The following is a 57671-nucleotide window of genomic DNA, read 5'->3' as shown; positions in this document are numbered from 1 at the left end:
TTGGAATCCGCTATTAACATCCATAAAAACAACTTCTTGATAATTTGGATGTATTCCTTTTTTCATACTAATCATTCCTCCAATTTTTCTTATTACCAGCTAGATTTTTTCACACCAGGTATTTGTCCTTTATGCGCATACTCTCTAAATGCAATCCTAGACATTTTGAATTTTCTTAAATAACCTCTCGGCCTTCCTGTAACTTCACATCTATTTTTTAACCTAGTAGGTGAGGAATCTCTCGGCAGTTTTCTTAATGCTTCAAAATCGCCCCTCTCCTTCAACTCTCTGCGAATTTCAGCGTATTTCTCTACTATTTCTCTTCTTTTTCTTTCTTTTACTACCTTTGATTTTTTTGCCAAGCTGTTTTTCCTCCTTTTCCACAAATCGTCATCATTACGATTTACCTAATCAAAAATTATTTACTTTATACTCTTCTTATATATTAAAACGAAATGATTACGATTTGCAAGTTTTCTGCTTCTGCGAAATCATCTTGCTGATAGCTGCCAATAAAATGGATCTCTCAACTGCTGCCACTCTCCAAGAAACTCTTCTTCTGTTAATAAACATTCATCCAGTTCCTTTTTTATAAGCTCTACATTTAAATCCATTCCGATTAATACAAGTTTTGTATGTCTGTCTCCAAATTGAGGGTCCCAATTTCCGCGCAAACTAGGATTGACCTTCAAAATTTCCTCTTGCCTAACTTCTGGAAGTGCTGCAACCCAGTAAGAAATTGGCTCAATACTTACGGAAGGACCTGCCTGCGATAATAATAATGCTAAGTCATTCCTCGTCGCACACCATGCTATCCCTTTCGCCCGTACAATAGAGAGTGGCATAGAATGGCACCAATCATTGAAACGTTCTGAATGAAATGGCTTTTTACTAGAATAAACAAACGAGCTAATTCCATATTCCTCTGTTTCTGGAGTATGCATGCTCGGACCCAAATTTAACTCTCTGAGCCAGCCTGCCGATTCACTAGCCCGGTCAAAGTCAAATAGATTCGTATCTAGTATTTCGTGCGGATCGATCGCGCAGTTCACTGTGCGAATAATTCTAGCAACTGGCTGTAATGTTCTAATTACCTTCTCTAATTTGTCCAAATCCTCCGCTTTTACTAAATCACATTTATTCAAGATGAGAACATCGCAAAATTCAATTTGATCGATTAATAAATCAGCGATATTTCTGTCATCCTCTTCTCCAACTGCCTCTTTTCGATTGAGCAGAGAGTCTCCTGACTCATAATCCTGCCAAAAGCGATTTGCATCTACGACCGTTACCATTGTATCCAGCTTGCAAAACTTTGTTAGGTCAATCTCCATCTCTTCGTCAATATAAGAAAAAGTCTGGGCAACCGGGATAGGCTCACTAATACCCGAGGATTCAATTAAAATATAATCAACATCCCCTTCTATCGCCAGCCTTTCCACTTCAACAAGCAAATCTTCACGCAATGTACAGCAAATGCAGCCATTCGACATTTCCACAAGCTTCTCTTCTGTTCGGGAAAAGCCGCCTACCGTTTGCACTAATTCACTATCAATATTCACTTCACTCATATCATTTACAATTACTGCAACCTTCAACCCATCTCGATTATGTAATATATGATTCAGTAAAGTCGTCTTCCCTGCCCCTAAATAGCCACTTAACACTGTAACTGGTATTTTTTTCATTTTTCCACTCCCGTTATTATTTTCTTATAAATCGTAATGATTACGATTTATATAATAAACTCATTAATAAAAAAATGCAAGGGTAGCAAGGAAACGTTCTTCTGAGTTCCTTGCATTAAAATTGACCTCATTAGAATTGTCTCCTCTGATTCTCTTAATTTATCGCTAATCGAGCGACTGGTTCAAAGCCTTTAGTCTTTTTGAAATGCATTTTGTGTTTGAAAGCTTCTAAAGCATCGGAGCAGTCGATATTAGCAAAATTTAATCTATTTAGTTTGCCTCTTTCTAATTTGACAGATAGAATGGCGATTTTCTCTATATATCCGGTTGCGGTATTTAAACGATTATCGACTGCATGGATATAGACCGTATGTAAGGGTAATAAAGCAAACATATCACGGGCAATTCGGATTACACAGCTGCATACGTAATCTTGTTGAATATCAAAGTACCTTCCCTTCGGCATTTGTTTTTTAGAAAGTTTCCCTGTTTTCGTTAAAGATAAGTGTTCTTTCGAAACAACATCCTCTGTATTTACTTCAAATTCAATTTCCATTACTTTCGGGTCCTCGCAGCCAAATTCAAACCCGCTTCCAAATTCCGTTAAGTCATCTAATGGAGCAAATTCCTCGATAACTTGAAAATATGTATCTATATCCCCTTCTAACACCTTTGTAGCAACCTGTACGTCTCGCTCCCAGGCAAGATATTCTTGTTTATCCTGTTCGCTTGCTGCTATCACTTCTTCTCGCAGCTTCTGTTCCGCAGCTTCTCGATTGAAGAGTTTAGAAAAAAGGCTTGGTTTATAATTTTGCAGCTTCTGCAATGCCGCTTTTTCCTTTTCTCCCATTTCTCCACTTGGAAGTTGATAAGGTGGTTCTGAACCTCTCACTTTAATCCAATTAATAGAATCATCTGCTTCTATATGAATGCTATGGATACGCTCGATCGTATTTTCATATGCCTCCACCGCAAGCTTTGCTTGCTCTAATTCATTTAGCTTTGCTATCTCTCGTTGTCTTCTATTTATATCAGTTTGTCTTTGATAGGCAGGCGATTTTCTACTTCTACTTCCTGATCCTGAGGTACTATAGGATAATCCTGTCCCCGGAATACTTGCTGTTACTCTACTGCCTGTTCGTGAGTTCACACTGTATCTTAGTCCTTTTACACCAGCGCTTATTCCTACACTTTTTTTGCCCACATTTACACGAACACCAGGAGCTATTTTAAAACTCTTGCGAAAACCATATCCCATTCTTAACGCCCCTCTTTTTTTCCATATTATAACCTAATCCCGCGAAAACTTCGATTATACCTGATTAGACAATGTTGATGATTTATGCTTCCAATAGAAAGAATCCTCCTCACGCCTGAATAGGGGATTCTTCCTATCTAACTTCTAGTTATGTATAAAGATAGATAACTATCAACTAATTAAAATTCCTTTGATGATAAAGGTAAGAACAGTTTAACACCGCGCTTATTAACTGGCAGTATTTTTAAATCAGCTAGTAGATGACTTATGTATCCGCCTATACAAGTGTAAAACAATCCATTAATACCGAGCGAAGTCTCTAAATCAGCTGCAATAATTCCAAAAAAGATCACGCCTAAGATGGAGTGTGTATAACTTCGATGGGAAGTAAAAGATGCAATCATGATATAAATTCCTAGCAGAATAATCCAGCGCTCTTCTAAAGATATCCCCCCCATGAGTACAGCAATACCCGTGATTGTAAGCATATGTTTTTGTTTAATCAAAGATGCGATAAATAAAATCAGTATACCGATTCCGACACCCATCCACCTCTCTAACGCTGTTCTATCAAAGAAGCTATATAGAATCATCATTATTCCGATGACTTGGGCAGATAGCTGAATCATTTGATGAGGCAAAGTAATTTTTCCTCTAAGTTTTCCATCAATATCAAGATCGGGAATTAATCCAGACACTGCTCCTATAGAAACAAGCAAGAGTGTCTCTGATGGTGTGGATTGCACCGTATGAGCAACAATAAATCCAGTCGCTGATCCAATTACAGCATGTGATGTTCCATTCAAGTTGATTACCCCTCTAACATTTAATAATTTTGCAACATTACTATTCTACACCAAAACATTTGTTCTGTTTAGACTTAATTTCGTTTACAAAAAATAGATAATGCTATTAATCTAAAAACTAGTTAATCTTCATGGTAAAATAATGGTAACCAAGAAAATTAAAGTAGGTGTATAAGAAATGTTTTTCAGAAAAATGTCTAACAGTGAAGAAGCTAATTGGCGAAAAGGGACAATAGCCGGGTTCTACGTCTATTTATTATTGTTATTTGTCAACTATACTAGTTCCCTGTTTTTCCAGAAGGAGCCTTTTAGCACAACCATCATTTTTTGGTCAGGATTGCTAGTTGCTTTCGGTTTAGATTTCATCCTAAATTTACTGTCTAGAAAAAATAAATAGTGTGTAAGTCAGCATTAATAGATTCTTTTATTCACTTATGTTACACTCACTTCAAAAGGTGGTTTTGTTGATATGCAGCAATTACAATTTGAAGCTTCCTGGGATAAACAATTAGCACCTCAGGATCGAATAAATATAGAAAATATATTCCAAGAAACTAAGGATTTAACAAGTTTAAACATCCTTTTCTCTCCGATCCGTGAAGCAATTAATCATAAAGAGGCATTGCTTGTGTCTGTATTGGTTCATAATTTCACAGATAGTCCACTGTCATTCCATGATACTAAATTGGCTTATTCTATTAACGGAGATATCATTGCTGAAAGAACTTTCACCCTTCCGGATTTTGTTATCCCAGCCCATACAAGTATGCCTTGGACATTTATTTTCCCTAAAGGTTCTTATCAAATGACAACTTCTTTTAAGAATGGAACAATAAAGTTCAGCTAGGTGCTAAACTATAATCATTCATACGAAATGGAGGTTAACACTAAATCGTTAGCCTCCATTTTTGTTATCCATGGGTAGCTTCTCCTAATAATACATATTTTGCTTTACTTGCAGCTTTAATTAAATCTCGTAAATCTTCTATATTCTTAAATGGTTTACTATATTGTTGAATAGGTTGAAGCACTTCACTTGTAACTATTTTTTGCACATCCTTTAAAATGTGATTTTATCTATTTATTGTTTTATTTTGTTCATAAAGGAGCACGATATACGTACCTTTAAGTGTAGCATTATTGCTCATTTTCATTTTTATCTTTTTTTATAATTTTTTTATTTATATAAAACTCTCTAATTTCATAAACCTCATGCTGGAAAACAACCTAGGAAACTCCCATTACTTTTATTTCCTAATCCTTTAGTTCTCCTATTGTTGCTTATAGACAACACTTCTCTTGACGATGAAATCAGCACACCTTGCTACTTCCCCCTCCCTCTACTTTGTTATCATTCCCTTTTTCTATCCAGCTAGCTCCATAATCATGGAAAATAAACGGCAAAAATGCTACACTTTTTTCTTCTCTTTTTCGCTTTCCTACCCTTTATTGACTCATTTCATCCAACGTTATATTATCTTAGTGAAAATATTCACAAATAAATTCAGCTGATTATGTGAATTAAATCACAAGGGAGTGTTTAACATGTCTAAAGTAATTTCATCTAAACATGCAGCTCTATTGATAAAGGATAATGATACAATCGCAGCCAGCGGGTTTGGATTATCATGCTGGGCAGAAGAAATGGGAATTGCAATAGAAGAAGCCTTTCTCCAAAATGGTCATCCAAGAGATTTAACGGTAATTCATGCTAGTGCTGTAGGAAACCGTAAAGATAAAGGGATGAGTCATCTAGCCTATCAGGGACTAATAAAGAGATGGATTGGCGGAATTGCCTCTGCTTCTCCAGGACTTGCCAAATTAATTGAGGAAGACAAATGTGAAGCATATAATTTGCCTCAAGGTGTCATTACACAATTATATCGTGAAATTGCCGCTAAACGCCCTGGGGTTATTACCAAAGTTGGCTTAGGAACATTTGTTGACCCACGTTTAGAAGGTGGGAAAATGTCTCTTTCAACAAAAGAAGAAATCGTAAAAGTAATTGATTTAGAAGGAGAAGAATGGCTGTACTACAAAGCATTTCCCATACAAGTTGGCTTAATTAGAGGAACAGTAGCTGATGAAAATGGCAATCTTACCTTAGAAAAAGAAGGACTTCATATGGAGGTATTACCGATAGCACAAGCAGTCCGCAACTCTGGGGGGATTGTTATTGCTCAAGTAGAATCCATCGCCAAAAATGGTACATTAAATCCAAAAGATATTAAAGTTCCTGGTATTTTAGTAGATTATATCGTTGTATCCAAACCAGAAAATCACTTTCAAACCGAAAATACTTACTATAACCCAGCATTTTCTGGCCACATTAAAGTTCCAGTTAAAAATATCGAGTCTATTCCATTAGATGAGAGAAAGATCATCGCGAGACGTTCTGCCAAAGAATTAACGCCAAACTCTATCTTAAACCTTGGAGTTGGCATTCCTGTCTGCGTTTCTACTATTGCAGCCGAAGAAGGTGTAAGTGAACTACTGACATTAACAACGGAAGCGGGCTCAATTGGAGGCATTCCAGCTGGTCTTAAAGACTTTGGCCATGCCTACAATTCTGAAGCAATTCTTGACCATGATGCTCAATTTGATTTCTATGATGGAGGAGGTATTGACCTTTCTGTACTTGGATTAGCTCAAACAGATGAATTTGGTAATGTCAACGTAAGTAAATTTGGTACTAGAGTAGCAGGCTGTGGAGGTTTTATCAATATTTCACAATCAGCAAAAAAACTTGTCTTTGCTGGAACATTTACTGCAGCTGGATTAAAAATTGCAATTAATGATGGAAAACTAAAAATTCTTCAAGAAGGCAAAGTGAAAAAATTCATAAAGAAAGTACAACAAGTAACTTTTAGCGGTTGGTATGCTGCACAGACTAATCAACCTGTCTTATATGTGACAGAACGAGCTGTTTTCGAGTTAATAGATGGAAAAGTGACGTTAACTGAAATTGCTCCAGGAGTGGATTTAGAAAGAAATATCCTCCATCAAATGGAATTTACTCCTGTCATTTCTCCAGAATTAAAAGAAATGGATAAGGAAATGTTCTTAGAACATTGGGGGGAATTACATTCCATTTTAAATCAAAAACAGCTAGTTAGGACTATATAGGAGGATTAGCTATGCATACTAATATCAACAGGTGGAGTGTTTTAACTGCATCCACTTTAATCAATATATGTGTTGGTGCCGTCTATGCTTTCAGTGTATTCGCATTACCATTAACAGAAAAATTCCATGCTAGTATGTCTACTATTATGATTGCTTTCACCATCAATGCAGCTATTTCTCCTATTCCTATGATCATTGGTGGAAAACTTGTAGACAAAGGCGGGGCTAAAAAAGCCATTATTATCGGAGGCTTAATGTTTGGGTTTGGATTTGTTTTTTCCGGACTTGCAGCAACTCCATGGGTACTATATATTACTTACGGTTTATTGGCTGGTATTGGTCAAGGAATTGTTTACTCGGCAACGATTGGAAACACAGTCAAGCTATTTCCAGACAAAAGAGGTTTAGGAACAGGGATTGTAACAGCTGGTTATGGAGGAGGAACAATTATTATCGCACCTATAGCTAATGCCCTCATTACAACCTACGATGTTCAATTTGCATTAATAACCATTGGAATCTCTTTCTTAATAATAATCATGGCCTGCAGCTTCTTCTTTCAAGTTTGTCCTAATAATTATTTACCTGATGGATGGACGATTCCTGGGAATAAAAACGAAAATAAAAAAGCCAGTGTTCAAATAAATTGGAGAGAAATGATTAAAAAACCTATTTTTTATATTATTGCTAGTATGTTCATGATTGGAGCATTATCAGGAATGATGGTAACCTCCAATGCATCAGTTATTGCTCAAAGTATGTTTGGGCTATCTGCTGCTAGTGCAGCCCTTTTCGTGAGCTTATACTCACTTAGCAACTGTTTTGGACGTATTTTTTGGGGAGCAATCTCTGATAAATTAGGACGTACTATCTGTTTAATGTTAATTTATATTGTCATCGCCTCCATGCTTTTAACCATTGCATTATCAACATCAGTAATTGGTTTTGCTGTTGCTATTATCGGAATCGGATTATGCTTTGGCGGCACAATGGGGATTTTCCCTTCCATTGTCGGCGAAAAATTTGGAATGAAATTTTATGGTGTTAATTATGGGGTTACCTTTATTGGCTATTCTGCAGCAGCCTTTTTTGGGCCAAGAATCGCCAATACTGTTGCAGAATTAAATAATGGAGATTTTACAAACGCATTTTATATTGCATTAATCATTTCATTAGTTGGATTGATATTAACATTTATATATAAATCAATGGAGAATAAACAGCCTAAAACAATTACAAGTTCTACTAAAATAGTATAAATATAATAATCTTGGGAGGAGAAAAAAAATGAGTATTACAAAATTATTAGATATTAAATATCCAATTTTTCAAGGGGGAATGGCACAAATTGCTTTTGCACCATTAGCTGGAGCAGTCTCAAACGCAGGCGGATTAGGAATTATTGCTTCTGGTGGTCTATCCGCAGACGCTTTACGGGAAGAAATTCGAAAAACAAAAGAAATTACCACCAACCCATTTGCTGTAAATTTGATGTTGATGATGAATAATATTCCTGAATTAATCGATGTTATTATTGAAGAAGGAGTAAAAATTGTCACAACAGGAGCTGGGACACCAGCCCCTTACATGTCGCTTTTTAAAGAGAATGGCATAAAAGTTATCCCGGTTGTTCCTTCTGTGAAAATCGCAAAAAAAATGGAAGCATTAGGAGCAGACGCTATTGTAGCTGAAGGTACCGAAGCTGGAGGTCATGTTGGAGAGACTACCACTATGGCTTTATTACCTCAAGTAGTAAGCGCTGTTTCTATTCCCGTTATTGGAGCAGGAGGTATCGCTGACGGAAGAGGAATTGTGGCTGCGTTTGCATTGGGAGCACAAGGTATACAGATCGGTACACGTTTCTTAGCTACTTATGAATGTCCTGTTCATGAAAATGTAAAAAAAGCAGTGCTTGATGCAATAGATACGAGTACAACAGTAACAGGCAGAAGTTTAGGCGGACCTGTTAGAAGTATTAAAAACAGTATGATTGATGAATACCTAAAACTAGAACAGCAGCATGCCTCAAGAGATGACTTAGAAAAATTGTCATTAGGCTCGTTAAGAAAAGCAGTTTTTGAGGGCGATATTGATAGAGGGTCTGTTATGGCTGGCCAAATTTGTGGCTTATGTAATGAACTTACTACAGTAGAAGAAATGATTACAACACTGTTCATAGAAGCAGAGGAAGTACAAAGAAAGCTAGCAAATCTATCTTTTCCCGCTAAAGAAACAGTTAATAATTAAATGACCGAGAAACAGTCAAGAACGGAGCACTATTTGGCTGTTTCCATTCTGCTAATTTGTTCCATTTTCAAAGAACCCTTCCTGCTCATCTATCTATTTTTTTCCTTAAAATAGACATAATTAGGACGAGCACATACTATGTAGCCCCTTATAATTAGAAGGTGTAAGTAGTTTTTATACAAAGGGGATGGAAATCATTGATGACTGAAAAAACAATGCAACCATTTATTGATTCACCCTCCAGTTTATTTGTTACGGACGGTTCAGGAAACATTTTAATTTCTAATGAATTTACTGCTCTAACATTAGGAATGTCACTAGAAGAGCTATTGCAGCTAAATGTACAGGACTTAGTTAAAGCAGGATATTATAAACATTCCATTACAATGGAGGCCATTCAAACAAAACAAAAAGTATGCAAAACAATTAAAACCAATAGAGGGTTTAATATTAGATCCACTGCAACACCCCTCTTATATAAAAGTGGTGAAGTGCAATTAGTTGTAACCACTTCCAATAATATCAAAATAGAAAATCAGCAAACCTTCATTGAAGTTGATTCCGTTAATAAAATGGAAGAACAAGAGAAAAAAAGAGAACAGCAAAAATTAGTAGTAGAAAGTTTAGCTATGAAGCAAATAATGAAAGTATGTAGAAAGATTTCTCATTACAATAGTAAAATACTTATCTATGGCGAATCTGGTACTGGAAAAGAAGTCATAGCAAAATATATTCATCAACATAGCGACCGAGCAGATGGGCCATTTATTACAATTAATTGTGCAGCTATTCCGCATTCTTTATTTGAATATGAGCTATTTGGATATGAAAAAGGTATGCTAGCTGGTGTATTTGACGAAAAAAAAGGGATGATAGAGGAAGCAAATAATGGCTATTTATTTTTAGATGAAATTTCCGAAATACCTTTAGAAATGCAAGCAAAACTATTAAGAGTACTAGAGGAAAACGAACTGCGCCGCATTGGTGGAACAAAGCAAATCCCTATCAACTGTAGGGTAATTACTGCTACTAATTGTGATTTATGGGGCCTTGTGCAACAGAATAAATTTAGAGAGGACTTGTACTATCGAATTAATGTCATTCCTATTTATATTCCCCCACTTCGGCATCGAAAGCCAGATTTAGTTGGGTTACTCTCTTACTTTTTGCAGAATATTAATGATAATTATGGTACTAATTATCGCTTTAAAGCAGAGGAATTTGAATACATGCTTCATCAAGAGTGGCCAGGAAATGCAAGAGAACTAAGAAACTATATTGAACGATTGGTTTTAACAGAACAAACTGTGATGAGAGAAAAGGAAGAACAAGTAACGGATTGGTTTACTCTTGATTACTTTATTAAAAGCAATATGAGCAAACTATCTCAACTAAAAGATTACACTGCTATTACAGAAGGACGATATATTCAACAAATGATAGAAATATGCAATAATAATAGCACAGAAGCAGCAAAAAAGTTAGGGATTGACCGGTCCGTAATTTATCGTAAACTAAAGAAGATGGAAAAAGTATTAAAAGATTTATAATCAAACGAGGCTCCATCAGTGCCGTTAAGAATATGGTAAAATCCCTTTATATTCAGTTGCCTCTAATTGTATGCGACAACTATTCCCTCCTATAAGTAAAATAAGCAATAAAAAAAGCTATCTTCTTATCAGATAGCTTTTTGTGATATTTTTCACATAAACAAGTAAATTTAAGCCTCTTTTTTAAAAGATTTAACCACTGCTTGTGTCTTCTCCGAAATATGATACCAATAGGCAGCTCCTACAAAAACAGCTCCACCGATAATATTTCCAATTGTAACTGGCAGTAAATTAGCAATTAGTCCGCCGATCGATACAGTTTCAGGATGAGGAATGATAAGTGCAATAGACAATAAGGTCATATTGGCGACACTATGTTCAAACCCTGATGTAATAAAGGCAAACAGACACCAAAAGATCATAATTAATTTCGCTGTTTCATCCTTTAATTTTACGGAACACCAAACAGCTAAACAAACGAGAATATTACAGAGAATCCCTCGAATCAATAATTCCATAAAAGGAGCATTCATTTTCGCTGCCGCTCCGTTTGTTATAAAATCCGCTACCCCTCCAACTGCCAAACCAGAATAGCTAAATAATAATGCTACGAGAATAGAACCGATAAAGTTACCGATATAACTGTATCCCCATACTTTCCCAGTATCCTTCCATGTGACTTTCTTCTCCAGCATGCCTATTGTCATTACCATATTATTACCGGTAAATAAGTCAGCCCCTGCCATAATAACTAAACTCAATGCAATCCCAAAGGAGACTCCCATGACAATTTTGGTACCTGCAAATCCGGTCGCACCAAGTAAGCCGCCAATTGTAAAAATAAGAATAATTCCTAATCCAACAAAAAAACCCGCAAGCATCGAACCAACTAAATACTTCTTTTTACTTGCAGTTAATGCATTGCTTTTCATTAATGCCGTATTACTAAATGCAGTAATAACCTCTTTCATAACGACACTCCTCTACCTTTTTATTTTATATTGTAAGGCTCATGAATTGCTCTTCCATTCTTTCTAGCAAAACTTCCTTCATCAACTGGTCGTATTTTAACGGCTGACAAAGAATCACTTCTTTGTCGCTGCTTTCTATCGTGCTTTCCATTCTTTTTAATAACCTTCCTGTAAAAAGTAAATACGGGACAATATAAATCTTGTTATATGCTAATTGAAGCTTTTGTAGTTCCTCCTCAAACTCTGGCTTCCCTGCTGTTAAAAATGCAGGGTATACAGAGCAAGCTAATTTTTGTTGTATATGCTCACTTATTTCCTTCAGCTTTCCAATTGGTTCGGGATCACTGCTGCCTCTCCCGACTATTAGAATTCCCCCATCATGATCCCATCCTTGTTCATTGATTCTTTTCATAACTAAGTTCAGCATTTTTGGATGGACATCAAATGGTTTAGAAACAGAAAATCGTACATCTGGAAACCTTTCTTTCACTGCCAGTAATTCTTCTGGTATATCTCTTTTAAAATGAGCTGCTGCAAACAATAGAACAGGTACGACGAGAATATCCCTTGCTCCAGCCCAAATTACTTTTTCCATCGTTTCCTCAATAGAAGGTGACGCTAGTTCTAAAAAAGCAATTTCTTGAACAGGGATATTTATTTCTTTTTTTACTGCTTCAATAAATGCGATGAATTGTTTATTACCTTCGATTATGCGGCTGCCATGGCCAATATACACAACTGCATCCATCAGCTCTCACACTTCCATTCCTGATTATCTAATACTTGCTGTACCTGTTCATCTATATGATTAAATCCCTGCTTAACAACATACTCCTGCACCGATTGGCCGATTGCCGCAAATGACAGTTCCATTGGATTCTGTGTGCTAAATTTACGCCATTCTTGTAAAAATAAATCAACAGACCGTTTATTGGGAAAAATAACCGTTTCCCATTGGTCTTCTGTCAACAAGCGTTCATTTACTTCTTGAAAACGTTCATCTATTTCAATCATATGGCTAGGTAGTGCTAGTAAATTATCGGAGAAGGCTTGTTTCTCGATTGCTTGTTCATTTCCTATTAAAATAGCACTTCTTTTGTCATACGATGCCTTTAGACTGTGTATGCCCCTTTTTTCTAATTCCTTGCGTGTTTTATCAGACAGATGTTCTATTTGTCGAGGAAGATCCCGCACATCATAATTTGCTTTAAATAGCTGAGTAAACACAAGCTCTACTCCTTCTACAGAAGCAAAAATCAGTCTTTCTGCATTTACTATCAATTGTATCTCCTCCGCTGTATAGGAGTGCGCGTTAGATTTGATAGTGGGGAAGGCATAAGCCTCTGCACCATTTTTAGAAAAATATCTTTCTAGTACACTTTCTTCTGATGAGCTTTTTGCAATCAATAGCTTCTTTTGATAAAAGGATTTTTTCTCGAACCATGCAATAGACGATCTTAACTGGACAACATCACCAATTATTGTTAATGCTGGGTTTCCAAGCTTTGCTTCCTTTACCCTTTCTACTATTGTTTCTAAGGTCCCTTCGACTACTCGTTGTTTTCCTAGAGTGGCCCACTCAATAACAGCTACTTTCGTGTCACTAGACTTACCTTGAGCTATTAAGCTTTCACAAATTCCCGGTAAGCCTTTCACCCCCATATAATAAGCAAGTGTATCTCCTATCGCTTCTTGCTTAGGCTTATGATGAATGGCCGCTTCATTTTTCTTACAAGCATGCCCTGTTCGTATCGTAAAGCTAGTACTATAATCTCGGTGTGTTACCGGAATGCCGGCATAAGCACTTGCTGCAATGCTTGACGTCACTCCGGGTACTATTTCAAAAGGGATATCATATGCTGCTATTGCTTCTGCTTCTTCCCCAACTCTTCCAAAAACAGAAGGATCTCCTCCTTTTAACCGCACAACATACTTTCCTTTTAAAGCTTCTGCTACTAAAGTTTCGTTAATCTTTTCTTGTCTCATAATATGATTATTGGGCAGCTTTCCACAATAGATAAACACACAATCTCTGCTTGTAAAACGCAATAAGCGTGGATTGGCAAGTCGATCATACAAGACAACATCTGCTTTTTTTAAACATTCTCTCCCCTTAGTTGTAATTAAACCAATATCCCCAGGCCCTGCTCCCACAAATGCTACATACCCCTTGTTCGTATCCATCTCTTACACCATTATATAAATATAGTCATCTTTTATTTGTGTTTCATAAACCTCTACACAGCCATTATCCGGTTTTTGAACTTCGCCTGTGACTAAAGAAATTTTCCAATCATGCAATGGACAGAAAACAAATTCGCCTGATACAATTCCTTCTGCCAATGGACCATTTTGATGGGGACAGTTATTCGCAATAGCTCTAACCTCTCCATTAGAAAGATGAAATAAAGCAATTGATTTTCCTTTTAAATGAACCTCTTTACCAATTTGTTTAGGTAAATCAGCTAGTTTCATAATCTTATTCCATTCTAAAGTTGCCGTCATCATGTATTCCCTCCATTTTTGTTCTATAGCTATTAGCCTTTTATCACTTCATACATTTCTCTCTTCATTTGGTCGTTTAAAACAGTAGACCAAGCTTCTTCGTATGTTGTTTTTGCACGCTCAAATCTGCTTACAAACTGTTTCATATTTCTAGCATTTAGTAGTGTTTCTTTCACTGTTTCAATCCCCATACGTTCCACCCATGGAGCCGTTCTTTCTCCATAGTTCGCATTTTCACGATAATATTGAACAAATGCCTTGGCCATTGTAATTACTTCTTCTTCTGTTTGAACTGTTGTTAAGCTATCGCATTCACGTACTTCTGTTCCGCCATTTCCACCAATATACAACTGATAGCCATTTTCTACGCAAATAACACCAAAGTCTTTTGTCAATACTTCTGCACAGTTTCTTGGACATCCTGTTACTCCCATTTTCATTTTATGCGGAGTGTCGACCATTTCTAGTTCTTGTTCTAACTTAATGCCAAGTCCCAATGAATCTTGGGTGCCGAAGCGGCAAAATCTTGACCCAACACATGATTTTACGTTACGAAGAGATTTAGAATAAGCATAACCAGAACGCATTCCTAGCTCTTCCCAAACATGTGGGACATCTTCTTTCTTCACACCATATAATCCAATCCGGCTTGCCCCGGTAATTTTCACTAATGGCACATTGTATTTTTTCGCTACCTCTCCGATTTTCACTAAATCCTCTGCAGTAGTTGTTCCGCCATACATACGAGGAATGATGGAGAATGTCCCATCTTTTTGAATATTCCCTTCCATTTTCTCATTAACAAATCTTGATGCCTTATCGTCCTCGTACTCTTCTGGGAACAGCATACGCATATAATAGTTTAACGCTGGGCGGCATTTTGAACAGCCTTCTTCACTTGCAAAACCAAGCACCATTCTAACTTCTTTTGGAGATTTAAGCTGCATTTCTTTTATTTGTGCTACTACTTCATCACGAGTAAGTGTTGTACAGCTGCACATCCCTGTTTTTTGAATGGATGCATCAAAGCTGTCACCAAGTGTATGCGCTAAAATCCCTTCAACTAGTGGTTTACATTTACCACAAGATGCTCCTGCCTTTGTACATCCTTTTACTTCTTCAAAAGTAGTTAATCCCTGCTCTAGGATAGAATGAACGATAGTACCTTTTGTTACCCCATTACAGCCACATACAGTGTCATCTGCACTCATGCTTGCTACTAAATCTTCTTCTGCGTCCTCCCCGCTCTTGCTCAATACAGAGGAACTTGTATACTCACTAATATCTGCTTGTTTCTTCAACATATTAAATAGCCGAGTTCCATCGGAAGCATCTCCGTATAAGACAATTCCAACAATTTTGTTGTCTGTTACTAAAATCTTTTTATATACTTTTGCAAATTGGTCATGAACAATAATTGCTTCCGTATTTTCATCCTCATGGATTTTCCCTCCTGAAAATAAGTCACACCCTGCTACTTTCAATTGAGTAGAAAGAATTGATCCTTGATATCCTTTTCCTTCTTTGCCTGTTATATAATCGGCAAGAGCCATTCCTTGTTCATATAGAGGAGCAACTAATCCATAGGCAATTCCATTATGCTCTGCACATTCCCCTACTGCAAAGATGGATGGATCAGATGTAACCATATGATCATTCACAATGATCGCGCGATTTACTTCTAATCCTGCCTCACGGGCAATTGCTACATTTGGTCTAATACCAACAGCCATTACGACAAGATCACAATCAACTGTTGTTCCATCTGTAAATTTCAATCCTTGAACTCGTTTATCTCCATATATCTCTGCTGTCTGTTTTTCCATTAAGAACTTCATACCTTGTGCTTCTAAATCTTTTCTAAGAAGATTTGCTGCTGCTGCATCTAATTGCTGCTCCATTAAAGTTGGCAATAAGTGAACAACATGAACTTCCATTCCACGATCTATTAATCCTCTTGCAGCTTCTAATCCTAGTAATCCTCCGCCGATAACAACCGCTTTTTTATAAGTCTTTGCTGTTTCCAGCATTTTTTCCGTATCGTCAATGGTTCTGAATCCAATTACACCTTCTAAATCACTTCCAGGTATCGGTAAAATAAAGGCACTAGATCCTGTTGCAAGGATAAGTTCATCATATTCTATCGCTTTTCCTTTATCCGTAAGGACCGCTTTCTCTTCTCGATCAATCTTTATTGCTTTTTCTCCTGTTAAAAGATGAATATGATTCTCTTGATACCAATTCCAGTCATTAATATTAATATCATTTACAGTTGTTTTTCCTTGCAAAACATTTGAAAGCATAATTCGATTATAGTTTGGATAAGGCTCATCCCCAATAATCGTTATGTCAAAAAGGTCAGCATTTCTCTTCAATATCTCTTCAATCGTCCGAACTCCTGCCATTCCATTTCCAATCATCACTAATCTCTTTTTCATTTTTCGTCCCTCCAAGACTTATCTAGTAAGGTGATTTATTTGTGAAATAAATCACATAAAAATCCATAATAAACAATTTGTAAATAATTTTCGTATGTCCTCTTATCACTATGCTAATGAGAATAGTCATATCCCTAAATTTTCCTTCTTGAAGATAAACTCTATTGGAGTACGGATTTTTTCAACATAGTGTTCAAAAGAAATAATTAAAATACATCTTTTGCAGTTTCATTATATATTCTTTTATGGGCAAAAATGGAGGGTAAATTTGACGATTCAATGAACATCTTTTGTCATTTTTATGTCTAGCAGAAAAGTACAAAGTAAATTTAAACTAAAAAAAGAAGGACAAACCTGCAAATATATGCAGGTTCATTCCTTCCTAGCGATTCTCACCATTTGATTCAATTACTTCTTTATACCAATAAAAGCTCTTCTTCTTGATTCGACGAAGGTCATGTGTTCCCTCTTCATGCTGATTGATATAGACAAAACCATATCGTTTTTGGAAGCCATTCAGCCAGCTTAACAGATCTGTAAATGACCACACACAATATCCTAGCAGATCTACACCATCCGTAATAGCTTCTTGCATCGCATTTATATGGGATCGAATAAAATCAATACGGTAATCATCATTGATAATATCGCCTTCTTCTAGTTTATCAAAAGCACCTAAGCCATTTTCACTAATAAGAATAGGAAGCTGGTATCTATTTGTAATCCTGCGAAGAGCGATCCGTAATCCTTGTGGATCAATATTCCAATCCCAATCCGTTCTTTCCAAGTTTGGATTTTCTACTGTTTTAAACACTCCAGGAATTCCTGAATCCTGCGAAGTTCCTTTTTTACCAGAAGTGTTCATTTCAGCACTGCCTACTCCGCCTTCTAGAGGATTTTTCTCAAAGGTCGTTGTTTGATAATAGTTAAGTCCCATGAAATCAGGAGTGCCTTCTCGTAATAATTCAAAATCTCCCTCTTCAACCTCTGGAGTCAATCCATTTGCTTCTAAATAGTTCCATGCAGCTTCTGGATATCTTCCCCATGCATACATATCCATCCACCAATGACTATTTAATTCTTCCGCATTCTCTGCTGCAATAATATCTTCTGGCTTTGAAGTTAAAGCATATGCAGGAGAGTAAGCAAAGCTTGGTCCAATTTTCCCACTTGGAACATATTGGCGGAAAGCCTTAATAACACTCGCATTTGCTAAATTCGCATGATGGTTCACTTGATAGAATCGTTTTTCATCTGTTACTCCAGGTGGATGTACAGCCATGCGATAGCCTAAACCAGTGAAAATATTTTGTTCATTTAAACTTACCCAATATTTCACTCGATCTCCAAATTGCTTGAATAATTCGATACTATAATTCGTAAAATCCTCAATAATTTGGCGCGATTCCCACCCACCATATTCATCTTGCAGTGCTTGCGGAAGATCCCAATGATAAAGAGTTAGCACTGGCTCAATTTTATATTTAATTAATTCATCAATTAAATCATTATAAAAATCAATTCCCGCTTGATTTACCTCTCCTTTTCCATTCGGAAAAATTCGCGTCCAAGCAACCGAAAATCGGTATGCCTTCATTCCCATTTCAGCCATTAACTGTACATCTTCTTTATAACGATGATAATGATCTACCGCTACATCCCCATTTGTACCTTTAAATGTTTTTCCCGGTATTCTAACAAACGTATCCCAAATGGATACTCCCTTGCCATCCTCATTCCATGCACCTTCTACTTGATAAGCTGCCGATGCAGCACCCCAAAGGAAGTTACTAGGGAACGCTTTCAAAGATTGGTGAATCATTTGGCTACACTCCTTATTCGATAGACTTAACATTAATTATTTAACTATACATATTCTACTATCAAAGGTATAGTTGATTATAAAATAAGTATATACATATAATCATATTTTGGCAACTTTTGTATATTAAATAATTATGACAGTTAAAGGGTAATAGACATTCAAATGAATGTCTCAGACTGTAGACAAACTCCTGTATTTTGAAAATAGAAATTTAACTAAAGAATATTTATTAACCTCTTTGAATCAGGGGGTACTTTCCGCTCCGGGGGTTCGCTTTCCGTGGGGCTCGCGCTGAGCCGCTTCGGCTTTCAGCCTGCAGGGTCTCAGACTGTCTCGCTAATCCCACAGGAGTCTCACCCCCTCCACTTCAAGCAACTCATAAAAATGCAATTCTACTTCACCATTTTTGGTTCCAATCCCAAAGATAATAAATTCAACTTTTTTAAACAGCGAAGAATGATTTACTATCTATCCCTAACTATATGCTATTATTAATTTATAACAACATTCTTCAGGAGGAATCCATCAATTGAAAAAAACAGTAAATGTAGTAGCAGGAATTATTGAAAACCATCAAAATGAAATATTATGTGCACTTCGTTCCCCTCAAATGACTATTCCAAATAGATGGGAATTCCCTGGTGGGAAAGTCGAAAAAGGGGAGGATATCTATACTGCACTTGAGAGAGAAATTAAGGAAGAATTAGGATGTATAATAAAAGCAGACCAACTTTTCCATGAACATACACATGAATATGATACATTTATCATTACGCTAATTTGTATTAAAGCTAAAATCATCGATGGAACACCAGCTGCTAGTGAACATTCCAAACTAGTATGGTTAGAGAGAGAGAATTTAGATTCATTAAAATGGGCGCCTGCAGATATTCCAGCAATGACAGCATTAATAAATGAAAAATAAAAAATGCTAGGATTTCATCCTAGCATTTTTTTATACCTTTACTACAAACTCATTATAAATCCTAGTTGGTAATGTATGTTCCAACTCCATAATCACAGTAATTGGTTTATCTCCTTCGAATTCTATGGTATTCCCTTTCCCTATATAAATATAAGGTTCTATTTTCCCATCTATCTCTTTATATTTACGAATAAATAAATGTAAATGTATCCGCCTCTCTTTATTATAAATAATATTTTTTCCTCTATCAGAACTTTGACTAGTACTATTTGGTGTTTGCCATTGGAAGGTATTCTCATCAATTATTTTATCTTTATAATTAATACTTTCTTTAATATCCTTCTCCTTATGAAGATCTATATAAAGAAAATACTCATTACCATTTGTTAGAAGTCCCGACCCTCTAAAGGAACTATGGATTTTGCGATAATTAGATAATAAAGCAGCATCTATCATTTGATATTGTTCATATAATTTAAAATGTGGGATACCATAATACGTTTCTTTAAATTCCTTTTCATATCGAAAAATCCCATACATTATACAGTCTTCTACATATATTCGAAATGGTTCCTTTTCCAATATTCGCTTAAAAGACTCTGTTTTTACTAATTTATTATTCTCATAAATACAAAGTTGAAGCTTTCCTTTCTTTTGCATAGAATCATAATAATTTTGGTTTAAATTTTCAAAAGCATGTATAATACTATCGTCATCCACTCTTTCTACATACTTCAAAATTTCCTGTTTTGCATCTTCTAGAGTAATTTCATTTGTTTCTAGCAAATTTTTTAATATAACAAACTCATATATCCGTTTAAGGGGAAGTTTACTGGATAACTCTTTTAATACACTTTCAAAATTAATATCCATTAGTAATTCTTTAAGCTTAATATCTTTTTCTACTTTCGCAACAAATTGAAGATAACTTTTTTCTTTATCAATAAATTTGATTGGATCAGGTGATCCATCATATTTTAAATAATCCACTAAAAGGTAGGGGATTTTACCACTGTTAAGCTTCTTAAATTCATAATATTCTTCTTTTAAATACTTCATAGAATTAAAGTTCTCTCTGTCAATTTGTGCTAGAATTCTTTCTTGAGAAATTCGATCCATTTGTATATGTGTACTACCTGGTATATTAGCAAAACTTGTTGTAATAGCAACCTTTAAGCTTTCTTTATCGTAATATCTACTTCCATTTAAAGCGATAGCAATTAAAAAAGTTTTATTATGATTTCCGATAAAATCCAATACTGTAAGAAAGCTTTTCCCCTCATACTTTCTTAACCCTCTACCTAATTGTTGGATAAATACAATTGGAGAATTAGTTGGTCTTAACATTAACACCGTATTTACCGTAGGAATATCTACTCCTTCATTAAAAATATCTACCGAAAAAATAACTTCTAATTCATCAGCATCGTCTTCTAATTTATTTATATAATGAGCCCTTTGATCAACACTCATTTCTCCAGTTAAACATGCACTTTTATAGCCTCTTTTATTGAATTCTTCTGTCATATATCTTGCATGTTCTATACTAGCACAGAAACCTAAACACTTTCTTTTTTGTCCGTCATGCTGATAAAAACGCATTTTCTCAATAATAAAATCTACTCGCTCATTAACTTTTAATCTTTTCGTTATCTCAGTAATATCATTAATATCGACATTACTTAAATCAACTTCTTCTATATCCGTGATTCCAAAATAATGAAAAGGAACAACTAATTCATCATCTAACGCCTCATGTAGTCGTACTTCAATGGCAACATTATTGTCAAAAAGATCAAAAACATTTTGATTATCTGTTCTCTCTGGAGTAGCTGTCATTCCAAGTGTAAATTCTGGATCAAAATATTGTATGACCGATTGATAACTATTACTAGTTGCATGATGCGCTTCATCGAAAATAATGTAATCAAAATGATCTTTACTAAACTCACTATAGCATTTGGATAAAGTCTGGATCGTAGTAAATATGTAATCAGCATTTTTATCTTTATGATTTCCTGTTAATAAACCAAATTTAAATTTCTCATTTGGTAATAGTTTTTCAAACGTTTCTTTAGCCTTCTTCAATATTTCTTCTCTATGTACAATAAACAACATTCGTTTTGGCTGATATTGTTTTATATCGAAAGCGGACATATAAGTCTTACCGGTACCAGTAGCAGCAATAACCAATGCCCTTTTTTCACCGAAAGAACGTAATCTATTAAGATTTTCCATTGCTCTTTTTTGCATTCTATTAGGAATGATATACTCACTTTGTTCATATATAAGCTGAGGCTTTTTGCCAGTATAACTGATAATAGAATTTACAAACTTCTCATAGTCATCAATAAATTGGTCATCAGCATCTGTCGTTATATCCCATAAATGATCATATTCCTTTTTAACATTATGGATAAAAGGAGTATTCTCCTTAGAGACAAGTTTCACATTCCATTCTACATTACTTTTTAATGCACTCTGAGTTATATTAGATGAACCAATAATGACCTTATAGTTCTCTTTATTTTCGAATATATATGCCTTCGTATGAAATCCTGTTTCTTTATCTGTAACATATACTTTTAGATCAATATTATTGAATTCATTAATTTTTCTTAATGCTTTTCCTTCCGTAAAATTCAAGTAAGTAGACGTAATAATCTTCCCTTTTATACCATTCCTTTCCGCTTCCTTTAATGAATCTAAGAGCAACTGCAATCCACTAAAATTAACAAATGCAACACTAAAATAAAATCTTTCACACTCTCTAATCGCCTGTACTAATTCACTTAATAAATTTCCATTACCTGAATTCACAATTAGTTCTTTGTCCATAAGCTCTTAATATCTCCCTGTCTAGTTGTTCGATTTAATCAAATTATTTTGGCAATACTAATTTCTCTTATTAAAATTTGTAAAATAATAAAGTACTTTTAAATGGAGATAGTCATATTTAAAAAACATAAACTTTTTATCTCTTGCACTATCTATTCCCTTCTTTCCATAAGTACTAATTCGCTACTATTATTGTACTAGATAATGGTAATTAAGCTATGAGATTTTCAATTTTTTCTCTTCAGTACTAAACTTTATTAAATTCTTTCTAATTATAAACCGAAATATTTCCAATTTTATTAATTAACTTTCTTTTAGACCACAGCCCTACGTATAATCACATTAAGAAAGTCCCCACCTAAAAATTGTGAAATTTCCCCCGTTACGCTTCTTTATTTTTGATACAATAGAACTAATTTTTCCAATGATGGGTTATAAAGAAAGGAGTAATGTACTATATATTTCTATAAAATAGGATTATTTTAAACATTAAGGGATTTTTTCAAAAATGGTTATAAATTATCTACAAATCTAGGCAATTGCCCTGAAGTGGTTTTATACTTCCCATTTCATACTCAAATGGTCATTTCTTAATAGGGAAAACTATGCCTTCGAGATTAAAAGATTAATTCTGCAGCCATTCCATCAATCTTTTAATTGAATATTAGCAAATCAACTTAATAGCTTTATTGTCAAAGAAGAAAGGAATTTTCAACGATGAGAAACAAAGAAAAAACAACTCGCAAAAAATCAATACGTGTTAAATTAATCGGAATTATTGGTCTTACCCTATTAATTTCTATCCTAGGATCTTCTTCTCTCTACTATGGTTATTCTAACAATACTTTGAAAAATGTTTATAAAGAAGAAAACGAAGCATCTGCCGTTAGTTCAGCTAAAAGTATCCAAATCTTTTTAAGTAAACATGAAAAATCAGTAGAAGAGCTTTCTTTACATATTGCCAGTTTGTATGACGATAAAGGAGAAAATGAAACGATTCATCAATTGTTAGAGAATACAAAGTCTCATGATGAATCACTAGTTGCTGCTTATTTTATTGATGCCGGATCAGGCAGAATGGATATTGCTCCATGGGTTGATTTTGGAAATGCATTGGATACAAGGGCATTTAAAGAAACAAAAAAGGCAGATACAACCCATTGGATGGAAGTTTACAAAGATAATGTTACAGGCGATATGATGACTTCCGTTATCACACCAGTTAAAAAGAACGATCAGCTTATTGGTGTATTAGGATACGATATTTCATTAGATGCTATTGGTGATTTAAGAGAGCAGTTACAAAAAGGCAAAGAAAATAAATTATTAGTTTTGGATAATCAAGGGGTGGTAGTCACTTCCTTCTTGGACGCAAATGGAAAAAACCTTTCCATTCAACAGAGTGGAAAGGTTAAAGATGTAGAAGATATTGTAAAGGATAAAGCAGCCTTTAAAAGAGAATTTAATTGGGTAGACTCCTTATATAACAAAGATGCAGTGGATACAACCGCATCCTTTGAAGGTACTTCTTATCAAGTAAACTCTTCTACGATTGAAGAGACTGGTTGGAAAGTCGTTTCAGTGACAGCAGATAATGTGATTTCCAATAAATTAAAAGGCATAACATGGATTGGATTAGGCACTAGTTTAGGTGGTTTAATCATAGGTATCGTAATTGCTTACTTCCTTTCCAAAATGATACTTAACTATTTACGAAAATTTAATGAAGCAACCGAAAAAGCTTCGAGAGGGGACTTAACCGTATCTTTTGCTATTAATAACAATGATGAAATCGGTGAATTTTCTAAAAATTTTAATACGATGTTAGTAAATATTCGACATATGACGAAAAAAATCCAAACTGATTTTTCTAAAGTGAAAGATACTTCCCAAAGTTTAACTGAAATTGCTTCTCAAAATAGTGCTTCCATTGCAGAAGTTACAAGCTCAATAGAAGAAATAGCTACTGCCAATAGCCAGCAATCTTCAGAAGTTGAAAAAGGCTCCATGGCCATTAAAGAGTTAAATGAAACAATTAATCGATTGGTGGCACAATCAAAAAGTATGGAATTTTCCCTGCAAGATGCCCATCAAGAAGTGGGGTCTGGAAGAACAAATGTAACAAACTTAGAAAGTTCGTATCAAAATTTAGAAAGCTCATTATCAAAGGTTGCTTTCATTGTTAATGATTTAAATGCTAAATCTAAAAACATCTCCCAAGTTACTGAGGTTATTAAGCAAATTTCTGAACAGACTAACTTACTATCTTTAAATGCAAGTATCGAGGCTGCGCGTGCTGGTGAACACGGACGTGGTTTTGCAGTAGTAGCAAATGAAGTACGAAATTTAGCAGAACAATCGAAGGAATCTGCTGAACATATTCAAAATATTATTTACTCTGTTATCCAAGATACTGCTCAAGCAGTAACAATGATGAAGGAAACAAATACAATTAGTGAACAACAAAAAGATGCGGTAAATAGTGTTACTAATTCCATTAATCAAATCACTAATTCTTTAGAAAAAATTGTGGAAGATATTCAAGTATCTAATCATGCAATCCAAGAAATCGATGTTCAAAAAGATGTGGTTGGCGGCATGATTAATGAAATTTCTGCTTCATCAGAAGAAACAACTGCTTCAACAGAAGTAATCTTATCTTCTATGGAAGAACAATCTGCTTCTACAGATGAAGTGAAACAATATGCTGATTCACTTACAGCTTTGATTAAAACAACAGAATCGGAAATAGCAAGGTTCAAAACAGAATAAAAAGAAAGGATGCCGAGATCAAAACGGCATCCTTCCTTTGCCCCATAATTTCTCAACCTATCCTAGCAAAAATATCAACAAGATTTTACTATGAAAAAAGAAGATCAACAAAATACTTAAATTTCCCTTCTAAACTCTAAGTTTGCTAGACGAGGGCAGATTGGAATGAATGATATAAACTTTTTTCCATAAAAAAGAGCCAACTTCTAGCAGAAGTTCACTCTTAGTCCTAACTCTTGATTATTTATTTTCCTATGGCAGCTCCATCACTTCTTGGGTCGACACCACCATATAAAAATCCTTGTTCATCGATCAAAATAGCATTTGCATGCCCCATAATTCCGTCAAATGCTTCTACTCGGTTTACGATATGACCAGCCTTTTGCAGCTTTTCCAAAACATTTGCCGAAACACGGTTTTCTATTTTTAGCTCTTCGGTTTTTTCTCCCCATGTACGCCCCCATACAAACCGTGGCTCACTTATTGCTATTTGGGGATCAAGTCCATAGTCAAGCATTCTCGTAATCATCAAAGTTTGTGTCTGCGGCTGCCCTTCCCCGCCTTGTGTACCATACAACACATATGGTTTGTTCTCTTTAAAAGCCATGGCAGGCATCAAAGTATGGAATGTCCGCTTATTTGGCTCCAATGTATTAACATGATCAGGATCAAGAGAGAAAAATGAGCCTCTATTTTGCATAGTAATCCCCGTATCTCCCGCAACCACACCAGAACCAAATTCAAAATATAGGCTTTGAATAAACGAAACAGCATTCCCATCTTTATCCACAACGGCGGCATGAGCTGTATCGCTTCCAACAGGGCGCGAACTATAATCTGTTGTATATTCTAAGGAGATGGAATCCGCCATCTCCTTAGAATACTTTTTGCTTAATAACTGCTCTAATGGAATTTTATGAAATGTCGGATCTGTCAGATGCTCATTCCGATCTTGAAAGCTTCTTTTCACTGCTTCTATTATTAGCTGATAATATTCATAAGATTCATACGGAATGGATGAAAAATCGAAATTTTCTAATATATTTAAAATCATGAGTCCCACAAAGCCTTGTGAATTGGGACGAGCCTGATACATAGTATAAGAGCGATAGGTACTAGTGAGCGGTTCACTCCATTCCCCTTTATGTGCGGCAAAATCTGCTATTGTTAAATAGCTTCCTTTTTTCTTCAAACCTGAAATAATTCTATAGGCCAGTTCTCCTTTATAAAAATCATCTCTTCCTTTTGCTCCTAATTGTTTTAACGTGTTCGCTAAATTCTTTTGCACAAACCGAGAAAATTTTTCAGGAACCTTTCCATCTGGCAGAAAAACAGCAGCAGTTTCTTCTATACTTCTTAAAAGCTCCTCATTTTTTATCGTATTTTCATATTGATCATTAGATAAAGGAAAACCCTTTTCTGCATATTCAATAGCAGGTTGTAAGACTTCTGCAAGAGTCATACTTCCATATTCTTTTAAGATAGCATCCCAGCTATCCACCATGCCAGGAACAGTTAGAACACTTTCGATTCCTCGAAAAGGAATGCTCTCTTTTCCCTTAAACATTTCTCTTGTAACAGCCGCTCCTGACTTCCCACTTCCATTATAAGTACGCACTTTCCCTGTCTTTTCCTTATAAGTCAGCCAAAAAGAATCTCCACCAAGACCAGTCATATGCGGATATACTACAGCTAAGCAAGCACTCACAGCAACAGCAGCATCAAATGCATTGCCTCCCTTTTGGAGAATTTGTTCACCTGCTTGTGAAGCCAAATAATGTGGACTTACAATCATTGATTCTGTGCCTACTATTACTTTATTCAACTTACTATTTCCTCCTTAAGTCCAACATTAATCGCTGCTTTATTGTCTTCTTTCCCTTTATCGCTTGTAAATATAAACAATATGGCACCAATAATTAATAACCCGCCGGCTAGATAAAATCCGAATTCTAGACTGCCAGTTTTATCAGCGAAATACCCCGTAATATATGGCGCAAATATAGAAGAAAGCATCCCGCTAAAGTTAAAGAACCCATAAACTCTTGAATACATCGACTTCGGTGTAATATCTGCCATATACGAAATTAATACTGGATCCAGCGCTAATTTTCCAAGCAAACCATATAAACATAATCCGACAATCAGCAAGGAATAATTGTCTGTATAAGGAATAGCAAATTGACAAATTGCTCCAGCTAATGCCAATGTTATAATTAACGGCTTTTTACTTTTAATGCGATCAGATAAGAAACCAAATAGAATGGCACCTGGAATGGAAGCCCAAGGCACTAAAGAAGAGATAATCCCCGTTTGAGATGCTTCAATACCTCTTGCTGTTTGTAAGTAATAAGGAAGCCATGTTAGCATACCGAAAAATCCATATAAGGAACAAAAGATTAAGATATATACAAAAATATGATTTTTAGTGAAAATTTTCTTCATCTCGACTTTTTCATATTCAGATTCTACTTTCTTCTCCTTATGTGAATTATCACGAACAAATATGCCTATTAAAATAGCAACCAAAACGGTAGGGATGGCAAAAACATAAAACGGAAACTGCCAGCCTTTATTTAATGTGTAGGTAAAATAACTGGATGACATAAATCCTAAAGAAATACCAAAAGCCATGCCACTATTAATAATAGCTGAGACTAAGCCGCGATATTTCTTTGGGGTTATCGTAGAAGAGATACCATACTGTGAACCATAATAAGTGCCTTCTCCTAACCCAGTAATTGCTCTCATGATTAAAAACATTGCAAACGTAGTAGATGCACCACTTAAATATGTACCAACACCAAAAACGATAAAGCCAATTACTAACACCTTTACTCGCCCAAATTTATCTGCTAAAAAGCCAGTAGGGATTTGCATAAAAGCATAGGCAGCAAAAAACACAGTAGCCATTAATCCTAATTCGGTTTGGTTTAAGTTCCATTCTTCTCCAATACTTCCCATGACTGGTGATAGAATATTACGATCTGCATACATAAATACCCAACCTAAAAAGAATAAAAAGATAACAAGTACAGAATGTGATTTTTTCATATTGTAATCCCCTTTTCTGAATGTTGGGACAATTGTAACATGAGTAAAAAAATAAATTATGCTTCTTGTCAGAAAATCTAACACATTTTTTCAATAAGAAAAATTTTTCAAGTAAAACCTTTCAGATTGTTGTAATAATAATAGCAATCTATTTCATAAAGTTCTCATTAAGGTCTTATAGGTTTCCAAACGAAAATGAAACCAATTTCATTTTCATATATCTAAATAAGTATATGTGGATATACCTCTCTCCCAGCGAGCCAACATAGTAACTCTTATATAAATCCTTATCCAAGTAGAATTTTTACAATAAAAAAGAGAACCAGCAACATACTGATTCTCTCTTCTAAACTCTATAAAAATATCATTCTATTTGAAAACTTCTTATATGATCCCTTGTTCTATCATAGCATCTGCAACTTTGATGAAGCCTGCTATATTAGCACCTGCAACTAGATTCCCTTTTTCTGCATACTCCTCTGATGCTTGGATACTTTTACTAAAAATATCTTTCATAATCGCTTGTAGCTTCTTGTCTACCTCTTCTTGCGTCCAAGCTATTCGCGCACTATTTTGTGCCATTTCTAAAGCGGAGACTGCCACCCCGCCTGCATTTGCTGCTTTGGCAGGTGCAAATAATACTTTATGCTCGATAAAGGTATCGACTGCTTCAAGAGTAGAAGGCATATTTGCCCCTTCACCTATTGCTTTTACTCCATTGGCGATTAATTTTTCAGCTGATTCTTTATTCAGTTCGTTTTGTGTTGCACATGGCAACGCAATATCACAAGGAATTGTCCAAATACCTGTGTATCCTTCCTGGTAGATAGCATCAGGATGGGTATTCACATATTCATAGATTCTTTTGTTTTCCACTTCTTTTAATTGTTTCACCGTATCAAGGTTTATTCCATTTGGATCATACACATAACCGCCGGAATCACTGCAAGCAACCACTTTAGCTCCTAACTGTATTGCTTTCTCCATCGCATAAATCGATACATTTCCCGAACCAGAAACTACTACCGTATTGTCTTCAAAACCTCGTCCCTGACTTTTCAGCATTTCTTCCACAAAGTACACTAAGCCGTATCCTGTTGCTTCTTTTCTACCTAAGCTTCCACCATATCCGATCCCTTTTCCGGTTAAGACGCCTGCTTCATAAGCACCTTTTAATCGTTTATATTGTCCAAACATATAGCCAATTTCTCTTGCTCCTACTCCGATATCTCCAGCGGGCACATCGATATCCGGACCGATATGCTTACTAAGTTCAGTCATAAAGCTTTGACAAAAACGCATTATTTCGAAATCAGACTTCCCCTTCGGATCAAAATCAGAGCCGCCTTTTCCGCCGCCTATCGGCTGACCTGTTAATGAGTTTTTAAAGATTTGCTCAAATCCAAGAAATTTAATAATACTGGCATTAACAGAAGAATGAAATCTTAGTCCTCCTTTATATGGTCCAATCGCATTATTAAATTGAACACGATAGCCGCGGTTTACTTTTATATTTCCATTATCGTCTACCCAAGGGACTTTAAAGCTAATTAGTCGATCTGGCTCAAGCATTCTTTCTAATACAGCATGTTTAACATATGTTGGATTTTTTTCAAGTACAGGAACTAAAGAATCAAGGACTTCTTTAACTGCCTGCTGGAACTCCTTTTCGTGAGGATTACGTTCTTTTACTTGATTTATTAATTGATTTATGTAATCTTTCACCGTTTGTGTTTGAAATTCTTCTTTTTTATCCAGCACTTTCATCCTTTTTCAGCCCCTATAATAAATTAATGTTAGAATATTCTCTTTTCTAAAAGTTGTTTTTATTTTATAATTTTATAATTAATAGGTACAATACTAATTTCGGATTGAATTCATGCGTTATGCGCATGGATAGAAAAGAGTGCAGACATGGAAATAAGACAAATACAGTATTTTTTGGAAGCTGCCAAAAGGGAACATATTACAGAAGCTGCCGATGCTTTGCATGTGGCCCAATCTTCAGTAAGTAGACAAATTTTCAATTTAGAAGCAGAATTAGGAGTCGAGCTTTTTATCCGTGAAGGTAGAAGCGTAAAATTAACACCCCTTGGAAGAGTTTTTTTTGAGCGGATGAAACAAATATGGAGTATGATGGAAGACGCCAAAAGAGAAGTGGAGGAGTCGCTCGATCCTGAAAAAGGGACAGTTAGAATCGCCTTTCCTATCAGCATGGCTGCTCATACACTGCCATCTATCATCTATTCTTTTCGTACTCGATATCCAGAAGCTAAATTTCATATGAGCAACGCCCTGTATTATGATCTTATCGATGGAGTTATTAATGGAGAATTTAATTTGGCAATGATTGCGCCAATGCCAAACCGAGAAAAGGAGGATAAAATTAACGGTGCTACATTATTTACAGAAAATATTGTTGCCCTTCTTCCTCTTCATCATCCATTGAGCAGTCAAAAAGAATTACAGCTAAAAGATTTAAAAAATGATCCCTTCTGTGTCTTACCAGAAGGATTTGTATTCAGGGACCAAGTGGTTAAAGCATGTCATGATGCAGGATTTTCTCCACAAATTGCATTTGAAGGAAAAGACATTGATGCACTGAAAGGATTAGTATCTGCTGGGTTAGGAGTAGCCTTGATGCCAGAAATGACATTGGTGGATAACACACCACGTTCCACCTGCGTCATCCCCCTTTCAGATATTAATCTGACAAGAACCGTTGGGGTTATTTATCCAAGTCATCGCAAACTACTTCCAACAGAATCACTATTTTACCAGTTTCTCTTAGAGACATATGAAAGATTGAATGAGTTTAAAAAGTAAATAGCAAATCAAGAGTGTCTAGCATATTAGCTGCTGACACTCTTTTTACATTAAACCAGCAATTAGCATCGCAAAATATAAACGGAAGATTCTCCTTATTTATCCAATCTCAACATAAATGACCGTTTAATTTTCCTTATTTTGACTAGAATGTAACGGAATAATAGATAGTATGACAATATTTAATGATAATTACCTAAATTTCGTAATGAAGATTTAGTCCCTAGTGCCATCGATTCAATTTTGATCTTTTTGTTATCGTTTCCACGCACTATAGTAAGCGGTGCCATTCAGCGTTTTAATGGACAAAACGCCAAAAATCACACCTAGCTTTTTTATCATCTGTGTATATTGACTTATTTGTTAAAAAAGATTTAGATTTAAAGATATGGTTTATTAAATACGACTAAATTTTTAAGGCTAGATAATGATATTAATAGAAAGAAAGGAACCTCTTAATATGAAAAGCATTCAAAGCCGTTTATTTTTTATGCTTCTTGCTTTCATTATCCTGCCCTATTTTTTAACGGTTTTAATTATTTATGGATATACGAAGGATAGTGTCGAACAGCATGAACTACAAAACAGCAAAGAACAATTAGATAAATTATCCAAAGAACTAGAACAATATTTTAATGATATGATTGACCTTCCCTATATTTTATATAGAAATCCAGACTTTTTTCGGATTTTCACTAATGGCTATGAAGATTCCATTTATTTTAATCCAATTGCTATGGAAGAAAATATTGAAACTTTTTTCTTGATGCGTTCCGAAATTCGCCAAATTCGTTTCTATTTGGATAAGAATAAAGAATCATTCACTATTTATAATGGGATGATCAGCGCAAGAAAACCGCAAAAAGATTTTATGAAGCAAGACTCCATGCAAAAGCTGTTTCATTCCAATTCACGTTATTTAATAGAGCCTCCACATACGATTGGAAACTATAATAATGCCGCGATTATACCTGAATCAGACAAAACAGAGGTTATGACTATCCATCATAAAATACTGGATCCTCTCTCCAAAGAATTTCTTGGGGTTATTACAATTGATATGGATCTAGATAAGTATGCACAGATTTGCAGTAGTCTATTACAGGAGAAAGGAGATTCCATTTATCTTCTTAATGAACATGATATTGTAATGTATACAAATGTTCATTCCCTAATAGGAAAAACAGCAGATGAGAAATTCCTTCATGCCAGCCAGGATAAAAGCAATGATATTATCTTATCTAAAACATTATCAAAACCACTTCATCAGTGGAAAATCGTAAAGGTGACACCTAGTGATAGATTATTTTATGATGCTAGACAAACCGCTTACACCAACATATTGGTTGGGATAGGGGTGGGGGTACTAGGACTATTAATGATCAGCATCCTTGCCTACTATATATCACGTCCTATTAAAGTGCTCAGCCAAAAGGTGCTTTCTATTAAAGGAGGAAACTTAAATATTCCTTTTACCGACAGCCGAGAAGATGAAATTGGTCATCTAGAAAAGCATATGAAAGAAATGTTGGAGCGTATAAACCTCCATATTGATCGAGAATACAAATTGGAGATTGAGAATAGAAAAAATCAATTACGAGCACTTAAATCTCAAGTGAATCCTCACTTTCTATTTAATGCTCTTCAATCCATTGGAGCAGTTGCGCTGCAAAATAACTCTCCTAAAATCTATCAGCTTGTAACATCCTTATCAAAAATGATGAGATACTCTATCCGAGCAGATCAGTGGGTTCTAGTTCGTGAAGAACTGGATTATATAAAAGCATACTTAACGCTGCAACGGGAACGTTTTGGCAGTAAGCTAAACTACTCTATTCAGATAAGTGAAGCAATCCAAGGGATAAAAATCCCTAGTATGATACTCCAACCCCTTGTAGAGAACTACTTTAAACATTGCTATGAACAAGGCTATTTTGATTCTACCTTAAATATAACAGGCGAAATTAAAGAGGATTTTTTATATCTAATCGTTGAAAATGACTACTCAAGTTTATCAGCGGAAGAACTGGACACTTTAAGGAGTAATATCTATCGTGCTCCTTATGCTGGCGAATTTTCTCACGAGCATATTGGTTTAAAAAATATACATGACCGTCTTCTTCTAAACTACGAATCAAAAGCAGGTTTAGAGATAGATACCAACGAGGGGCATGGCTTTATCGTAAAGCTATATATCCCGATGCAAAATTAAATAGATGGTTCATCATCGCAAACCATTCTTTTCGAGGAGGCTCATTCAATTTGAAAGTTCTTATTATAGACGACGAAATTAATGTACGATATGTTATTCGCTATATTGGTGAATGGAAAAAACACGGAATTACGACCATCTTAGAAGCTAGCAATGGAGAAGAAGCGATAAAAATCATCCAAAAACAAAAACCGGAAATTATCTTTACAGATGTGAAGATGCCGAAAATGGATGGAATAGAAATAATTGAGTGGCTAGATTCCATTTCTTACTCTGGTAAGGTTATTCTGATTACAGGATTTGACGATTATACCTATATGCGAAAAGCAATCCAGTGCAGCAGCTTTGATTATTTATTAAAACCGATTGAAGCTGAATCTTTAAACAATACTCTATCAGAAGCAGTACAATCATGGATAACTGAGAATAAAGATGCAGGTGTTTTAGAAGACGCCAAAAGACTGCGCTTGAATCAATTGGCTACACAAGCCTGTATGGGAGAAGAATTTGACTTAATAGAGCTTGCTTCTAGTCTTCCCGATGCAGTTGAGTATGAACTAACGCTTATTTCTTTTTATCAGATGCACCATTCTGAGCCATATATCCAATTACTTGCCGATCAACTTATCGAAAAAGGAATAGGAAATGCTTTTACCCTTCAACATGATCATAGCCTTTGCTTAGTAATTACCACTAGCCAACAATGGTTGTCTGTTGAAGAATGGATTATTCAGCAATTCGATATCCCTATCCGCATCGTAAATGGAATGTCCCTTCTATCGTTAGGAAAAATCCATGAGTCTTATCAATCGATGCAAAAGGCAGTGGAAGAACAAAATTACCGGACGATTCACCGTTTAAATGATATAGACGATGCCAAGCGAATGCAGGATATTGTTTCATATGTGGATACTTATTATATGGAAGAATTAAGTTTAGAAAAACTTTCTAATCGATTTTTCTTAAGTCGCGAGCATATCTCTAGAAAGTTCAAACAGCAAACAGGGATGCCTTTATCCAAATATATTATGAAGCTTAGAATCGACAGAGCCAAATTCTTGCTTCGGGAAAAAGATGAAAACATTTATGCAATTGCTTTATTACTCGGTTATCAAGATGAAAAGTACTTTTCAAAATTATTTAAAAAAATGGTTGGTTTAACGCCATTTGAGTACAGAAACTGTCAGAAAACGTTGGACGCAAAGTAGATACCACCATCAATAATAATTGAGAGTGAAATAGCAGGAGTGAAATTATGAAAAAGTGGACATTCACATGGCTTATTGCAGGATTGTTGATTGTTGCACTTTCAGCTTGTCAGCCAAAATCAGAAGAAGACTCAAGCGAAAGAAAAACAGCCGATGAACGCATCACACTAACTATCCGAAATCCAAAAGTAGAAATTTCTACCCAATTTGAAGAAATGGTGATGGCATATGAACGCGAACATCCAAATATAGATATTCAGGTTCACACTGTAGGTGGTGCTGCTGATGATCTTGCTGATTTGAAAGCTCAAATTGCAGCGGGGAATGGTCCTGATATTTTTACAAATACAGGGTATGACAATGTGAAGATATGGAGTGACTATTTAGAAGATCTATCTGATCAACCATGGATTTCTCATGCATACAAAGACACCTTGAAACCAGTAACAATGGATGGCAAAGTGTATGGAATGCCCCTTAACATAGAAGGATATGGATTCATATATAACAAAGATTTATTCCATAAAGCAGGAATTCATACGCTTCCTAGAACGTTATCTGAGTTACAGGCAGCAGCACAAACATTAGAAGAAGCCGGTATTACGCCCTTTGCAACTGGATACTATGAAGAGTGGAAGCTTGGTGATCATCTCTTAAATATTGCATTTGCACAACAAGATGATCCTGAAGCATTTATTGCCCAACTAAACAAGGGAACCACAAAAATTACGAACAATCAAAAATTCTTAGATATTATTTCTTTACTTGATACTACCATCAAATATGGAAACCAAAATCCCCTAACAACGGACTATAATACAGAAGTTGACCTCTTCGCTTCGGGAAAAGCTGCGATGATCCAACAAGGCAATTGGATTCAGCCAATGATTGATCAGCAATCACCGAACATGAACATTGGATTCCTGCCAATCCCTATTAACGAGGAACCAGCTGACGCAATCGTTGTTAACGTTTCTAATTATTGGGTAGTTAACAAGCAATCATCTGCTGAAAGGAAAAAAGCAGCCAAAAATTTTCTAAACTGGATGGTATTTTCAGAGCAAGGAAAGTCCTTTATGACTGAACAATTTAAATTCATTCCAGCTTTTGACCATATAGAGGCACACCATTTAGGACCGCTTGCAATGGAAATTATGAACTACTATCAAACAGGAAAAACCCTTAGAGCCAATTGGTTTTCCTTTCCTGGTAGTGCACGAGAAGAATTTGGATTAGCTATGCAATTATACGTAGGTAAACAGCTAAATCGAGATCAATTGCTACAAGAATTTCAAAAGTCATGGGAAAAGGCTACCGCTTCGTCTTCGCACTAATTCCTGCCTTCTAATCGCTTCCTTTTGCAGGGAGCGATTTTTTGTGTTTTTGCAGACATTCATTCTCTCTATCTGAAATAAGGAAGAAGGTCCCGTTCTTCTATTACATCCTCTAGTATATTCGATTTATCTTATATCAATATAAGACTAGATTTCTATCAATCTATGCCATATGCGCAGAAAGTAGATTAACCTATAATTTTATTAGAAACACGGTGTATTTGCTGCTTTGTTTTTATAAATCAGCAGCTTTGCCCTGTCCTTATCTTTTGTTTCATCTAACACATTCTAGGAGGTAAACCATGAAATTGAACAAGCTTGCTAAACAAGCAACAGTCGTATCATTGAGTGCAGCTATTTTATTGGGAGGTAGTGGATCACTAGCTTTTGCAAAACAAAAAGAAAAGTTAGACCACAAAGAATCTTATGGTATTTCACATATCACTCGATTCGATATGGAAAAAATGACGGAACAACAAAACGATTCTAAATTTAAAGTGCCAGCTTTTGATGAATCAACGATCAAAAACATCCCTTCAGCAAAGGGCTATGATGAAAAAGGTAATTTGATTGATTTAGATGTCTGGGATACATGGCCATTACAAAATGCAGATGGAACAGTTGCAGAATATAATGGCTATCAAATAGTATTTGGATTAGCTGGAGATCCTGATAGAGGATGGGACACATTTATTTACATGTTCTATAAAAAAATTGGTGATAATTCCATTGATGCATGGAAAAATGCAGGAAGAGTATTTAAAGACAGCGATAAATACGCTACCAATGATGTTATTTTAAACAATCAAGCAGAAGAATGGTCTGGTTCAGCCACTTTCACTTCTGATGGCAAAATTCGCTTGTTCTATACAAATCGTCAAGGCTGGGATCCTGATCATGGATTTTTTGGAAAACAAACATTAACTACTGCCCAAGTTAATGTATCTAAACTAGATGCAAATACATTAAAAATTGATGGGGTGGAAGATCATAAATCCATCTATGATGGTGGAGATGGATCTGTATATCAAACAGTTGATCAAGCTTTTTCAGGCGGAAATTATGCAGATAACCATACATTAAGAGATCCTCACTACGTTGAAGACAATGGACATAAATATCTTGTATTTGAAGCTAATACAGGAACAGATTATGGCTATCAAGGAGAAGAATCATTATTTAATAAAATCTATTATGGGGGCAACACTAAATTTTTCAGAACAGAAAAAGAGCAGTTATTACAAAGCCCGAAAAAGAATTTAGCATCACTAGCAAATGGCGCATTAGGAATTATTGAGATTAATGATGACTATACACTAAAAAAAGAAATGAAGCCGTTAATTGCTTCCAACACTGTTACAGATGAAATTGAACGTGCGAATATCTTTGAAAAAGACGGAAAATGGTATCTATTTACAAGTTCTAGAGGATCAAAAATGACTATTGATGGGATTAACGACAAAGATATTTACCTATTAGGATATGTAGCTAATTCTATTACTGGACCATACAAACCTTTAAACAAAACAGGTATTGTCTTACATCAAAATCTAGATCCAAATGATGTTACATGGAACTACGCTCATTTTGCGATTCCACAAAAGAACAGTGACAATGTAGTTGTTACAAGCTATATGACAAATAGAGGATTATTTGAAGATCATCAATCCACTTTTGCTCCAAGCTTTTTATTAAAAATTAAAGGCAATAAAACTTCTGTAGTAAAAAATAGCATTTTAGAACAAGGTCAAATCACTATAAAATAAATAAAAAAACGAGGTTGGGATAAAAGTATTTCAATTTAATATAACCCGAACAATTATACATTCATACTAAAAAGGATTGGTATAATTGTTTGGGATTTTTATTTATTGAAGAAAAAAGGTGTGTGGTAATCACCCGCAGACTGAATACACTTCGCTTTTCATGGGGCGAGCGCCAAGCCTCCTCGTTCCTGCGGGGTCTTGGACTTCTCGCAGCTCCCATAGGAGTCTCCGTGTATTCAGTCTGCTCCATTTAGTTTCTTTTTGAAAAAAATGTTGGAACGAAATACTCTTTAAAAACGGAGTGAAATGGAGTGTCTGTAACGCAATGGAACGAATTGGATTCACCACTAAATTAGAGATTGTTCGTCTTTATCCATTATTTATTTTGCTTTGTCCCACCCTCTTTTACCAATAGCAAAAAATACAGGATAAGCGCGGTGATATTACTTGAAGAAACCAGCAAAGCACACACAGAAAGTCCTATTTCTCTTATGCCTTATTATACTTGTCGGCATCCTCTTATTTTGGCATCAAATCACTAAGGTTTTTACTGAAACAGTAGACCAGCAAGAAAAGACCGTTGTTTCTGATGGTCAATCCTATCGTGCCAAATACCATTTTACTACTCCGGACAAGTGGAAAAACGACCCGCAAAAACCAATCTATTTAGATGGTTACTATCATTATTATTATCTTTACAATGGTGATTATCCTGATGGTAATGGTACAGAATGGAGACATGCTATATCAAAAGATTTAGTGCACTGGAAGGATAAAGGAATTGCCATTCCAAAATACACGAATCAAAATGGAGACCCTTGGTCAGGTTCTGTCGTTGTTGATAAGGAAAATACTGCCGGATTTGGATATGGAGCACTTATCGCAATCGTCACTCAGCCGTCAGCTAATCAGCAAAAACAAGAACAGTTCTTGTGGTATAGCCTCGATAATGGAAATACATTCACTTCATCTAGCGATACACCTATTATGGAAAACCCCGGAACCGATGATTTTCGTGATCCCAAAATCATTTGGTCAAAAGAGTATCGTAAATGGATAATGTTAATGGCAGAAGGAACAAAGGTTGGTTTTTATGAATCCTCTAATCTGAAAGATTGGACATATCTCAGCGATTTCTTCACAAACGATATAGGAATTGTGGAATGTCCGGACCTTTACTATATGCAGACAAATGATGGGAGCTTCAAATGGGTGCTTGGTGCGAGCGCAAATGGAAAAACAAAGAATCAGCCTAATACTTATGCTTATTGGATTGGTCATTTTGATGGAAAGCATTTTACAGCTGATCATCCAGAACCCCAATGGCTTGATTATGGTTTAGATTGGTATGCTGGAGTGACATTTGAGGATGGAAGCAATAGTGATGATTACAAAAAAAGATATGCTTTTGCATGGATGAATAATTGGAATTATGCCGACAATACCCCTACATTACAAGAAGGCTTTAATGGAATGGATTCTGTTGTGCGACAAATTCAATTAAAAAATAATGGGGAAAATTCCTATTATTTAGCTTCCCAACCAATCGAAGCATACAACAACCTAGCCAAGACGAACGATTATCTAAAGGAAATAGAAGTAAATGGCCAAAAGCAACTAGAGATGACAGGAGAAATTTATCAACTAGAGACAGACATCTCATGGACAGAGTTAGATAATGTCGGTTTAAGACTTAGAGAATCTTCTGATCAAACGCGATATGTGAATGTAGGAATATTTATAAAAGATAACTACTCGTATGTAGATCGTTCTTTTACCGAACATCCAGATCAGCAGAATTCACATTCAGAAAGTACAGCACCCTTTCCTGCTGAACAAAAACAAGTACATTTAAAGATCCTTGTTGATAAAAGTAGTATCGAGGTTTTTGTAGATGATGGGAAGGTTGTGCAATCGAATTTAATATTTCCTCACGCAGTTGATCAAGGCATCACGTTGTATTCAGATGGCGGGACAGCAATCTTTAAGAATATGACGATTACACACTTAGATTAATGGAATTGCCACTCTTTCCAAAGCCAGAAAACCGAATATCCTTTTTCACTAATTGTCAGCTTGCCTTTTACCATATCTACTGTAGAGTCTACCCTATTTAGTGATGGCATTTTTTCTTAAGTACCCTCTATTTAGAAACAATATGTAAAAGCACTTTTCCTTATTTGGGAGAAGTGCTTTTACATACTGTATAATGCTTTCATTCTCTTTTATTTTATTACCCTTATTTTTACTTCCTTTGTAAGTTCCGTTTCAGGATGCTTAACCTGTATGTTTGTTACGCCTGGTTTTAATGCTTTAACGAAAATACCTTTTCCTTCGTCAGTAGACTCCGTTATATCGATTATGTCTTGTTCAGCGATGTCCCAACTAAAAGGAGAACTGCTCTTAATCCAATCTGGCTTTAAAATCGCTTTAATAGTTTGGATTTCTCCTTCTTTAAGAGTTAAATATTCCGAACTTACTACTATACGTTCGACTTCCTCTTCCTTTGGGCGCTCTCTCCATGTTGAATATAAAGGATAAAATTCTAGTGAAGCAACCTTCATGCTTCCACCTTTTGTATATAGCTCTATCCCGTTGCTCGTAGGCTGGGAATAGATTAAATTCGTAAAGACATATTCCCCATCGTTTATAAACACCTCAACAGAAGATTCATCAACAAATCCTCTAATCTTTATTCGCTTCTCCTCAATAGGGTAAGTAGTTGTATGGTTATTCCCAAATTGAAATGGATTCCCATTTCGATCCAATATCGTTTCTAACCCAGCACGAGATCTATCTAAGAATAGTTTATTCTCTTTTGTATTTACACCTATAACCGTATTTTCGTCCTCTGATTGTCGAACGCGAATACCGAATTCCTCTAAGTTTTCCCATTCCAGCACAGCTTCAAATTCATAAGTAGTACCCGAAAAGTCAGCAATTGCCTGCTCCCCATTTACCTCCATAGGATCAATAGCAATATGATTGACACGTAAACTTTCTAACTCTCTAACCGGTTCTTGAAATAATTTAATATTTCCATCCTTAACGGTTTTCAAATATAGTTCACGTGGAATTGACATAGATCCCTTCCATGGTTCTGTCGGCGATTGATAAGGATATCTCCAATTCGCCATCCAGCCTAACCATATTCGGCGCCCATCTTTTTCCGGGATATCAGAAAAGGATTGAGCCGCATAAAAGTCTTGCCCAAAATCTGTTGTTAAAATAGTTTCTGGGGCATTATCATTAATAAATTTTGTTCCGTCAAACTCTCCAATAAAATATTGAGCAGTTGATCCATTTGTTTCTTCATTATCTCCAACGCTAACTTGCAATACCCATTTCTTCTTATTCTCATCACCATCTACAGGCAATTCAAATAAATCAGGACACTCCCATACAGCTGCATGAGATCCCTCCTTATCCCCAAATTGACTCTGAAACTCCCAGTCAATCAAATTATCAGAACGATAAAACGTCACACTTTGATTTGTCGAAACAACCATTACCCATTTTTTAGTGCTCTCATGCCAAAATACTTTTGGATCACGAAAATCCTTTATTCCTGGGTTTGGGATAACCGGGTTTCCTTTATATCTTTCCCATGTTCTCCCATTATCTTTACTATAAGCAATGCTTTGGGATTCTCCTCCCTCTGTATTTGTATAGATGGCAACTAACCCGGCTTTCCCTTCAAAAAATCCTGTGGAATCATTCCAATCCACCACAGCACTTCCAGATAATGCTTGCCCTAATTGGTCATGTTCTAATGCAATCGGCAAATGTTCCCAATGTAATAAATCCTTGCTCACCGCGTGTGCCCAATTACCATTTTTTTGATGAAACAGATGATACTCTCCCGCAAAATAGATGAGTCCATTAGGGTCAGCTAAGTTTCCAGAAGGGGTTGAAAAATGGTATTGGGGTCGATACAATTCTGTATAATAATCGGAAGTGGCAGCTTCCATGTTATCCGGTCTCAAGCCATCCAAATTTTTCTCTTCCTTTCCCATTTGGTTGATACTACAGCCCGTTAATAGCCATGTAACAGACAAAACAGCCGTTAATATTCTTTTTCTCAATTTGAAATCCCCCCTCTCCTCCTTTTTAACGTCATTTTTTTTCCTTTTTATTGACTACTATAAAGTCTTCGATTTGGTGAAGAGTAGGCATGGCTGGAATTCCACCTTTATTTGTTGCCACATATGCTCCCATCGCATTTCCGAAATTCAATATTTGCTTTAATATATCTTCGCTTATTTTAAAATTCAATAGATCCCTCTTTAATAATTCATATAGAACGCCAGCAAGAAATGCATCTCCGCATCCAGTTGTATCAATAGCTTTTACAGCTGCTCCTGGGACAAATACTAAGCCATCCTCTCCATATGCATAGCTTCCCTTATCTCCCACTGTTACAAAAAGCAGCCGTAAATGAAACTCTTTATATAACTGCTTTGCTCCTGAAAAAATATCTGTTGTATCCGTTAAAAATGCTAATTCTTCTTCCGAAACTTTGACTATATCTGCAAAATGCAAGACTACTTCGATTTGTTCTTTTGCCTCCTCTAAGCTTTGCCATAGTAATGGACGAAGATTTGGATCAAATGAAATAATCTTTTGCTGTTCTTTTGCATAATTTAATGCTAATAAAGTTGCTTCTCTTGCTGGCTCATTTGTCATGGATATTGATCCTACATGGAATATTTTTGCATCTGCTATTAATGATAAATCCACATCATCTTTAGATAACATCATGTCTGCACCAGGCTGTCTATAAAAATCAAATGAACGATCCCCCTGATGATCAATATGCACAAATGCTAGTGTCGTTTTTATTGGGGAATAAACAATTCCATTTGTTTGCACTCCTTTATTCTGTAAAGTGGAAACGAGTAATTCCCCAAAATGATCCTTCCCTATACACCCAATAAATTCTGTTCTCAGCCCCAAACAGGATAAAGCCACTAGAACATTCCCCGGAGCCCCACCTGGATTGGCAACAAACATAGAAAACCCTTGTTCATTTTCACCTTGGGGAGTAAAATCAATTAAAATTTCTCCTAACGCTGTTACATCGCTCATATCTCTACACCACTTTTCTAACTTTTTTCCATTGAATTTCGTATAAAATAGCCAGAGGATAGATTCATTCAATCCCCTGGCTTTCGGTTATATATCAATTTTTAGAAGGAACAGATACCTTTCCATATACTAGATTCACTTCCCCATCTTTTGCAAACAAACATACCCGTTTGCTTACTTTATCAGGGAAAATTAAACTTGTTAATGCTTGCTCTCCGCCATTGATAAATAGTTCTAAGGAGGCAGAATCTACAATTATTCGTAGATCAAGTGATTGAGAATCCTCCAGATAAACTCGCTGCAATTTAGGGAAGTTATCAGAAAAATCAACTATCCCAGATTTTTCACGAGACAGACTCAGTACATTTTCGTTAACGTCAATAGTAATGGTTGTATGCTGTAAATCTGTATGTTCTATCTTTAATCCATACTTATTTGCATTTATATTCTTTAAGGATAGGATTATCTCTGTGTATTCATCATCCACTTCAAAAACAGTGCTTTCTTTGGCTGTAATGATTGTGTCTGTTCTTTCTTCTTTTCTTTCAAAATAGGTATCTAATTCTCTCACTAAATGCTGGACGAGATAATACTCTTCCTTCTCCTCTCGCAATTCTAGCACTCTAGGGAGAGTCATCTGACTTCTCCATCCTTCTGTGGGAACTTGATTAGCGTAACGCCAATTACTCATCCAGCCTAGATAAATTCGTCTTCCATCTGCTTCAGGGATATCAGAAAAGCTCACTCCAGCATAGTTGTCCTTCCCATAGTCCAGCCATTTTATTTCTTCATGTTCTGGCATAAATTCCTTTCCATCAAATGAACCAACAAAATACTGCGTGCGCGACCCTTCATCATATTGAGGATTATCGCCAATACTGACAATAAGCACCCATTTTTTATCATTTGAATTGTCTATTGGTAACTCAAATAAGTCTGGACATTCCCATACCCCTTCGTGACAACCACAATTCTCTCCAAATTCACTTTCAAACTTCCAATCTTTTAAATTTGGAGCGGAATAGAAAGAGATGGTTTGCCCTGTAGCTAAAGCCATCATCCACTTTTGGGACTCTTTATGCCAAAAAACTTTAGGGTCTCTAAAATCGGGTTTAGAAGGGTGAGCAAGTACAGGATTCCCGTCATATTTGATCCACGATCTGCCCTTATCTAAGCTATATGCCAAACTCTGTGTCTGAACAGCCTCCTTGCCATGAACTGGCTCCAAGTGATGGGTAAAAATAGCCACTAACCCTGGTTCATCGTTAAAAAAGCCTGTTGTATTATTCCAATCCACAACTATGCTGCCTGAAAAAATGGTTCCATTCTCATCAGGATGTAAAGCTATCTCTAATTCCTCCCATACGATTAAATCTTTGCTGACTGCATGCCCCCAATGCATTGGCCCCCATGTGCTGCCATGTGGATTATGCTGATAAAACAAATGATATTCTCCTTTGAAAAACACTAACCCATTCGGATCATTCATCCAATTTTTTTTAGGGGAAAAATGCAATGCTGGTCTGTATTTTTCGAGTTTAGTAATCTTCAATGTCATGCCTCCAATTAATTTACTGTTCTGTCATAGCCATCCTGCTTAATTTGCAACCAAGTGCTTAGACCTAGTCTCTCTAATTCTTTCAAGTAATCTTCCCATTCTTCTTCAATTTTTCCATTACTCATCCATTCAGCTCTTTTTCTATTCACATAAGCAAATAGATCTGTTTCAATTTTTGCCTTTTCATCTGCCTCTTCTAGTGAGAAAAACACTGGTGGATAAAAGTTCTCTGCTTTAATATGAGGAACCATATTCTTTTCTAAAATATTTAATCGCCAAGCAGCATCTTCTGGTTTTGTTGTGTACACGCCATAATACTCATCTAGTATAGCCAATGGTCCTGCGATATTTGTTTTTTCTCTTATTTCAACTGGTGCTGCGCCTTCTAGCGGAAGATGCTTTAACATACCAGCTTTCTCATCAAATTCAAAAATATTTTGCTGTTTCGTATCCCCATATGTTCCCCAGTTATCTTGAACAGATTGCAGTGGTTCATACAGTTGATCAATCCATTTTGCGGTTAACTCTAAATTCTTATTCGCACTTGTGATAACCATTCTTCCTCTATCAAGACCAAATCCATTTGTTTGCGCCACATTTTTTTCACCACTTGGTCCTTCTAATGGAGGCATTACATCATAGGTATCATTCATGCCACTAATATTTCCTTTATCCCATGTAAAGTAAAGACCGTATTTTGAATCTTTTCCTTTCGCTACATATTTATTCCAATCTTGTTCATATGCTTCTACATCAATTAAACCTAAATCATTTAGTTCATTAAAGAATTTTAACGCTTCTTTATACCCTTCTTCTGCTGCAGTAAAAATAACTTTTCCTTCATTGGAAACAACCGTATGATCCCAGTTATCTCCTAAACCAAAGGAAGCAAATAAGAAAGCTGGGTCCTCTCCTCCTTGATTCACAATAAAAGATAATGGTATTTCATCTGCTTCTCCATTACCATTTGGATCTTGTGTTTTAAACGCAAGAAGTACCTCTTTCAGTTCTTCAGTTGTTGTTGGCATTTCCAGCCCTAAATTATTGAGCCATTCTACATTTATCCAAGGAAGGCAATCAACTACTTGAATGCGGCTCTTTCCACTGCCAAGCTCTTCAATCCAAGGAAAACTGTATATATGTCCATCTGGCGCTGTAATCATCGATTTATATTCTGGAGCTTCTTCCAGCACCTTTTTAAAATTAGGCATATACTGATCAATTAAATCTTCAACTGGTATGATGGTTCCATCCTTTGCATATTTCAATAAATCATAATCACTGAAAGCAGCATCTAAAATGGCATCTGGCAGCTCCCCACTTGCCAACGCTAAATTCCGCTTCTCCACAAATTGGTCTTTCGTATAGTTTTTCCAATCAATATGAACACCTGTCTGCTCCTCTAATCTTTGATAGATTAGCTTTTCATTCGGGTCGGTTGGTGCCAAAGCTGAGCTTTGTGTCATAAAACGAAGTGTTGCTTTCTCTTTCAAAGGAAATGTAACATCAGTTAATTTTAAATCTTCTGTTGAAGCACTTTTACTTGTCTTTTCACCACTGCAACCTGTTAGAACAAGACCGGCAACAATAAAAGTGGAAAGAAGCTTATTGATTTTCCCCATAAATGAACCCTCCATATGCTTTTATTTAAATTATTTTAAAGATCCTACCATAACACCTTTTTCAAAGTATTTTTGGAAGAATGGATACATAATTAGAAGTGGTAAACTTGAAATAACAATAGATGCATATTTTATTTTTTCCGCTAATTTACTCAACTCAGCCATTGCTAATTGATCATTAATCATTCCAGGCTGAACTTGATTTTGAATCAGAATGGAACGTAACACTAACTGCAATGGATGTAATTCTTGGTCCTCTAAATAAATCATTGCATCAAAGTAGGAATTCCATTGCCCAACAAAGGCATATAAAGCGATTACAAAAATAATTGGTTTAGACAAAGGCAATACTATTTTTAGAAATATTTTTAATTCAGAAGCACCATCAATTTTTGCTGCCTCAAACAGCTCTTTTGGAAGCCCTTTAAAAAAGGTTCGTGCTAGGATAATATTCCAGACACTAATTGCTCCAGGCAAAATAATCGACCAAATGGTATTAAGCATTCCTAAATCCTTTACTATTAAATAGGTAGGAATCAACCCGCCATTAAAGAACATCGTAATAAGAAAGAAAACCATGATTATATTCTTTCCTTTAAATCCATCAAGAGAAAGTGGATATGCAGCAAATATCGTAATAACAATTGTGACAATTGTAAAACCTAATGAATAGATGACTGAATTGATAAATCCTTTTATCATTAATTCATCTTGTAAAATCCGTTTATAGCCTTCCAAACTCCAATTAGATGGATTTAAGGAAAATCCTTTACTAAGCAGTACATTGGGGTCTAAAAAAGAAGCCAATAAAATATAAAGTAATGGTAATAACACGATTAAAACAAGTAGTATTAAAATTATTTTGTTACTAAAAAGAAGCATTTTATCTGTTTTGGAATGGTTCTTCAATGATTATCCCCCCTTTATTAATATAACCCTTCGCCTTCATTTAACTTCTTCACTACAAAATTCACGAATACCAATAAAACTACGTTAATAACAGAATTAAACAAACCTACTGCTGTTGAATAGGCATAATCCCCGGCCTGCAGTCCTACTTTATATACATAAGTCGGCAGAATCTCTGAAGTTGGCAGATTCATAGAGGTTTGCATTAAGTAAGCCTTTTCAAATCCAATCGCCATAATCCCACCTGCTCCTAGAATAAACAACACTGCCATGATTGGTTTTAGAGTAGGAAGATCAATATGTCTTATCCTCTGCAATAGTGTTGCTCCATCGATTGTTGCCGCATCATGTAATTGAGGATCAACATTCGCAAGTGCTGCTACATAAATAATCGATGACCAGCCTGCCGCTTGCCATATTCCTGATAAAATATAAATGGATCTAAAATATTCAGGCTCTGTCATAAAGGAAACTGGTTTATCGTTAAATACCGATAATAGTGAATTTATTGGACCTGTAGGTGACATAAAGATAAATAACATTCCTGTAATGACAACAACTGATATAAAATTTGGTGCATACAATATTAATTGGATATTTTTTTTGATAGCAGCTCGCCGTACTTGGTTTAGACTAAGTGCTAAGATAATGGGTACTGGAAAACCCAATATTAAACCATAGAAACTTAATTTAAGCGTATTCATAAAAATCTCTTTAAAATTGGGAGAAGTTAAAAAATCTTTAAAGTGTGTTAAACCTACCCAATCACTGCCGATAATTCCCTTCATTGGACTAAAATCCTTAAAAGCGATGATTGCCCCATACATTGGGATATATTTAAATACAATTGTTAAAATGATGGCTGGTACTAAAAATAAATACAAAGCATAATTCTTTTTGAAATATTGAATAAAATTTTCTTTTTTGTGCTCAGGTAAAAATTCACCTTTTACTTTATGGGAAGTCTTCTTATTAGTTGTTTTCGTTTCAGGTACTGAAACTGACATTTTATTTCGCCACCTTCTTTAGAAAAAAGTTGAATGATTTTAGTGTCAACCGCTTGACATATTTCTAAATCTCCTTTCTCAAATTATGTATATCAACCGCTTTCATATTTTTTCATGTCAACCGCTTGATATATTTGATTTTAAACGCTTTCACTCGATGTGTCAACCGCTTGACTTACTTATTTTCAAAAAAATACAATCTAATTTTTTAGATTATATTTTATCAAAGGAAACTATTAGATTAGGCCGTCTCACTCTTTAGCAATTGAACAGGTAATATAACTTCCATTCTTTCATCCTTATTTACTTCATTAATAATATCCATTAATCTTAATACAGCTGATTGCGCAATTTCCTCAATTGGTTGTTTAATTGTGGTTAATTGAGGTAACAGCCTCCTTACACTTTGCGTGCCATCATATCCTATAACTTTTAATTGATTAGGAATCTGAATTCCTAGTTCACTCGCTACTTTCAAACAAGTAGATGCGATTAAATCATCACTAGCAAAAATCCCATCCGTTTCAGGGTGTTCTATAAATATCCTTTTGATTGTTTCCGCAGTTGCTTCCTCATCAAAAACGCTATTCAATTCATAGGTAATGGGATTAGCTACTTGATCTTCATAGGCTTTTCTTCTATTTTGGGTTGGTGTTTCTAACTCACTTGGTCCATTTATATGAACAATTGCTTTGCAACCTTGGTTAAGTAAATGTTGAATAGCCAATTTTCCACCTTCATAGTTGTCAGAACCTATTACAGGAATTGTTGGTGATAAGTAATGGTCAATTGCGACAATAGGTAGGTTAGAATTCTTATATATTTCAATTCCACGATTATAGGAACAAACAATAATTCCATCTACTTGATGCCTAATAAGCATCTCTGCATATGAAGTTTCTTTAGCAACTTGTCCTAAACTATTACAGAGAATAACTTTAAACTCATGATTGGAGCATATATTCTCTATATATAAAGCTAATTCACTAAAAAAGGGATTATTAATTGTTGGCAAAATAAGGCCAATAAAATTGGTCCGTTTTTTAAAAAGAGAGCGTGCTATATCATTAGGATAATAATTTAAATCCTTAATGGCTTGCTCTACTTTTTCTCTTGTTTTTGCACTTATATATCCTCGATTATTCAAAACACGTGAAACCGTCGTTGGCGAAACACCTGCCAACTCCGCTACATCTTCTAATTTTACTTTCATAATTACCACCCGAAAAATCATAAATTATTTAATATATCTGTTAACCGTTTTCATACATATTATCATAAACTATTTTTTTTTGCATCTTCCACCTACCCAATATATTCCTTCTGCTCCTATAATTCTAGATTACAAGAACCCTATTTACCCTTATAGTGATAGAAGGATTTGCCATTCATTCCTTTTTATTTTGGTTTCTAATCAAGGAATATTGGCCTTTTACTTCAGAGGTATTTTTTTCCTTCTCTATGTCTATTATGAAATATAGTACATAAAAAAGAAAAATCATTCCCCAACCGTTTTTAGTATGAGGTGAGATATGGAAAATATAAGTAAGAAAAAAGTATCCAGTCATTTGGATGAGAATGTTGGATATCTAAAGGAAGAATTAGGTGTTGGACAAAACTTTGACATGATCCATTTAGATGTCGAATATGCTGGCATCCGAATGGCTATGTTTCTTGTAGACGGATTAGTAAAAGATGATATATTACATTTGCTTATGAAGTTCCTTGCCAAAGTAAAAAAAGAGGAATTAAGAAAAGATGTTTTAAAGAAATTATTGAGTACCTATATACCTTATATAGAAATCAGCACAGTTGATGATCTGAATAAGGTTGTCGATAATGTCCTCTCAGGTCCAACAGCACTCCTTATCGACGGTATTGACGAAGTCCTGCTGATTGATGCTAGAACCTATCCTGTCAGAGGACCACAAGAGCCTGATACAGAGAGAGTTGTCCGCGGTTCCCGAGATGGCTTTGTAGAAACAATTGTGTTTAATACAGCACTGACAAGAAGAAGAATCAGAGATCGGACACTGCGAATGGAATTTATGCAAGTAGGGCGTCGTTCCAAAACGGATATTGTTATTTGTTATATTGGTGACATTGCAGATCCAGATATGGTCGAGCAATTAAAGAAAGCGATGTCCCATATTGATACTGATGGATTACCGATGGCGGAAAAAACAATTGAGGAATTTATTTCAGGAAACAACTGGAACCCTTTCCCAAAAGTACGTTATACAGAACGGCCTGATACAACGGCCATCCATCTTTTTGAAGGACATGTATGTATTTTTGTAGATGGCTCACCGTCTGCCATGATCACACCTGTTACTTTCTGGCATCATTTGCAGCATGCTGAAGAATATCGGAACAATCCGCTTGTAGGTGCCTATTTACGCTTTGTTCGTTACCTAGGTGTGTTTGCTTCCCTTTTCTTATTACCTTTGTGGTATTTAGTGAGTATAGAACCAAGCCTATTGCCTGGATCTTTATCGTTTTTGGGACCGAATGAATTAGGGCAGGTTCCCTTAATTGTTCAGTTTCTTTTAATAGAAGTTGGACTGGATATGCTGCGTATGGCCGCCATTCATACACCTACATCGCTTGCCACTGCATTAGGGCTTGTGGCTGCCTTAATGATTGGACAAGTCGCAGTAGAGGTGGGGCTGTTTTCAAACGAAGTTATTTTGTATTTCTCTATTGCTGCGATCGGAACTTTTGCAACACCTAGTTATGAGCTTGGTTTAGCAAACAGACTTGTCCGGATTGTGCTGTTAATTTCTACCGCTATCTTTAAAGTTCCTGGATATATCGTTGGCGTAGCTCTGTTTATTATCTTCCTTGCAAACATGAAATCATTTGGAGTTCCCTATCTATGGCCTTTCATTCCATTCAATTACCGTGCAATGAGAGATATTCTTGTTAGAACACCAATTCCTTTAAAGAATCGCCGTCCCCGTATTTTAAATCCCAATGATCCTGATCGATAATTATCGTCCCAGCAATTTCTGCATCTGTAAGGTCTTACAGCCTTAGGTAATCTAAGGCTGTTTTCTATATGCTAAAATGTCTTTATCCGAGGCCCCCTATAAATGGTTAACTACTCCCTTCCCTTCATTCCAAATTCCCTATCTGGTAAGACAAAAAAGAAATGACTTCAAAAAAAACTAAACAGGTACCTAATAATTTTCTTTGCATAGTTTATAAAGAACTTAAAATCCAGACAGTATAAGCGGAAATGCTATGTTAAAAATAGGTTGGTTTGATGATGAAACAGTCAACTTTACAGAAAGAAAATATATGTACGTTAATGTCTAACTATTGATTGATGGCAGAGAATATCATCTTCTACAAGCTTCCTTAACATAGCTGACAAATAAAATAAAAGTATGAGGAGATGATGCTTCTATATGAAAAAAAGAATAAGAAAGAAAACAGTCGCTTTAATCTTAGGATGTATGCTGCTTTTATCTACCATTTTCCTTTCTGCTTGTTCATTACCAAATCCGCCAGGTGAGAATAGCAGCCATGATGAGGTATTCCGTATTGGTTATCAAAAAAATGGACCACTCCTTATTTTGAAGGAGCTAGGTACATTAGAAGATCGTTTAGAACCACTTGGATATAAAGTAGAATGGTATGAATTTCAAGCAGGCCCGGCTTTACTTGAAGCATTAAATGCCGGAAGTATAGATTTTGGTCGGTCAGGTGATTCTCCTCCAATCTTTGCTCAAGCATCTAATTCTGCCTTACAGTATGTTGCGGCAGGAAAATCAAAGTTTGAAGGCTCTGGCATTTTAGTGAAAAATGATTCTTCCATCAAGACATTAGAAGACCTGAAAGGGAAAAAAATCGGTTTTGCCAAGGGAAGTAGTTCCCATTATTTATTAGTAAAAGCATTAGAAAAAGCTGGTTTAAGCTATAGTGACATAGAACCTGCTTACTTATCGCCTGGAGACGCAAGAATTGCTTTTGAAAAAAAGGAAATTGACGCATGGGTTGTGTGGGATCCTTTTACCGCAAATACACAGTTACAAGCTGATGCAACACTATTAGTAAATGGAAAAGGTCTAACTAGTGACCGCGATTTCTTTCTAGCTTCCTCTGACTTTCTTCAAGAAAACGAGGATATTATTAAAGTAGTGATGGAAGAGATACAAAAATCATGTCAGTGGGCAAATGAGCATCCAGAAGATTTAACAAAAATGCTTTCCTCTATTTTGGGTATTGATGAAGCCTCTATGAGAATGGCTGTGGAAAGAAGAGTTTATGGAGTAGAAGAAATAAGTGATTCAATTATAAAAGAACAGCAAGAAATTGCAGATACCTTTTATAATCTCCAACTTATACCAAAGAAAGTAAAGGTGAATGAGAACGTTTATACAATTGATTTAAAGGATGAGGAAAAGTGAAGAAAACATCTCTCTACTTCATAAAAAAAATATTGCCATGGGGCATTCCTATTTTATTGCTTATCGGCTGGCAATGGATTATTAAGGCAGGGATTATTTCATCACGAATACTTCCCGCTCCATCGGATGTCTATCTGGCTGCCATAAATCTCTTTCAAACGGGAGAGTTAACTCATCATGTATGGATTAGTTTATGGAGAGCGTCTATTGGATTTCTGATCGGTGGTACGATTGGATTTGTATTAGGTTTATTAAACGGCTTATTCCGATTTACAGAGCTATTACTTGACACCTCTATTCAAATGTTACGAAATATTCCCCATTTAGCTCTAATACCATTAGTCATTCTTTGGTTTGGGATTGGAGAAGAAGCAAAAGTATTTCTTGTAGCTTTAGGGGTTTTATTCCCCGTCTACCTTAATACCTATCATGGTATTAAATCCGTTGATAAAGGATTAATCGAAATGGGAAAAATGTATGGGCTAAATGGCTTTTCTCTTTTCCTAAACGTTATATTTCCAGGCGCTCTTTCTTCCATTCTTGTAGGTTTACGATTTTCATTAGGAATTATGTGGATTACTTTAATTGTCGCAGAAACAATATCCTCTACTTCTGGGATTGGTTATATGGCAATGAATGCAAGAGAATTTATGAGGATGGATGTAATTGTATTAAGTATTCTCCTGTATGCATTACTTGGAAAACTTTCCGATGTAATCGCTCGTTTTATGGAAACACGATGGCTTAAATGGCATCCTAGCTACCAAAAACATTCCTAAAGTAAAGGAGGATTGGAAGATGAGTAAAGAAAAAATATATCTAGAAATTAAAAATCTCGAAAAAAGCTACAATGAAACCAAAGTCTTAAAATCTCTAAATCTTAAAATAAATCAAGGCGAATTCCTTGCAATTGTCGGGAAGAGTGGCTGTGGAAAAAGTACATTACTTCGCTTACTGTCAGGGTTAGAAAAACCAACTAAAGGTGAAATACTCATTGACGGAAAACCTTTAAATAGTTTAAATAGGGAAGCATGCATGATGTTCCAAGATGGACGCTTGCTTCCATGGAAATGCGTATTAGATAATGTGAAATTAGGAGTAAAAGGAATTCGCCGAGAGGAAGCTATTCAGGTTTTGCGTGATGTTGGATTAGAAGACAAGAAAGATGAATGGCCAGCAAATCTTTCTGGCGGACAGAAGCAGCGCGTAGCATTAGCTCGGTCTCTTATGCATAAACCAAGGTTGCTGTTACTTGATGAACCCCTTGGAGCATTAGATGCTCTTACCCGTCTTGAAATGCAATCTATGATTGAAAATATTCAAATGACCCACGGATTTACCTCCTTATTAGTAACACATGATGTCGAAGAGGCTGTAGCACTTGCTGATCGAGTCATCGTTCTTCAGGATGGCATTATTGCTCAAGATATACCAATTACTCTAGAAAAGTCACGCCAGCGAAATCATGCTGCTTTTGCCTCTTTAGTAAACGATATATTAAAAAAAATCCTCCATCCAACCGACGAAAAGTCCCATCGAATGATTGAGGAGGAACGAAACTTAGCATTAAAAACGATTCCAAAGCTAAATTAATAAGTGTTATTGGAGGAGACTAACTTTTTTTGTCTGGTCTTCTTCTTTCTTTTTAGCATGGCAACAGAATAAACCTAATACTCCTTTTTAAACAAGATACCCCATCAACTGACCATCAGTTAAAGCGAACAGTCTCTTGGAAGAAAAACTCCCCATTCCTCTAATAAAAGTCATTCCTTTTCATGGTTCTGCATACACTTGTTATTATAGTGGACATGCATACTAAATGAGGGATGATTTTTTTGAGAAAAAAAAAGCCGGTAACTTATTCACCTTATCGATTTAGAAGAATATGTAGACAATACTCCTTCATTTTGCTTGGAGCGATTATACAAGGATGTGCAATGGGTATATTCCTTTTTCCAAATTCTATCCCTTCTGGAGGAGCTGGCGGTTTAACTGTTCTCTTTCATTATTTTTTCAACATTCCCCTAAGTATTATTCTTTGGATAATCAATTCTTCTATGCTCCTTTTTGCCCTCCATTTCTTAGGCGGCAGCAGTGCAGTTGGAACATTATTTGGAATTACGATCACTTCAATAGCCGTTAATCTTTCCCAAGCCTATTTCAGTACACCCTTTTCCAATGTGTGGATAGATATGCTTATGGGATCCTTGGTACTCGGTACGGGAATTGGCATACTTTTAAGGCAAGGTGTATCGAATGGCGGAATCGGAGTTATTGCTTTAATCATCTCCAAATATAGAAATATTAATCCAGGTAGACCATTATTTTGGATAAATGGGGTAATATTTGTTATCACTGCTTATATTATCGATTGGCAAATTGTGATACAAGCCCTCATCTGTCAATGGTTATCCACACAGATTGTTGCCTATCTCTATAATTTAAGAATCCGACTACCTATACCTGGCCCTGCCTTTGCCTGGCGGAAAAAATAAGGATGTCGGGATAATCCCAAACATCCTTATTATCTTCCTTCAATAGGCTCTAAAAAAGGAATAACTTCTTTTGCATCCGCTTCTTTTTTGTCTTTCTTCCCTTTTTCTCCCTGCGGTTGTTTTTTATCCTCTACTTTAATTAATAACAAAGCTAGAAGACCAACGAGACAAGTAAATCCAGCTATTGATAAAAACATACCTATCCGAGACCAATCCATCAACCTTCCGAAAATTGGCGGTCCGATTGCAACTCCAAGGAACCGCACAGAACCATATAAGGAGGTAACGAATCCCCTTCTTTCTTGGCCAACAGCACCTGTAATAAAACTATTAATACATGGCAAAATTAAACCAGTTCCAACACTGCTGACTGCAAGGACTGCTATAAAAGGAACAAGACTCTTAAATAAACTTAAGGTCGCATAAGATGCAGTGACAAAAATAAAACCAAGAACGATTAACTTTTTCATTAATTTTTGATTTTTTCCTATTTTACTTCCTGTAATATAGGATGTTGTACACATTATTAATAAGGGAATTGCTAATATTAACCCCTTGATAATTCCATCAATTTTATGCGTATTCTCTAAAGTATCTGATAAATAGAAAAGAATACCGAAGAGAGTAAATAAACAGGTTGCCCCTGCTAAGTATGCCGTAAATAACCATTTTCCTTCATGTTTAAAAACACTTACTAACCCTTTTATATATTTGCTTGGAGATGGAGGCTTTTTACTATGTTCTTTCTCTCTAATGAAAATCCATGACAAGATAATAGAAATTAATACAACCATTGGAAAAGCAAAAAATACGCCATACCAAACAATTAAGGCAATGGCAGAACCAAGTATAGGAGAAAGTACTTTCCCAAATCCATTGGATGCTTCCACAAGTCCCAAAATCCTACTTTCTTTCGCTCCTTTATATAAATCGGCCGTTAATGCCATTGCTATCGGCGCTGTTCCAGCAGCACCTATCCCTTGTAAAGACCGTCCTACTAAAATCCATGTATAAGCATGAGAAAATTTCGCTGCAGCAAATCCAGCTAATATTCCTCCAACTCCATATAAAAACAAAGCAGGAATAATAACGGATTTTCGTGTAAAGCGGTCCGATAAATAACCTAAAATGGGAATAAAAAAAGCGGCAACTACAGAAAAAACTGTTATCGTCATACTAGCTTGAAAAGCAGAAAGATTAATTTCCGTTTGCATTTTTGGCAGTATTGGTATTAACATGGAATTTCCTAGTGTCATAATGAGCGGGATAGAACCAATCGCTACTGCAGTCATTTTTGTATTTTTTTTCTCCACAAACAATACCTCCGTTACTATACATCCGTATTCCATTATATTTTATGATTTTTAGGGATCTTTAGTTAGATTATCCGTACATGGAAAAGTTATTCCGTCTTACAAAATATGTTTATCTCTAGAATACAAACACTTGACGAGGGAGAAAATACATTAGCTAAGTGTTATAAAACTTGAACAACGGAGGAAAAAAATTGAAATTATTTATCGAATACATCTTGGATGAAATAGAACAAATTGGATTAAAAAAAGGATTTCGCACTTCTCTTTCCTCTAGTAAGAATGAAGAGAATTATCTTAGAGGCACATTACAGTATTTTGATAAAGACTTTTTTATTCACTTTGTCCTATTTTTCAGTTATCCGGAAAAAAAACCAAATTTAACTTATACCTTTTGGATATTAAATCACCATGGAAATGAACAGCTATTAAAAAATGTTAACGGCAAAGAAAGCGAAGAGGATGGGGCTGAGAACAAAAAGAAAAAGATAGATTTAATTAAAGAGCATTGCCTGAGTGAAATAAATGTCAATATTTCTAAAGGCGAGGAAATCCAAAAATTATTTAGGAAAATCGAAAATATTCTTTCGAAGGAAGTCATTATGTCCTAATGTTTTTTTTGCGATATTCTTCCAAAACAAAAGCAAAATAAATTGCCTTTTGACCACCTGACAAGGAGAAAAAAGGCAATTTATATTCATTATTCGCTTTTCACCCCATATATAATCAGCCCAACTCCTAATAAAATCCACATCATTTTAACAAAGGATATTTTATCTGTTAAACCCCATAAGCCAATAAAGGTAGTTGCTATAAGTACAAGAGGACCAACTATTGCTAATGAGCTATTGATTATAAGTGCTTTTTCTATTTCATTTGCCTTCAGCATCAAAAGTGCTGCAGTAATTTCTATGCTTCCTGATAATAATCTTAGGATAACCATTCCGAGAACTGCTTTTTCAATGAACGATAACATATACTCCTCCCACCAATAGCAAAATTTACTACCATTATATGCAGTGGGATGTTTAATAGGACATGTTTTTGAAGCTCGGAATAGAAACTTGATTACGAACGGAATAGTAAAGCCAACAAATCTATTGTTTAAAAGAACGCTGTCTTTTTTTATCTAGCTCCCTTATACATGAATTACAATAACCTAACTCCCCATCAAATTTATACCACTGTTTACACTTCAGACACTTCTTATGTAAAATTTCATTAATCATCAAATCATATCCGTAATATGTCATGACTTTTTCAATTTTCATTCCATCTCTTCCTTTCTCCTCTATATCCTTTGTTAAAGTATGCAAATTGCTATCAATTCGTGATAGCAATAAGGATTTTTTTGAAAAAGAAAGAGAATTGTACCCTAAAAAACTGCAACCTAAATAAAGATGCAGTCAGAAAGTCGACAAACTCCTAATTCAGTAATTAGGAGTTTGTCTTAGTTTATACATATACATTCTTTTAAATAAGAATTGATTTCCGTTGCAGGGGTGCGTTTTCGTGGGGCTCGCGCTGAGCCGCTTCGACCTAAAGGTCTGCAGGGTCTCAGACTGTCTCGCAGATCCCACAGGAGTCTCACCCCTTCCACTCCAATCCATGCATAATAATTCCATTTGCATTTCCTAAATTCCTTTTGTCAACAAGATGAGGTGCAGTTCTTTAGCATGTATTTTTAGTGCTGCTTATTTGGTAATTTAGCCTCTGGATGTCCTTTACCATGCTTTTTATTTTTTTCCTGTTTCTTTTGATCATCCTTAAGTTTTTCCACGAATTTACCTGTGTCTTCCATTATTAACCCTCCTAAAAGTTGTTCTTGTTATTTTAACCGTTTAGAGGATTTACATTCTTGGAGAGCAAATTAATTCTAATTTAGGGATGATATATTTATCGTGGCCATCGTTCT

The 57671-nt window shown here is 35.6% G+C and carries 46 protein-coding genes (2 of these 46 only partly in view); 19 read left to right on the top strand and 27 right to left on the bottom strand.

Going from position 1 to position 57671, the window contains the following annotated elements; translation table 11 throughout:
• The 5 genes from C2I06_RS01545 to C2I06_RS01525 all read right to left on the bottom strand — a co-directional run.
• Positions 1–66: the start of a type B 50S ribosomal protein L31 gene (locus tag C2I06_RS01545; protein ID WP_047941460.1), read on the bottom strand. It extends 186 nt beyond the left edge of the window; the window shows 66 of its 252 coding nt (coding positions 1–66); it begins with the start codon at positions 64–66; the stop codon falls past the left edge of the window.
• Positions 67–92: 26 nt separating this feature from the next.
• Positions 93–362, bottom strand: coding sequence for a 30S ribosomal protein S14 (gene rpsN / locus C2I06_RS01540; RefSeq protein WP_095332269.1), 270 nt, complete (start codon positions 360–362; stop codon positions 93–95).
• 129 nt (positions 363–491) lie between these two features.
• Positions 492–1688 (bottom strand): GTP-binding protein, encoded by a 1197-nt coding sequence (locus C2I06_RS01535; RefSeq protein ID WP_123257333.1) that lies wholly within the window; start codon positions 1686–1688, stop codon positions 492–494.
• Between the two features lie 154 nt (positions 1689–1842).
• Positions 1843–2946, bottom strand: a complete 1104-nt coding sequence (locus tag C2I06_RS01530; protein WP_123257332.1) for a DUF4236 domain-containing protein — start codon at positions 2944–2946, stop codon at positions 1843–1845.
• Between the two features lie 179 nt (positions 2947–3125).
• Entirely contained in the window at positions 3126–3752 is a 627-nt protein-coding gene (locus C2I06_RS01525; protein ID WP_123257331.1) for a metal-dependent hydrolase, read from the bottom strand.
• Between the two features lie 469 nt (positions 3753–4221).
• Here C2I06_RS01525 and C2I06_RS01515 point away from each other — a divergent pair, with 469 nt between their 5' ends.
• Positions 4222–4599 (top strand): SLAP domain-containing protein, encoded by a 378-nt coding sequence (locus tag C2I06_RS01515; protein WP_123257329.1) that lies wholly within the window; start codon positions 4222–4224, stop codon positions 4597–4599.
• Positions 4600–4663: 64 nt separating this feature from the next.
• Here C2I06_RS01515 and C2I06_RS24800 read toward each other — a convergent pair whose 3' ends face one another.
• Positions 4664–4807, bottom strand: a complete 144-nt coding sequence (locus tag C2I06_RS24800; protein WP_164463598.1) for a hypothetical protein — start codon at positions 4805–4807, stop codon at positions 4664–4666.
• 490 nt (positions 4808–5297) lie between these two features.
• Here C2I06_RS24800 and C2I06_RS01510 point away from each other — a divergent pair, with 490 nt between their 5' ends.
• The 4 genes from C2I06_RS01510 to C2I06_RS01495 all read left to right on the top strand — a co-directional run bounded on the left by C2I06_RS01510 (position 5298) and on the right by C2I06_RS01495 (position 10675).
• Positions 5298–6878, top strand: coding sequence for an acyl CoA:acetate/3-ketoacid CoA transferase (locus C2I06_RS01510; protein ID WP_123257328.1), 1581 nt, complete (start codon positions 5298–5300; stop codon positions 6876–6878).
• A gap of 11 nt (positions 6879–6889) precedes the next feature.
• Complete coding sequence (locus tag C2I06_RS01505) at positions 6890–8137, top strand: L-lactate MFS transporter (protein WP_123257327.1); 1248 nt, start codon at positions 6890–6892, stop codon at positions 8135–8137.
• 28 nt (positions 8138–8165) lie between these two features.
• Complete coding sequence (locus C2I06_RS01500; RefSeq protein WP_123257326.1) at positions 8166–9125, top strand: DUF561 domain-containing protein; 960 nt, start codon at positions 8166–8168, stop codon at positions 9123–9125.
• 200 nt (positions 9126–9325) lie between these two features.
• Complete coding sequence (locus C2I06_RS01495) at positions 9326–10675, top strand: sigma-54 interaction domain-containing protein (RefSeq protein WP_123257325.1); 1350 nt, start codon at positions 9326–9328, stop codon at positions 10673–10675.
• A 170-nt stretch (positions 10676–10845) separates the two neighbouring features.
• On the opposite strand, the gene C2I06_RS01490 is transcribed toward C2I06_RS01495, so the two are convergent.
• From C2I06_RS01490 to C2I06_RS01465, 6 genes are all read right to left on the bottom strand, one after another.
• On the bottom strand, positions 10846–11646 hold the full coding sequence (locus C2I06_RS01490) for a formate/nitrite transporter family protein (protein WP_095332251.1): 801 nt from the start codon (positions 11644–11646) through the stop codon (positions 10846–10848).
• A 25-nt stretch (positions 11647–11671) separates the two neighbouring features.
• Positions 11672–12394, bottom strand: coding sequence for a sirohydrochlorin chelatase (locus C2I06_RS01485; protein WP_123257324.1), 723 nt, complete (start codon positions 12392–12394; stop codon positions 11672–11674).
• On the bottom strand, positions 12394–13830 hold the full coding sequence (cobA, locus tag C2I06_RS01480) for a uroporphyrinogen-III C-methyltransferase (RefSeq protein ID WP_123257323.1): 1437 nt from the start codon (positions 13828–13830) through the stop codon (positions 12394–12396). Before cobA ends, C2I06_RS01485 begins: the two co-directional genes overlap by 1 nt.
• 3 nt (positions 13831–13833) lie before the next feature.
• The gene (nirD, locus tag C2I06_RS01475) at positions 13834–14151 is read right to left on the bottom strand and encodes a nitrite reductase small subunit NirD (protein WP_095332329.1); all 318 of its coding nucleotides are present in this window, start codon (positions 14149–14151) and stop codon (positions 13834–13836) included.
• Positions 14152–14183: 32 nt separating this feature from the next.
• Positions 14184–16589, bottom strand: coding sequence for a nitrite reductase large subunit NirB (gene nirB / locus C2I06_RS01470; protein WP_095332245.1), 2406 nt, complete (start codon positions 16587–16589; stop codon positions 14184–14186).
• A 382-nt stretch (positions 16590–16971) separates the two neighbouring features.
• Complete coding sequence (locus C2I06_RS01465) at positions 16972–18411, bottom strand: glycoside hydrolase family 1 protein (protein WP_095332243.1); 1440 nt, start codon at positions 18409–18411, stop codon at positions 16972–16974.
• Between the two features lie 532 nt (positions 18412–18943).
• On the opposite strand from C2I06_RS01465, the gene C2I06_RS01460 reads away from it, so the two are divergent.
• Positions 18944–19339, top strand: a complete 396-nt coding sequence (locus C2I06_RS01460) for a (deoxy)nucleoside triphosphate pyrophosphohydrolase (RefSeq protein ID WP_123257322.1) — start codon at positions 18944–18946, stop codon at positions 19337–19339.
• 30 nt (positions 19340–19369) lie between these two features.
• Here the strand turns inward: C2I06_RS01460 and C2I06_RS01455 are convergent, their stop codons facing one another.
• Positions 19370–22177: a DEAD/DEAH box helicase gene (locus C2I06_RS01455; protein ID WP_123257321.1), complete on the bottom strand. Its 2808-nt coding sequence runs from the start codon at positions 22175–22177 to the stop codon at positions 19370–19372.
• A 717-nt stretch (positions 22178–22894) separates the two neighbouring features.
• On the opposite strand from C2I06_RS01455, the gene C2I06_RS01450 reads away from it, so the two are divergent.
• The gene (locus tag C2I06_RS01450) at positions 22895–24949 is read left to right on the top strand and encodes a methyl-accepting chemotaxis protein (RefSeq protein ID WP_123257320.1); all 2055 of its coding nucleotides are present in this window, start codon (positions 22895–22897) and stop codon (positions 24947–24949) included.
• A 244-nt stretch (positions 24950–25193) separates the two neighbouring features.
• Here C2I06_RS01450 and ggt read toward each other — a convergent pair whose 3' ends face one another.
• The 3 genes from ggt to gdhA form a co-directional block, all read right to left on the bottom strand.
• Positions 25194–26774, bottom strand: coding sequence for a gamma-glutamyltransferase (ggt, locus tag C2I06_RS01445; RefSeq protein WP_095332239.1), 1581 nt, complete (start codon positions 26772–26774; stop codon positions 25194–25196).
• Complete coding sequence (locus C2I06_RS01440) at positions 26771–28003, bottom strand: MFS transporter (protein WP_123257319.1); 1233 nt, start codon at positions 28001–28003, stop codon at positions 26771–26773. The genes ggt and C2I06_RS01440 overlap by 4 nt, the downstream gene beginning before the upstream one ends.
• Before the next feature lie 384 nt (positions 28004–28387).
• A complete protein-coding gene (gdhA, locus tag C2I06_RS01435; protein WP_095332235.1) occupies positions 28388–29770 on the bottom strand; it encodes an NADP-specific glutamate dehydrogenase in 1383 nt (460 codons plus the stop codon).
• A 147-nt stretch (positions 29771–29917) separates the two neighbouring features.
• On the opposite strand from gdhA, the gene gltC reads away from it, so the two are divergent.
• The 6 genes from gltC to C2I06_RS01405 all read left to right on the top strand — a co-directional run bounded on the left by gltC (position 29918) and on the right by C2I06_RS01405 (position 39365).
• Positions 29918–30829 carry a glutamate biosynthesis transcriptional regulator GltC gene (gltC, locus tag C2I06_RS01430; RefSeq protein WP_095332233.1) on the top strand — a complete coding sequence of 304 codons (912 nt, stop codon included), beginning with the start codon at positions 29918–29920 and terminating at the stop codon, positions 30827–30829.
• A gap of 460 nt (positions 30830–31289) precedes the next feature.
• Complete coding sequence (locus C2I06_RS01425; protein WP_095332231.1) at positions 31290–33041, top strand: cache domain-containing sensor histidine kinase; 1752 nt, start codon at positions 31290–31292, stop codon at positions 33039–33041.
• A gap of 50 nt (positions 33042–33091) precedes the next feature.
• A complete protein-coding gene (locus C2I06_RS01420; RefSeq protein WP_095332229.1) occupies positions 33092–34249 on the top strand; it encodes a response regulator in 1158 nt (385 codons plus the stop codon).
• Positions 34250–34296: 47 nt separating this feature from the next.
• Positions 34297–35583, top strand: a complete 1287-nt coding sequence (locus tag C2I06_RS01415) for an ABC transporter substrate-binding protein (protein ID WP_095332227.1) — start codon at positions 34297–34299, stop codon at positions 35581–35583.
• Positions 35584–35885: 302 nt separating this feature from the next.
• On the top strand, positions 35886–37349 hold the full coding sequence (locus C2I06_RS01410; protein ID WP_123257318.1) for a glycoside hydrolase family 68 protein: 1464 nt from the start codon (positions 35886–35888) through the stop codon (positions 37347–37349).
• Positions 37350–37796: 447 nt separating this feature from the next.
• Positions 37797–39365 (top strand): glycoside hydrolase family 32 protein, encoded by a 1569-nt coding sequence (locus C2I06_RS01405; protein ID WP_217279858.1) that lies wholly within the window; start codon positions 37797–37799, stop codon positions 39363–39365.
• Between the two features lie 209 nt (positions 39366–39574).
• On the opposite strand, the gene C2I06_RS01400 is transcribed toward C2I06_RS01405, so the two are convergent.
• From C2I06_RS01400 to C2I06_RS01370, 7 genes are all read right to left on the bottom strand, one after another.
• On the bottom strand, positions 39575–41434 hold the full coding sequence (locus C2I06_RS01400) for a glycoside hydrolase family 32 protein (protein WP_123257317.1): 1860 nt from the start codon (positions 41432–41434) through the stop codon (positions 39575–39577).
• A 31-nt stretch (positions 41435–41465) separates the two neighbouring features.
• Positions 41466–42437, bottom strand: coding sequence for a carbohydrate kinase family protein (locus tag C2I06_RS01395; protein ID WP_206426411.1), 972 nt, complete (start codon positions 42435–42437; stop codon positions 41466–41468).
• Positions 42438–42531: 94 nt separating this feature from the next.
• On the bottom strand, positions 42532–43989 hold the full coding sequence (locus tag C2I06_RS01390) for a glycoside hydrolase family 32 protein (RefSeq protein WP_095332215.1): 1458 nt from the start codon (positions 43987–43989) through the stop codon (positions 42532–42534).
• A 14-nt stretch (positions 43990–44003) separates the two neighbouring features.
• Positions 44004–45617 carry an ABC transporter substrate-binding protein gene (locus C2I06_RS01385; RefSeq protein ID WP_095332213.1) on the bottom strand — a complete coding sequence of 538 codons (1614 nt, stop codon included), beginning with the start codon at positions 45615–45617 and terminating at the stop codon, positions 44004–44006.
• A 30-nt stretch (positions 45618–45647) separates the two neighbouring features.
• Positions 45648–46499 carry a carbohydrate ABC transporter permease gene (locus C2I06_RS01380; protein ID WP_095332219.1) on the bottom strand — a complete coding sequence of 284 codons (852 nt, stop codon included), beginning with the start codon at positions 46497–46499 and terminating at the stop codon, positions 45648–45650.
• A 44-nt stretch (positions 46500–46543) separates the two neighbouring features.
• The gene (locus C2I06_RS01375; protein ID WP_095332211.1) at positions 46544–47533 is read right to left on the bottom strand and encodes an ABC transporter permease; all 990 of its coding nucleotides are present in this window, start codon (positions 47531–47533) and stop codon (positions 46544–46546) included.
• A 241-nt stretch (positions 47534–47774) separates the two neighbouring features.
• Positions 47775–48746: a LacI family DNA-binding transcriptional regulator gene (locus C2I06_RS01370; RefSeq protein ID WP_095332209.1), complete on the bottom strand. Its 972-nt coding sequence runs from the start codon at positions 48744–48746 to the stop codon at positions 47775–47777.
• Positions 48747–49065: 319 nt separating this feature from the next.
• Between C2I06_RS01370 and C2I06_RS01365 the strand changes: the two genes are divergently transcribed.
• The 5 genes from C2I06_RS01365 (at position 49066) to C2I06_RS01345 (ending at position 54443) form a co-directional block, all read left to right on the top strand.
• Positions 49066–50526, top strand: coding sequence for a spore germination protein (locus C2I06_RS01365; protein WP_095332207.1), 1461 nt, complete (start codon positions 49066–49068; stop codon positions 50524–50526).
• A 420-nt stretch (positions 50527–50946) separates the two neighbouring features.
• A complete protein-coding gene (locus C2I06_RS01360; protein WP_095332205.1) occupies positions 50947–51948 on the top strand; it encodes a sulfonate ABC transporter substrate-binding protein in 1002 nt (333 codons plus the stop codon).
• A complete protein-coding gene (ssuC, locus tag C2I06_RS01355) occupies positions 51945–52727 on the top strand; it encodes an aliphatic sulfonate ABC transporter permease SsuC (protein WP_095332203.1) in 783 nt (260 codons plus the stop codon). The genes C2I06_RS01360 and ssuC overlap by 4 nt, the downstream gene beginning before the upstream one ends.
• Before the next feature lie 19 nt (positions 52728–52746).
• Positions 52747–53541, top strand: coding sequence for an ATP-binding cassette domain-containing protein (locus tag C2I06_RS01350; RefSeq protein WP_123257316.1), 795 nt, complete (start codon positions 52747–52749; stop codon positions 53539–53541).
• Between the two features lie 242 nt (positions 53542–53783).
• Entirely contained in the window at positions 53784–54443 is a 660-nt protein-coding gene (locus C2I06_RS01345; RefSeq protein ID WP_235850315.1) for a YitT family protein, read from the top strand.
• A gap of 29 nt (positions 54444–54472) precedes the next feature.
• Here C2I06_RS01345 and C2I06_RS01340 read toward each other — a convergent pair whose 3' ends face one another.
• Entirely contained in the window at positions 54473–55792 is a 1320-nt protein-coding gene (locus C2I06_RS01340; protein WP_095332197.1) for an MFS transporter, read from the bottom strand.
• A gap of 158 nt (positions 55793–55950) precedes the next feature.
• Between C2I06_RS01340 and C2I06_RS01335 the strand changes: the two genes are divergently transcribed.
• The gene (locus C2I06_RS01335; protein ID WP_123257315.1) at positions 55951–56367 is read left to right on the top strand and encodes a hypothetical protein; all 417 of its coding nucleotides are present in this window, start codon (positions 55951–55953) and stop codon (positions 56365–56367) included.
• 89 nt (positions 56368–56456) lie between these two features.
• Here the strand turns inward: C2I06_RS01335 and C2I06_RS01330 are convergent, their stop codons facing one another.
• From C2I06_RS01330 to C2I06_RS01320, 3 genes are all read right to left on the bottom strand, one after another.
• Entirely contained in the window at positions 56457–56732 is a 276-nt protein-coding gene (locus C2I06_RS01330) for a YqhV family protein (protein WP_095332193.1), read from the bottom strand.
• Positions 56733–57440: 708 nt separating this feature from the next.
• Positions 57441–57557 (bottom strand): DUF4023 family protein, encoded by a 117-nt coding sequence (locus C2I06_RS01325; RefSeq protein WP_082138277.1) that lies wholly within the window; start codon positions 57555–57557, stop codon positions 57441–57443.
• Positions 57558–57652: 95 nt separating this feature from the next.
• Positions 57653–57671 carry the 3' end of a glycoside hydrolase family 172 protein gene (locus tag C2I06_RS01320; RefSeq protein ID WP_123257314.1) on the bottom strand. 1082 nt of this gene lie beyond the right edge of the window, so the window shows 19 of its 1101 coding nt (coding positions 1083–1101); its start codon lies beyond the right edge, outside the window — the gene reads right to left on this strand; the stop codon is at positions 57653–57655.

Origin of the sequence: Niallia circulans, assembly GCF_003726095.1 — a bacterium.
GTDB classification, from domain to species: Bacteria; Bacillota; Bacilli; order Bacillales; family Cytobacillaceae; genus Niallia; species Niallia circulans_A.
Note: the sequence above shows the minus strand (reverse complement) of the source record. Positions and strands in the feature narration are given on the sequence as shown.

Bases quoted from the DNA above. Each gene is read 5' to 3' on its own strand.
- C2I06_RS01535 (WP_123257333.1), bottom strand. From the start codon at position 1,688: ATGAAAAAAATACCAGTTACAGTGTTAAGTGGCTATTTAGGGGCAGGG.
- C2I06_RS01530 (WP_123257332.1), bottom strand. From the start codon at position 2,946: ATGGGATATGGTTTTCGCAAGAGTTTTAAAATAGCTCCTGGTGTTCGT.
- C2I06_RS01515 (WP_123257329.1), top strand. From the start codon at position 4,222: ATGCAGCAATTACAATTTGAAGCTTCCTGGGATAAACAATTAGCACCT.
- C2I06_RS01510 (WP_123257328.1), top strand. From the start codon at position 5,298: ATGTCTAAAGTAATTTCATCTAAACATGCAGCTCTATTGATAAAGGAT.
- C2I06_RS01505 (WP_123257327.1), top strand. From the start codon at position 6,890: ATGCATACTAATATCAACAGGTGGAGTGTTTTAACTGCATCCACTTTA.
- C2I06_RS01500 (WP_123257326.1), top strand. From the start codon at position 8,166: ATGAGTATTACAAAATTATTAGATATTAAATATCCAATTTTTCAAGGG.
- C2I06_RS01495 (WP_123257325.1), top strand. From the start codon at position 9,326: ATGACTGAAAAAACAATGCAACCATTTATTGATTCACCCTCCAGTTTA.
- C2I06_RS01490 (WP_095332251.1), bottom strand. From the start codon at position 11,646: ATGAAAGAGGTTATTACTGCATTTAGTAATACGGCATTAATGAAAAGC.
- C2I06_RS01485 (WP_123257324.1), bottom strand. From the start codon at position 12,394: ATGGATGCAGTTGTGTATATTGGCCATGGCAGCCGCATAATCGAAGGT.
- cobA (WP_123257323.1), bottom strand. From the start codon at position 13,830: ATGGATACGAACAAGGGGTATGTAGCATTTGTGGGAGCAGGGCCTGGG.
- nirD (WP_095332329.1), bottom strand. From the start codon at position 14,151: ATGACGGCAACTTTAGAATGGAATAAGATTATGAAACTAGCTGATTTA.
- nirB (WP_095332245.1), bottom strand. From the start codon at position 16,589: ATGAAAAAGAGATTAGTGATGATTGGAAATGGAATGGCAGGAGTTCGG.
- C2I06_RS01465 (WP_095332243.1), bottom strand. From the start codon at position 18,411: ATGATTCACCAATCTTTGAAAGCGTTCCCTAGTAACTTCCTTTGGGGT.
- C2I06_RS01455 (WP_123257321.1), bottom strand. From the start codon at position 22,177: ATGGACAAAGAACTAATTGTGAATTCAGGTAATGGAAATTTATTAAGT.
- C2I06_RS01450 (WP_123257320.1), top strand. From the start codon at position 22,895: ATGAGAAACAAAGAAAAAACAACTCGCAAAAAATCAATACGTGTTAAA.
- C2I06_RS01440 (WP_123257319.1), bottom strand. From the start codon at position 28,003: ATGAAAAAATCACATTCTGTACTTGTTATCTTTTTATTCTTTTTAGGT.
- gdhA (WP_095332235.1), bottom strand. From the start codon at position 29,770: ATGAAAGTGCTGGATAAAAAAGAAGAATTTCAAACACAAACGGTGAAA.
- gltC (WP_095332233.1), top strand. From the start codon at position 29,918: ATGGAAATAAGACAAATACAGTATTTTTTGGAAGCTGCCAAAAGGGAA.
- C2I06_RS01425 (WP_095332231.1), top strand. From the start codon at position 31,290: ATGAAAAGCATTCAAAGCCGTTTATTTTTTATGCTTCTTGCTTTCATT.
- C2I06_RS01415 (WP_095332227.1), top strand. From the start codon at position 34,297: ATGAAAAAGTGGACATTCACATGGCTTATTGCAGGATTGTTGATTGTT.
- C2I06_RS01410 (WP_123257318.1), top strand. From the start codon at position 35,886: ATGAAATTGAACAAGCTTGCTAAACAAGCAACAGTCGTATCATTGAGT.
- C2I06_RS01395 (WP_206426411.1), bottom strand. From the start codon at position 42,437: ATGAGCGATGTAACAGCGTTAGGAGAAATTTTAATTGATTTTACTCCC.
- C2I06_RS01385 (WP_095332213.1), bottom strand. From the start codon at position 45,617: ATGGGGAAAATCAATAAGCTTCTTTCCACTTTTATTGTTGCCGGTCTT.
- C2I06_RS01380 (WP_095332219.1), bottom strand. From the start codon at position 46,499: ATGCTTCTTTTTAGTAACAAAATAATTTTAATACTACTTGTTTTAATC.
- C2I06_RS01375 (WP_095332211.1), bottom strand. From the start codon at position 47,533: ATGTCAGTTTCAGTACCTGAAACGAAAACAACTAATAAGAAGACTTCC.
- C2I06_RS01370 (WP_095332209.1), bottom strand. From the start codon at position 48,746: ATGAAAGTAAAATTAGAAGATGTAGCGGAGTTGGCAGGTGTTTCGCCA.
- C2I06_RS01365 (WP_095332207.1), top strand. From the start codon at position 49,066: ATGGAAAATATAAGTAAGAAAAAAGTATCCAGTCATTTGGATGAGAAT.
- C2I06_RS01360 (WP_095332205.1), top strand. From the start codon at position 50,947: ATGAAAAAAAGAATAAGAAAGAAAACAGTCGCTTTAATCTTAGGATGT.
- C2I06_RS01350 (WP_123257316.1), top strand. From the start codon at position 52,747: ATGAGTAAAGAAAAAATATATCTAGAAATTAAAAATCTCGAAAAAAGC.
- C2I06_RS01340 (WP_095332197.1), bottom strand. From the start codon at position 55,792: ATGGAATACGGATGTATAGTAACGGAGGTATTGTTTGTGGAGAAAAAA.
- C2I06_RS01330 (WP_095332193.1), bottom strand. From the start codon at position 56,732: ATGTTATCGTTCATTGAAAAAGCAGTTCTCGGAATGGTTATCCTAAGA.
- C2I06_RS01325 (WP_082138277.1), bottom strand. From the start codon at position 57,557: ATGGAAGACACAGGTAAATTCGTGGAAAAACTTAAGGATGATCAAAAG.